46 protein-coding genes and 3 pseudogenes (1 of these 49 running past the window's edge) are annotated in these 57,671 nt (G+C 64.0%); 26 read left to right on the top strand and 23 right to left on the bottom strand.

Annotated elements, in window-relative coordinates:
* The 3 genes from A39O_RS0112795 to A39O_RS0112785 all read right to left on the bottom strand — a co-directional run.
* A protein-coding gene (locus tag A39O_RS0112795) for a hypothetical protein (RefSeq protein WP_020505058.1) crosses the window boundary here: on the bottom strand, positions 1 to 663 show its 5' portion. It extends 69 nt beyond the left edge of the window; the window shows 663 of its 732 coding nt (coding positions 1-663); it begins with the start codon at positions 661 to 663; its stop codon lies off the left edge, out of view.
* A gap of 167 nt (positions 664 to 830) precedes the next feature.
* Entirely contained in the window at positions 831 to 1,049 is a 219-nt protein-coding gene (gene gvpA, locus A39O_RS0112790; protein ID WP_020503491.1) for a gas vesicle structural protein GvpA, read from the bottom strand.
* A gap of 614 nt (positions 1,050 to 1,663) precedes the next feature.
* Positions 1,664 to 5,134 (bottom strand): acyl-[ACP]--phospholipid O-acyltransferase, encoded by a 3,471-nt coding sequence (locus A39O_RS0112785; protein ID WP_020505057.1) that lies wholly within the window; start codon positions 5,132 to 5,134, stop codon positions 1,664 to 1,666.
* Between the two features lie 468 nt (positions 5,135 to 5,602).
* Between A39O_RS0112785 and A39O_RS0112775 the strand changes: the two genes are divergently transcribed.
* On the top strand, positions 5,603 to 5,860 hold the full coding sequence (locus tag A39O_RS0112775) for a BrnA antitoxin family protein (RefSeq protein ID WP_020505055.1): 258 nt from the start codon (positions 5,603 to 5,605) through the stop codon (positions 5,858 to 5,860).
* A gap of 93 nt (positions 5,861 to 5,953) precedes the next feature.
* Here the strand turns inward: A39O_RS0112775 and A39O_RS42665 are convergent, their stop codons facing one another.
* Both A39O_RS42665 and A39O_RS43550 read right to left on the bottom strand, forming a co-directional pair.
* Positions 5,954 to 6,076 carry a DUF29 domain-containing protein gene (locus A39O_RS42665; RefSeq protein ID WP_245561888.1) on the bottom strand — a complete coding sequence of 41 codons (123 nt, stop codon included), beginning with the start codon at positions 6,074 to 6,076 and terminating at the stop codon, positions 5,954 to 5,956.
* Positions 6,073 to 6,207, bottom strand: coding sequence for a DUF29 family protein (locus tag A39O_RS43550; RefSeq protein WP_407635635.1), 135 nt, complete (start codon positions 6,205 to 6,207; stop codon positions 6,073 to 6,075). The genes A39O_RS42665 and A39O_RS43550 overlap by 4 nt, the downstream gene beginning before the upstream one ends.
* Before the next feature lie 169 nt (positions 6,208 to 6,376).
* Between A39O_RS43550 and A39O_RS0112765 the strand changes: the two genes are divergently transcribed.
* The 3 genes from A39O_RS0112765 to A39O_RS0112755 all read left to right on the top strand — a co-directional run bounded on the left by A39O_RS0112765 (position 6,377) and on the right by A39O_RS0112755 (position 11,392).
* Positions 6,377 to 6,856, top strand: a complete 480-nt coding sequence (locus A39O_RS0112765; RefSeq protein WP_020505053.1) for a bacteriohemerythrin — start codon at positions 6,377 to 6,379, stop codon at positions 6,854 to 6,856.
* Positions 6,857 to 7,008: 152 nt separating this feature from the next.
* Positions 7,009 to 8,136 (top strand): efflux RND transporter periplasmic adaptor subunit, encoded by a 1,128-nt coding sequence (locus tag A39O_RS0112760; protein WP_020505052.1) that lies wholly within the window; start codon positions 7,009 to 7,011, stop codon positions 8,134 to 8,136.
* Complete coding sequence (locus A39O_RS0112755) at positions 8,129 to 11,392, top strand: efflux RND transporter permease subunit (protein WP_020505051.1); 3,264 nt, start codon at positions 8,129 to 8,131, stop codon at positions 11,390 to 11,392. Before A39O_RS0112760 ends, A39O_RS0112755 begins: the two co-directional genes overlap by 8 nt.
* 104 nt (positions 11,393 to 11,496) lie before the next feature.
* On the opposite strand, the gene A39O_RS0112750 is transcribed toward A39O_RS0112755, so the two are convergent.
* From A39O_RS0112750 to A39O_RS0112740, 3 genes are read right to left on the bottom strand one after another with little or no spacing between them, the layout of a single operon-like run.
* Positions 11,497 to 12,441 carry a hypothetical protein gene (locus A39O_RS0112750; protein WP_020505050.1) on the bottom strand — a complete coding sequence of 315 codons (945 nt, stop codon included), beginning with the start codon at positions 12,439 to 12,441 and terminating at the stop codon, positions 11,497 to 11,499.
* 32 nt (positions 12,442 to 12,473) lie between these two features.
* Positions 12,474 to 14,789 (bottom strand): hypothetical protein, encoded by a 2,316-nt coding sequence (locus tag A39O_RS0112745; protein WP_020505049.1) that lies wholly within the window; start codon positions 14,787 to 14,789, stop codon positions 12,474 to 12,476.
* A complete protein-coding gene (locus A39O_RS0112740) occupies positions 14,786 to 15,661 on the bottom strand; it encodes an AAA family ATPase (protein WP_020505048.1) in 876 nt (291 codons plus the stop codon). The genes A39O_RS0112745 and A39O_RS0112740 overlap by 4 nt, the downstream gene beginning before the upstream one ends.
* 299 nt (positions 15,662 to 15,960) lie before the next feature.
* Between A39O_RS0112740 and A39O_RS0112735 the strand changes: the two genes are divergently transcribed.
* Together A39O_RS0112735 and A39O_RS33300 are read left to right on the top strand one after the other, a co-directional pair.
* Entirely contained in the window at positions 15,961 to 16,377 is a 417-nt protein-coding gene (locus A39O_RS0112735; RefSeq protein WP_020505047.1) for a hypothetical protein, read from the top strand.
* Positions 16,377 to 17,129, top strand: coding sequence for a glycoside hydrolase family 16 protein (locus tag A39O_RS33300; protein ID WP_020505046.1), 753 nt, complete (start codon positions 16,377 to 16,379; stop codon positions 17,127 to 17,129). Before A39O_RS0112735 ends, A39O_RS33300 begins: the two co-directional genes overlap by 1 nt.
* A gap of 266 nt (positions 17,130 to 17,395) precedes the next feature.
* Here A39O_RS33300 and A39O_RS0112725 read toward each other — a convergent pair whose 3' ends face one another.
* Together A39O_RS0112725 and A39O_RS33295 are read right to left on the bottom strand one after the other, a co-directional pair.
* A complete protein-coding gene (locus A39O_RS0112725; RefSeq protein ID WP_157640044.1) occupies positions 17,396 to 18,592 on the bottom strand; it encodes a trypsin-like peptidase domain-containing protein in 1,197 nt (398 codons plus the stop codon).
* 233 nt (positions 18,593 to 18,825) lie between these two features.
* Positions 18,826 to 19,584: a hypothetical protein gene (locus tag A39O_RS33295; RefSeq protein WP_020505044.1), complete on the bottom strand. Its 759-nt coding sequence runs from the start codon at positions 19,582 to 19,584 to the stop codon at positions 18,826 to 18,828.
* A 588-nt stretch (positions 19,585 to 20,172) separates the two neighbouring features.
* Here A39O_RS33295 and A39O_RS40735 point away from each other — a divergent pair.
* From A39O_RS40735 to A39O_RS0112670, 7 genes are all read left to right on the top strand, one after another.
* Positions 20,173 to 22,014, top strand: coding sequence for a hypothetical protein (locus tag A39O_RS40735; RefSeq protein ID WP_157640042.1), 1,842 nt, complete (start codon positions 20,173 to 20,175; stop codon positions 22,012 to 22,014).
* An 18-nt stretch (positions 22,015 to 22,032) separates the two neighbouring features.
* Entirely contained in the window at positions 22,033 to 22,782 is a 750-nt protein-coding gene (locus A39O_RS0112700) for a hypothetical protein (protein ID WP_020505040.1), read from the top strand.
* Positions 22,783 to 23,042: 260 nt separating this feature from the next.
* Complete coding sequence (locus A39O_RS33290) at positions 23,043 to 23,828, top strand: vWA domain-containing protein (RefSeq protein ID WP_020505039.1); 786 nt, start codon at positions 23,043 to 23,045, stop codon at positions 23,826 to 23,828.
* Between the two features lie 12 nt (positions 23,829 to 23,840).
* Entirely contained in the window at positions 23,841 to 24,761 is a 921-nt protein-coding gene (locus A39O_RS0112690) for a protein phosphatase 2C domain-containing protein (protein WP_020505038.1), read from the top strand.
* The gene (locus A39O_RS33285; protein ID WP_020505037.1) at positions 24,754 to 26,091 is read left to right on the top strand and encodes a protein kinase domain-containing protein; all 1,338 of its coding nucleotides are present in this window, start codon (positions 24,754 to 24,756) and stop codon (positions 26,089 to 26,091) included. The genes A39O_RS0112690 and A39O_RS33285 overlap by 8 nt, the downstream gene beginning before the upstream one ends.
* Before the next feature lie 40 nt (positions 26,092 to 26,131).
* The gene (locus A39O_RS36550) at positions 26,132 to 27,469 is read left to right on the top strand and encodes a formylglycine-generating enzyme family protein (RefSeq protein ID WP_083924655.1); all 1,338 of its coding nucleotides are present in this window, start codon (positions 26,132 to 26,134) and stop codon (positions 27,467 to 27,469) included.
* A 28-nt stretch (positions 27,470 to 27,497) separates the two neighbouring features.
* The gene (locus tag A39O_RS0112670; RefSeq protein ID WP_020505034.1) at positions 27,498 to 28,088 is read left to right on the top strand and encodes a hypothetical protein; all 591 of its coding nucleotides are present in this window, start codon (positions 27,498 to 27,500) and stop codon (positions 28,086 to 28,088) included.
* 374 nt (positions 28,089 to 28,462) lie between these two features.
* Here the strand turns inward: A39O_RS0112670 and A39O_RS0112665 are convergent, their stop codons facing one another.
* The 6 genes and pseudogenes from A39O_RS0112665 to A39O_RS0112640 form a co-directional block, all read right to left on the bottom strand.
* Positions 28,463 to 30,010, bottom strand: a complete 1,548-nt coding sequence (locus A39O_RS0112665) for an ATP-binding protein (RefSeq protein WP_020505032.1) — start codon at positions 30,008 to 30,010, stop codon at positions 28,463 to 28,465.
* 75 nt (positions 30,011 to 30,085) lie between these two features.
* The gene (locus A39O_RS0112660) at positions 30,086 to 30,361 is read right to left on the bottom strand and encodes a type II toxin-antitoxin system RelE/ParE family toxin (protein ID WP_020505031.1); all 276 of its coding nucleotides are present in this window, start codon (positions 30,359 to 30,361) and stop codon (positions 30,086 to 30,088) included.
* Positions 30,361 to 30,630, bottom strand: a complete 270-nt coding sequence (locus A39O_RS0112655) for a CopG family ribbon-helix-helix protein (protein ID WP_020505030.1) — start codon at positions 30,628 to 30,630, stop codon at positions 30,361 to 30,363. The genes A39O_RS0112660 and A39O_RS0112655 overlap by 1 nt, the downstream gene beginning before the upstream one ends.
* 213 nt (positions 30,631 to 30,843) lie before the next feature.
* A pseudogene (locus A39O_RS0112650) lies at positions 30,844 to 31,147 on the bottom strand (hypothetical protein); the annotation flags it as partial.
* A gap of 135 nt (positions 31,148 to 31,282) precedes the next feature.
* Entirely contained in the window at positions 31,283 to 31,582 is a 300-nt protein-coding gene (locus A39O_RS0112645; RefSeq protein WP_020505028.1) for a type II toxin-antitoxin system RelE/ParE family toxin, read from the bottom strand.
* Positions 31,572 to 31,796 (bottom strand): addiction module protein, encoded by a 225-nt coding sequence (locus tag A39O_RS0112640; protein WP_020505027.1) that lies wholly within the window; start codon positions 31,794 to 31,796, stop codon positions 31,572 to 31,574. The genes A39O_RS0112645 and A39O_RS0112640 overlap by 11 nt, the downstream gene beginning before the upstream one ends.
* 153 nt (positions 31,797 to 31,949) lie before the next feature.
* On the opposite strand from A39O_RS0112640, the gene A39O_RS0112635 reads away from it, so the two are divergent.
* A complete protein-coding gene (locus A39O_RS0112635) occupies positions 31,950 to 33,173 on the top strand; it encodes an argininosuccinate synthase (protein WP_020505026.1) in 1,224 nt (407 codons plus the stop codon).
* 15 nt (positions 33,174 to 33,188) lie between these two features.
* Here A39O_RS0112635 and A39O_RS0112630 read toward each other — a convergent pair whose 3' ends face one another.
* Both A39O_RS0112630 and A39O_RS0112625 read right to left on the bottom strand, forming a co-directional pair.
* A complete protein-coding gene (locus A39O_RS0112630) occupies positions 33,189 to 34,772 on the bottom strand; it encodes an alpha/beta hydrolase (protein ID WP_026199371.1) in 1,584 nt (527 codons plus the stop codon).
* 177 nt (positions 34,773 to 34,949) lie between these two features.
* Complete coding sequence (locus A39O_RS0112625; protein WP_020505024.1) at positions 34,950 to 35,552, bottom strand: DUF3611 family protein; 603 nt, start codon at positions 35,550 to 35,552, stop codon at positions 34,950 to 34,952.
* Between the two features lie 431 nt (positions 35,553 to 35,983).
* Here A39O_RS0112625 and A39O_RS0112615 point away from each other — a divergent pair, with 431 nt between their 5' ends.
* From A39O_RS0112615 to A39O_RS0112575, 8 genes are all read left to right on the top strand, one after another.
* Positions 35,984 to 36,706 (top strand): PEP-CTERM sorting domain-containing protein, encoded by a 723-nt coding sequence (locus tag A39O_RS0112615; RefSeq protein ID WP_157640040.1) that lies wholly within the window; start codon positions 35,984 to 35,986, stop codon positions 36,704 to 36,706.
* Between the two features lie 140 nt (positions 36,707 to 36,846).
* A complete protein-coding gene (aroA, locus tag A39O_RS0112610; protein ID WP_051088808.1) occupies positions 36,847 to 38,190 on the top strand; it encodes a 3-phosphoshikimate 1-carboxyvinyltransferase in 1,344 nt (447 codons plus the stop codon).
* Positions 38,187 to 38,855 carry a (d)CMP kinase gene (gene cmk, locus A39O_RS0112605; RefSeq protein WP_020505019.1) on the top strand — a complete coding sequence of 223 codons (669 nt, stop codon included), beginning with the start codon at positions 38,187 to 38,189 and terminating at the stop codon, positions 38,853 to 38,855. Before aroA ends, cmk begins: the two co-directional genes overlap by 4 nt.
* A 162-nt stretch (positions 38,856 to 39,017) precedes the next feature.
* On the top strand, positions 39,018 to 40,697 hold the full coding sequence (gene rpsA / locus A39O_RS0112600) for a 30S ribosomal protein S1 (RefSeq protein WP_020505018.1): 1,680 nt from the start codon (positions 39,018 to 39,020) through the stop codon (positions 40,695 to 40,697).
* Positions 40,698 to 40,775: 78 nt separating this feature from the next.
* Entirely contained in the window at positions 40,776 to 41,120 is a 345-nt protein-coding gene (ihfB, locus tag A39O_RS0112595) for an integration host factor subunit beta (RefSeq protein WP_020505017.1), read from the top strand.
* A gap of 197 nt (positions 41,121 to 41,317) precedes the next feature.
* Entirely contained in the window at positions 41,318 to 42,322 is a 1,005-nt protein-coding gene (locus A39O_RS0112590) for a TRAP transporter substrate-binding protein (protein ID WP_020505016.1), read from the top strand.
* A 588-nt stretch (positions 42,323 to 42,910) separates the two neighbouring features.
* Entirely contained in the window at positions 42,911 to 43,639 is a 729-nt protein-coding gene (locus A39O_RS0112580) for a TRAP transporter small permease (protein ID WP_020505014.1), read from the top strand.
* Complete coding sequence (locus A39O_RS0112575; RefSeq protein WP_020505013.1) at positions 43,636 to 44,919, top strand: TRAP transporter large permease; 1,284 nt, start codon at positions 43,636 to 43,638, stop codon at positions 44,917 to 44,919. Before A39O_RS0112580 ends, A39O_RS0112575 begins: the two co-directional genes overlap by 4 nt.
* Positions 44,920 to 44,971: 52 nt before the next feature.
* Here A39O_RS0112575 and A39O_RS0112570 read toward each other — a convergent pair whose 3' ends face one another.
* The 3 genes from A39O_RS0112570 to A39O_RS0112560 form a co-directional block, all read right to left on the bottom strand.
* Positions 44,972 to 46,678, bottom strand: coding sequence for an alpha-amylase family glycosyl hydrolase (locus A39O_RS0112570; RefSeq protein WP_245561887.1), 1,707 nt, complete (start codon positions 46,676 to 46,678; stop codon positions 44,972 to 44,974).
* A 514-nt stretch (positions 46,679 to 47,192) separates the two neighbouring features.
* Positions 47,193 to 47,924 (bottom strand): 16S rRNA (uracil(1498)-N(3))-methyltransferase, encoded by a 732-nt coding sequence (locus A39O_RS0112565; protein WP_020505011.1) that lies wholly within the window; start codon positions 47,922 to 47,924, stop codon positions 47,193 to 47,195.
* A gap of 19 nt (positions 47,925 to 47,943) precedes the next feature.
* Positions 47,944 to 48,645, bottom strand: a complete 702-nt coding sequence (locus tag A39O_RS0112560) for an ArsR/SmtB family transcription factor (protein ID WP_020505010.1) — start codon at positions 48,643 to 48,645, stop codon at positions 47,944 to 47,946.
* A gap of 266 nt (positions 48,646 to 48,911) precedes the next feature.
* Here A39O_RS0112560 and A39O_RS0112555 point away from each other — a divergent pair, with 266 nt between their 5' ends.
* From A39O_RS0112555 to A39O_RS0112545, 3 genes are read left to right on the top strand one after another with little or no spacing between them, the layout of a single operon-like run.
* On the top strand, positions 48,912 to 51,686 hold the full coding sequence (locus A39O_RS0112555; protein ID WP_020505009.1) for a TrlF family AAA-like ATPase: 2,775 nt from the start codon (positions 48,912 to 48,914) through the stop codon (positions 51,684 to 51,686).
* 9 nt (positions 51,687 to 51,695) lie between these two features.
* A complete protein-coding gene (locus A39O_RS0112550) occupies positions 51,696 to 52,928 on the top strand; it encodes an ATP-binding protein (RefSeq protein WP_020505008.1) in 1,233 nt (410 codons plus the stop codon).
* On the top strand, positions 52,925 to 53,458 hold the full coding sequence (locus A39O_RS0112545; protein WP_020505007.1) for a hypothetical protein: 534 nt from the start codon (positions 52,925 to 52,927) through the stop codon (positions 53,456 to 53,458). Before A39O_RS0112550 ends, A39O_RS0112545 begins: the two co-directional genes overlap by 4 nt.
* 531 nt (positions 53,459 to 53,989) lie before the next feature.
* Here the strand turns inward: A39O_RS0112545 and A39O_RS0112540 are convergent.
* On the bottom strand, positions 53,990 to 56,473 hold the full coding sequence (locus A39O_RS0112540; RefSeq protein ID WP_020505006.1) for a tetratricopeptide repeat protein: 2,484 nt from the start codon (positions 56,471 to 56,473) through the stop codon (positions 53,990 to 53,992).
* A 322-nt stretch (positions 56,474 to 56,795) separates the two neighbouring features.
* Positions 56,796 to 57,146 (bottom strand): annotated as a pseudogene (locus A39O_RS43545) (hypothetical protein); the annotation flags it as partial.
* A gap of 341 nt (positions 57,147 to 57,487) precedes the next feature.
* Here A39O_RS43545 and A39O_RS0112530 point away from each other — a divergent pair.
* Positions 57,488 to 57,671, top strand: a pseudogene (locus A39O_RS0112530) (IS4 family transposase); the annotation flags it as partial.

The following is a 57,671-nucleotide window of genomic DNA, read 5'->3' as shown; positions in this document are numbered from 1 at the left end:
CACCGGTTTCGGCATGGCTTCCTTGGGGGCAGCGGCCTTGTGCTGGGCCTTGGGTGCGGGCTTGGCCGCGGCCTTCGGGCTGACAGCGGGTGCCGGCGCGGCCGCCGGTTTCGCGGGTGCGCCGCGCCAGGCTTGACGGGCAGCGCTACGCTCGCCGGCGAAGTCGCCGACCAACTGCTGCGTCTGGTGCTGGATGTCGGCCACGGCGTGCACGATCTCGGAGACGAAGGACTGGCCGGCGGCCTTGACGTCCATCGCCATGACACCGCGGGCTTGCCGGAAACTCTCCTGCATGTGGGCGACGTCATCGCGGATCGCGGCGGCGGCTTGCTCCCGGTCGGCGCGCGAGGTCGCGGCGGTTTCGGCGAGCATGTCCCGGACGGCCGCTTGACGGCTGGCGGCCGCGACGCGGATATCGGCGACGGCACCGCCGAGGCGGGCGAGGAAGGCGTTGCGGTCAGACCGCGCGGCCTCGGCCATGTCCGCGTGTTCATCGCGGAAGTTGGCCTGGAGTGACTCGACGCTATTCTTCAGGTTACTGATGAAGGCGTGCGCGGCGTCGTTGACTTCCTGGCGGGTATCGGCAATCAGGGTTTGGCGGGCGATGCGATCGGATTGGATCTCGTCGCGCAGCCGCCCCATATCTTCGGTAAAACGGCCCATTATCTGCTCCTGTTATCACTTTGCGGAATCGACCCCGGAGCAGGCGGGTCCCCGCGCGGCCCAATTACCGGGTTCGGCGCGGTTTGCCACCTGACCCGGTGGGAAGTGTCGCTCGGAATCGATGCTTAACGCATCGGAGCGACACCTCCAAGGCGCGAGACGCTCGATCAGGCCGGAGCGGCTGCAGGAGCGGTGAGGCCGATGGCCTCGGCATACTTCAGGTAGGTCTCAACCGACGCGATGACCACACGGGCTTCAACGGCGAGCAGCTCGATACCGACCAGGGAGACCTTCAACCACGCATCAATCACGATGCCTTTGTCGAGGATGCGGTCAACAACTTCGGCCAGGCTGGAGGAATCAGTAGAGTTGGCGACTTTTGCCATTTTCGTAAACCTCTGAACGTCGAAAAAATTGCACTAGACGTGCGCTGTTAGCGACCTGGACGGGTCCGGCGGTACTACGCGCTTCCATTCGCACCGAACCTCGCTCGTTGAGACGACTGGCCCGCCGATACTGCTGACTGGTCTGAAGGCTCTTGGGTTTGGCATCCTGCCGGCGTGGTCGCTTGTCGTTATTAATGCATCGGCTGTGCCAGGTTTTGTTGCTGCCGATGAATGACCCTGGTCACTCATGAAAACAGTCGCTTGGCGGAATGGATTCGAAGTCTCACGGCGCACGCCAGGGGGCGTGATCGGGAAATTGGTGGGGGCTTGGTATGGAATGAATTCCATAACACTGGCAGCGACTCCTTAGTTGAGGCTGGATATAGCCTGCGGACCTGATAGCCGGACGTAGGGGCGGGTTTCAAACCCGCCCCTACATGAAGGTCTGTCTGGATATCAGGTGCGAACGCTATATCGCGGGCGTCGGGGTCTTGATCAGCGTTGTGGTCGACAGCGGACCCGACGGGACGGTGGTGATCCGTAGGGTCCGCTGTGCGGACCGACGACCTGAACAGCACGCTCAGCGCTCGGCCGTCAGCATTCAGCCTGGCGCTTCAGGCCGCCAGGGCGAGACGCCGCACCCCGCCGAAGTCGGTCTTGCCGCTGCCGAGCTTGGGAATGGCATCGACCCGCCGGATCTCCGTCGGGATGCTCAAGGGGTTCACCCCGGCCGCGAGCAGGGCGCGGCGCACGGCCTCGGGGTCGAGGTCCGCCGCGACCAGGAGCAGAATGCGTTCGCCTTTCTTCTCGTCCGGCAGATTGACGGCCGCCAACTCCAGTTCCGGCTGCGCCAGGACCCGCCGCACCTGCTCCTCCACCGCGCCCAGGCTGATCATCTCGCCGCCCAGCTTGGCGAAGCGTGAGTAGCGGTCGACGATGGTGAGAAAGCCGTCCGTGTCCAGGTGCCCTTTGTCGCCGGTTTTGTACCAGCGCATCCCGTCCAGCACGACGACCGCCGCGGCGGTCTTCTCGGGGTCTTTGAGGTAGCCTTTCATCACCTGGACTCCGCCGATCAGGATCAGCCCGTCCTCGCCCGGCTGCAGGGTGGCGAGGCGCTCCGGGTCCACCACCCGGAAACTGGTGCCGGGCAGGGGCATGCCCACGGTGCCGGGCCGGGAACCGGACTGGACCTTCCAGTTCTCGATGTCCAGGGTGTCCGGCACGTTCACGCTCGCCACCGGCGTGGTCTCGGTGGCCCCGTAGCCCTCGTAGATTGGGCGCTGGAACTTGAGCAGGAAGGCGTCGCGCACGTCCGGGGCGAGGCGCTCGGCGCCGGCCACCACCACCCGCAGCGACTCCAGCATCAATGGATGGACCTTCTTGTTGCGGGTGTAGAGCCGCAGGAAGGTCGAGGTGCTGCACAGCACGGTCGCGCGGTAGCGGGCGATGGCCTTGGCGGTGCCGGCGGCATCGGTGGGGTCCGGGTGACAGACCATCGGGATGCCCTCCACCAGCGGCAGGAAGGTGGTAACCGTGAGCCCGAAGGCGTGGAAGGGCGGCAGATTGGCCAGGATCACGTCATTGGTCTGCGTATTGAGCACGTCCGCGATCTGCCGCAGATTCGCCATGATGTTGCGGTGGGTCAGCTCGATGCCCTTGGGCGCGCCTTCGCTGCCGCTGGAGAAGAGGATCGCGGCGGTTGCATCCGGGCTGGTCTTGGCAGTGACGCGCTGCCCGAACAGGAGCAGCAGCAGTCGCGCGGGCAACAGGATGGCCAGCATCAGCATCGCCAGGGACTTAAGCTTGCCGATCCGGGCGCGCAGGTCTTCCATCGGATGCAGAGTGACCTCGGCAAAGGCGCTCCCGAGATCGATACCGCGCCCGGCGAGCCGTTTGAGAAAGAGGTCCGCGGTGATCACGTGCCGCAGTCCGGCGGCGTCGACGGCGGCGCGCAGCGCCTCCGGGCTGGCCGTGTAGTTGAGGTTCACCACCTGCTTGCCGGCGAGCAGCGCGGCCAGGTTGGCGATGGCGCTGGCGGCGCTGGCCGGGAGCAGGATGCCGATGGCGGGTTCCGGGGCCAGCCGGCGTATCCGGCCGGCGAACAGCAGGACCGCGGTGATGAGCCGACGATTGGTGAGGGTGGCGCCGGACGCGTCGATCACCGTGACCCGGCCGAGGTCGCGTTTGGCGGCGGCGAGCCAGGCCGCCGGCAGGCTGGGTAGACCGGCGACATAGATCTGCCAGGAACTGACCGACAGTTCGAACACCGCCTGCTTCACCCGTTCGGCACCCGACGCCAGCGGCAGTGGGGCACCGAAAGCGACCACCACGTCCCGCACCCGCCCCTCGCGCCGACCCTCTCTGAGCTTGGCGCTGGCGTAGGAGAACCAACTGCCCCAGAGACCGCGCATATAGAAGGGGACGATGAGCACGGGCCCGCGCGCCGGATTGACCTGGCTGGCCGCCAGCTCGAACCCGCGCTTGAATTCGGAGAGCTGACCGTTCTTGCTGATGGTCCCCTCCGGGAAGATACAGACGACCTCGCCCTGGTCGAGCAGCGCGGTGACGGCCTGGATGGCGTGGCGGCTGCTGCCGCGCGAGATCGGCACGACGCCGAAGAAATTCAGGAAGTGCTTCAGATACCAGCGTTCGTAAATCTCCCGTTCCATCACGAACCGCACCGGGCGCGGGCTCGCCATCTGCACCATGGCCCAATCCACCCAACTGATGTGATTGCCGAGCAGCAGGACCCCGCCCTGCGCCGGAAGATGATCGAGCCCGATGACCTTGAGTCGGTAACGGGTGGCCATGGCGCGCGCGATCATGAAGCGCACCAACGACTGCGGGAGCTGGTAGACGGTATAGATGGCGCCGATCAGGGCCACCACCGCCAGCGCCAGCATCAGGCTCAGCCCGCCCAACTCGGCGCGGGCGGCGGCCACCGTCAGCCCCAGGAACACCAGCATCCAGATATTCTGGATGAAATTGCTCGCGGCCAGCACCCGGCCCAGCCCCTGCTCGCCGGCATTGAACTGGATCAGGGCGTTGAGTGGGACCAGGAAAAACCCGGCGAGCACGCCCAGCAGCACGAAGTTGAGCGCGTGCGCCCAGATGGACTGCAGCCCCGGCAAGACGAACAGGGCGATGGCGATCCCGAGCGCGCCGATCGGCACCAGGGCGGTCTCGACATGGTCGCGCGAGACCCGGCCGGCGATCACCGAACCGAGGATGATGCCAAGCCCCGAACAGGCCAGCAGACCCTGGATCACCACCGTGTTGGTTTCGCCCAGGGTCTCCTTGGCGAAGGCCGGGAACACCGCCAGGATCACCTGCGAGATGGACCAGAAGACGGCGAGCCCGATGATGGACAGCCAGATGACCCGGTTGTCCCAGGCGGCGTGCAGGTTGTCTTTGAGGTAGCGCCCGCTGCCGTACTTGCTCCAGTCGAACGACATCGCCGCGCCCGTCACGGTCTGCGGCAGCCGATAGGAGAGACTCACCTCGATCAGTGAGCCGAGCACCAGCAGCCAGCCGGCCGGGGCCACCAGATGCATGACCTCGCCGGGGGTGGCGTAGCTGTGGCCCGCGAGCCGGCCTTCGAACAGGATCGAGAAAAAGAAGATCCCGGCCAGGATCGCGGTGGTGGTCGTCGCCTGCACCCAGCCGTTGGCCGCCGCCAGCGCCTCCTTGCCCACCAGTTCCTTGATATAGCCATATTTCGCCGGTGAGTAGATGGCACTCTGCACGGCCAGCAGGAAGGTCATCCCGAAGGCCGGCCAGAACCAGCCCAGGTAATAGAAGGCTGTGATGGCCAGCGTGATGACCACCGCGGCCCAGGCCGAGAAGCGCATCACCCGCGCCTTGGGGAAGCGGTCCGCGAGAAAACCCGAGGGTGAGAACAGCAAGACAAAAGGCAGCAGGATCAGAGCATTGACGATGGCGGTCAGCAGAATCTGCGCGTCACCGTCATAAGTCTTAAACAGCGTGTTCTGGATGACGATCTTGTGCCCCAGGTCCACGAAGGCATTGAGGAACATCATCCCGATGAAGGGCAGGAAGCCCCCGATGCGAAACAACCGGTTCATGGCTGAGGCTCCGCGTGTGCCGGGACCCCGGGGTGGCCGGGGACCTGGGGTGCTGGTGAAGGGGCTGGCTGACCGATACTGGCCCAGACCGACGCAATGCTAACGCGAATCCGCCGCGGCGGGCGCATCCTGAAAAAAACGGGTGATCACGCGGCCGGGCGTCGAAGCGACGAGCGTAGCGCCGCCGACCCTGATCTGACCCGTACCACAGGCCCGGCCCCCGGCCGGATCGCCGCCCGGGGATCAGCTCACGCCGCCTTTGCCCCACCGATCGAGACGCGAATCTGAATCAGCATTGCGTGCCGGACAAACCTCGCCAAGTCCATCTTGACGTTTCGGGCGACTGAGCCCAAGCTTCTGTTCGTCATGAATTTCGAGTGGGACTTGGACAAACAACGCACTAACCGCCGCAAGCACGGCATCGAGCTTGCGGACGCCACCGAGCGGAAACAGTACGGGACCTGAGCCATGACCAAGACCTATGACTTCAGTGTCGGCAAGCGTGGATCGATCGCCCCGCCGGCATCCGGTCAGACCCCCATCAGCGTTCGCCTCGACGACGAGGTGATCGACTGGTTCCGCCGTCAGGTGAATGACGCGGGCGGAGGCGACTACCAGGCCATGATCAACACCGCTCTGCGCGAGCACATACGGCGCCGGGAGGGCAGCGATCTCGTCGACACCCTGCGCCAGGTTATCCGCGAGGAACTGCGCGCGGCAGGTTGAGCTCTCGTAGGTTGGGGTGAGGGACGAACCCCAACACGGCCGGCTACCGATGGTTGTTGTTGGGGTTCCTTCGTCACCCCAACCTACGGAATTTCAATCGGGTAACCAAAGCGGGTTCAGGATCTCACCGGCGACCGACCAGATACACTCATCCGGAAAGCAATCGAGGCCGGTTTCCGCGACCACGACCCCCGTGGTCCATAAGAGATCAATCAAACGTGTAACTCTGTCAGCTTGCCCCGCAGGCTGGGCGACTCGTCCAGGGCGTAGGCGAGTTCCTGGCGCTGGGCCTTGATGGTCTTGTCCCAGCCGGCACCTCGGCGTTCCGGCTGGTATTTCCATTTCAGCAGGACGAGCGCGCTTGATTGTTTTTGCAGGTCGGTCGCTGACGCTATCGCGGAACAATCGCCGGCGCTTCTCGTCTAGACTCTGAGGCAACGACGGCCGCCGCGTCTATCGCTGATCGACCAGATGCCCGCGGTCGACGTTTTTCTATGACCAATCGAGGGGCAATCCATGGCCGATTTTCTGACCTGGCGCGATGAGTGGCGGACCGGCGTCGACTGGATCGATGGTGATCACCGGGAACTCGGCGCCTTACTGAACCAACTGGTCGCGGTCAACGAGCGCGCGGTTCAGGGTGTTCTGCCTCCCTACCCGGGCGCCGCGAACGGCGGGGTCCTCGTGACCTTGGACGCGCTGATTACGCTCACGCGCCGCCATTTCGTCGCCGAGGAGTCGTTTTTGCGGGGTATCCGCTTCCCTGGCTATGATGCCCACCGTTGTGAGCACGAGTTGCAACTTGCCGAGTTTGTCGACTTGCGCCGTACCCTGGCCGAGACGCCCGGTCAGTGCCTCGGCGCCGAGACCATGCAGGATTTCAAGCGCTGGTTCTTCAACCACGTGATGGCCGAGGACCGGGATTATGTGGATTACTATCAAGAGCATCTGGCCCGCGGTTCGCAGCGGCGGGCGGACTCGGCGCCGCGCGGTTGAGCGCGGTCGCGACGACTCGCACTCGCTGCGGCGTTGCGACGCGCGGGCCGAGGGTCCGGCCTCCGCGTTGCCCCCGGAACGATCAGTTCACTTGAACTGGCAATAAAATCATATAATATTAGTGTTATCTAATATTTCTTGGTGCAATCACCATGCGTCTGATCCATCCCGCGGCTGCCCTGACCGCATTGTTCTCACTCGCTGCCTGGGCGGCGGACCCGGCCCCGGCGGTCCAGTCGGACCAAGATCGGGAGTCCGTTCGGACGACCGCCCAGGATCAGGCCGGTCTGGCGACCGCCGCCGCCGAGCGGCGCACCGTCCCCCGCGAATACCGACTGGACGGCGTGGTGGAGGCGGTGAATCGCACCACGGTCGCGGCTCAGACGCAGGGGCAGGTGCAGGAAATCTTCTATGACGTGGATGACGTCGTGCAGAAGGACGCGGTGATCGCCCGCATCAAGGATACCGAACACCGCACCCGGGTCGCCCAAGCCGCGGCCGACGCCAAGGCCGCGGCCGCCCAGATGCAGCAGGCGCGCGACGAGCATACGCGGGTCGCGGGGCTCTATCAGAAGAAGAACGTGTCCGACTCGGCCATGGACAAGGCGACCGCCGATCTGGCCAGCGCGCGGGCCGCCCTGGAGGCGGCGAACGCCCGTCTGGAGCAGGCCGAGGAGCAGTTGAAATACACCGAGGTGCGAGCCCCGTACTCCGGCATCGTCACCCACCGCCATATGGAGGTCGGTGAGATCGCCAGTCCCGGCTCGCCGGTCATGAGCGGCATCTCGACCGATGAGCTGCGGGTGATCGTGGACGTCCCGCAGAGCGTGATCCCGGCGGTGCGCGCGGGCGGAGCGGCGCGGGTCTATCTCCCCGACGGTCAACTGATCGAGACCCGGGCCATCACTATTTTTCCCTTTGCCGATCTGGAGTCCAACACCTTCAAGGTGCGGATCGAACTGCCCCGGGAGACCCCGGCGCTTTTTCCCGGCATGATGGTGAAGACCGGCTTCGTGGTCGGCGAGCGGGCTGAACTCACGGTGCCCAAGGCGGCCGTGGTGCATCGCTCCGAGGTCACCGGGGTCTACGTCTACATGGCCGATGACCATGTGCATTTCCGGCAGGTGCGTCTCGGCCGCACCCTGGAGGATGCCTATGTGGTGCTGTCGGGTCTCGGCGAGGGCGAACTGGTTGCCCTGGACCCGATCGCGGCTGGGGTGGTGCTGAAGTCCCAGGGCGCGCAGCGGCACGCCAAAGACGGGAGCGTTGCGCATGACTAACGAGGCTGTCGGACTGGGCCTCGCCGGGCGGATCGCCGCGCGCTTTCAGGCGACAGAAATTACCCCGCTGCTGGCCCTGGTGGGGCTCTTGCTGGGGCTCTTCGCCGTGCTGGTCACGCCGCGCGAGGAAGAGCCGCAGATCAATGTCACTTTCGCCGATGTTTTCATCCCCTTTCCCGGGGCCTCGGCGAGCGAGATCGAGCATCTGGTGGCCGGACCCGCCGAGCAGGTGCTCTCCGAGATCAAGGGCATCGAGCACGTTTACTCGGTCTCCCGTCCGGGGATGGCCGTGGTCACCGTCCAGTTCAAGGTAGGCGAGGACAACACCGATGCGATCGTGCGTCTGTTCAGCAAAGTGCAGAGCAATCAGGACTGGCTGCCGGCAAACCTGGGCGTCGGGATGCCGATCGTCAAGCCCAAGGGCATCGACGATGTACCCATCATTACCGCCACCTTGTGGTCCAAGGGCTCAGGCGCGGACAACGGTAAAGGCGCCTTCGAGCTGGGTCAGGTCGCCCATGCCATCGAGCAGGAGATCAAACGCGTCCCCGGTACGCGCGATGTTTACACCCTGGGGGTGCCGCGGCAACTGGTGCGGGTGCTGTTGCAGCCGCAGGCGTTGGCCGGCTACGGCGTCGACCTCACCGACCTGCGCCGCGCGCTGCAGGCCGGCAATCTCAATGCCGACAACCTGACGATCACCGCCGACAACCAGGAAATACTGATTCAGGCCGGGGCCTTCCTGTCGAGTCCCGAGGAGATCGGCGACCTGGTGGTGGGTCTGCACGTCGGACGCCCGGTCTATCTGCGCGACGTGGCAACCATCGAGCGCGGCCCCGAGCAGCCGGAGAGCTATGCCTGGCTGGGTGCCGGTCCCGGTGCGCACCATGTCGGACTGGATCTCAAAGGCACCACCCCGGCAGTGACCATCGCGGTGGCCAAACAGGAGGGGGTGAACGCGGTGGATGTCGCCCAGCGCGTCATCGATCGCCTGGAGCAACTGCACGGCACCTTCATCCCCGCGGACGTCGAGGTCACGGTGACCCGCAACTATGGCGCCACCGCCGACGCCAAGGCCAAGAAACTCATCACTAAACTCGCGTTCGCGACCGTTTCCGTCATTCTGCTGGTGTGGCTGGCGGTGGGCTGGCGCGAGTCGATCATCGTCGGCGCCGCGGTGATCGTCACTCTGGCGCTGACGCTGTTCGCTTCCTGGGCCTGGGGTTTCACGCTCAATCGCGTCTCGCTCTTTGCGCTGATCTTCTCGATCGGCATCCTGGTGGACGATGCCATCGTGGTGGTGGAAAACATCCACCGGCATATGGTCATATCGCGGTCCCGACTCCTGGACCTGATGCCGCGGGCGGTCGACGAGGTGGGCGGGCCGACGATCCTGGCCACCTTCACGGTCATCGCGGCTCTGCTGCCGATGGCGTTCGTCAGCGGCCTGATGGGGCCCTATATGTCGCCGATTCCCATCAACGCGTCCATGGGCATGCTGATCTCGCTCGCCGTCGCCTTCATCTTCACACCCTGGATGACCAACTTCATGCTCGGCCGGCGCCATGACCAGGCGCTGGCCGCGGGCCGGTTGCCTGATCATGGGCACGGCACCGACGGCGGCCTGCTGGCGCGCCTGTTCGGGACCGTCATCGGCCCCTTCCTCGCCGGCCGCCGGGGCCACGTCAATCGCTGGCTGCTGCTGCTCGGCATCCTGCTGTTGATCGGCGGATCCCTGCTGCTCGTGGTCAACCGGGCGGTGATCCTCAAGATGTTGCCCTTCGACAACAAGAGCGAGTTCCAGGTGGTCCTGGACATGCCGGAGGGGACCAGTCTGGAGCAGACCGCGCGGGTGCTCGACGAGATGGGCGAATACCTGGCCACGGTTCCCGAGGTCACCGACTATCAGGCCTATGCCGGCACCGCCGCGCCCATCAACTTCAACGGTCTGGTGCGCCAATACTATTTGCGTGAGGGCGCGCATCTGGGCGACCTCCAGGTCAATCTGGTGGACAAGCATCACCGCGACGAGCAGAGTCATGCGATCACGCTGGGGTTGCGTGACCCGCTGCAAACGATCGCCCTGCGTCACGGCGGCAATGCCAAACTCGTCGAAATCCCGCCGGGACCGCCGGTGCTCTCACCGCTGGTCGCGGAAGTCTACGGGCTCGACTACGCGGGTCAGATCGCGCAGGCGCGTCAGGTGCGGGCGGCCTTCGCGTCGACCGCCGATATCGTCGATGTGGACGACTCGGTGGAGCATCCGGCCAGGAAGCTCGTGGTGGAGATCGACCGCGCCAAGGCGGCGCGCCTGGGTGTCACCCAGGCCAGTGTCGCGCAAGCGCTCTCCACCGTCCTCAAGGGCGAGGATATGAGCTTCCTGCATGGGGCCAACGTCAAATATGCCGTGCCCATTCGGGTGGAGTACGCCGAGGCCGACAAGGCTGACGTGGATCAGGTGCTGGCCCTGCGGGTGCGCTCGCAGAGCGGCGCGCTGGTGCCGCTGTCTGAGATCGTCAGCCTGGTGGAGACCTCCCGCGCGCCCAGCATCTACCACAAGGACCTGCTGCCGGTGGTCTATGTCACCGGCGACATGGCCGGCCCCACCGACAGCCCGCTCTATGGTCTGTTCGTGATCGCGGCCACGCTCACCGACCAGTTGAACTTGCCGCAGTGGTACACCCAGCAGCCCGGCAATCCCTATGAATACAGCATCAAATGGGATGGTGAATGGCAGGTCACCTATGAGACCTTCCGCGATATGGGAATCGCCTACGGCGTGGGTCTGATCCTCATCTATCTGCTGGTGGTGGCGCAGTTTCGCAGTTATCTGGTCCCGCTGATCATCATGGCGCCCATTCCATTGACCATCATCGGCATTCTGCCTGGTCATGCGCTCCTGGGTGCCAAGTTTACCGCCACTTCCATGATCGGTATGATCGCGCTGGCCGGCATCATCGTGCGCAACTCCATCCTGCTGGTGGACTTCATCAACCAGCAGGTGCGCGAGGGTCGGCCGTTCGCCGAGGCCGTCATCAACTCCGCCGTGGTGCGCGCCAAGCCGATCGTCCTGACCGCGGTCGCCGCCATGGCCGGCGCGGTCTTCATCCTCGACGACCCGATCTTTTCGGGGCTGGCGGTGTCGCTGCTGTTCGGACTCTTCGTCTCCACCGTGCTGACCCTGGTGGTCATCCCGGTGGTGTACTACGGAGTCATGTTCAAGCGGGTGGAGTGGATTCGGACGGCGACGGGGTGAGTGCCCGGCGCTGATCCTTCGGCGGGGCTTTGATCGTCTTTCCGGCCGCAAGAAAACAGGGGTCGCGGCTGACCGTGAAAAACTGATGCTCAAGCGTTGCGGGATCATTGACCCCGATCGCCTCGCTGACGTGCGGCGCGCCGCCGAAGCTGCTGCAACTCGGCTTCATCAGCCGCTCGGTGGTGCGTGGGAATTCCCTCGCTGGCTTCGACCGCTGCCGCCATCAGCGCCATCGCCCGCCCGAAATCCCGCTGATCCGCGGCGAGGCGGGCCAGCAAGACCAGCGGCTTACGGCGTCGGGGATCGGATTGCGACGCGTAGCACTGCAACACCTCTTCAATCTCCGCTGCAAGCGCCTGGGCCGCGGGCAGCCCGAGACGGCCGAAACGCGCCGTCAGCCCATTGGCCTGGGCATTGTTAGCCCGACTCATCGCACCTTCTTTTGTAAACAAGGCAGCGGCGATCACGCATAATTCCTCCGCCCGGGACCATTGCCCTTCCAGCAAGAACTCATACGCCAGGTTGTTGGCATGCTGGGCTTCCCCCAGACGATCACCGACGCTCTGCGCCGCAGCGAGCAAGGCTGTCAGCACGGTACGTGCGTCGGCGAAGCGTTGACTGCCCTCATAGTAACGCGCGACGAGGCTGCCGGCGGCATCGGCCAACGCGGAGTGCCCGTCGGTCATCGCCCGCTCGCACAGGGGATGCAGGATGGTATCGAAGGGAAAGGCCGGCTGCGGTGGGAGGATGGGCCAGGCACAGGCCGGTATGAAGTGACCGATGATCGCCACGAACTGGACGGCCGAGGCAGTCGGCACCGCGAATCCCTCGTCATAGATGCGGCGCATCTGCCCCAAGGCCTCTTCCTCCCCGCGCGCCGCCATGGCCTCCCCGATGGCGGTCAGGATGGGCCGCGCCGGGCCGAAGAGGTCGGCGGACGTCGGTTCGCCCGGCGCACCGTAGAGGATCGATTCCAGCGGCGCGTCGTCGAACAGCAGCGAACTGCTGTCCTGCGAGCAGTAGTCGAACGCAAACGGACTCGACAGCATGATTGAATCCCTCTGAATGGTTGATGTGCGTGTTACCAGAGAAAGGGCCGCCAGTGTTCGGGTACCAGTTCGCGGAACCGATCCTCCGATTCCCCCAGTATCCGTTCTGGATGGCCCCGATAGACCAGGTGCGCTTCCGCGCCCTGCACCTCGGCCGGGACCATCTGAATGGTGCGGCAACGCGCCACCTGCTCGGGCTGGAAGGCGCTCAGCGGCACACGCCCGATCATCTGGCCATGGCGCTGCGCCTGCGCCTGGACCCAGGGCGAGAGGACCAGTCCCTCGGGGGCCACCACCGTAACGCGAGGCCCGCCGAAGGCCAGGGCCAATCGCACCAGGACGTCCTGCCAGGCCGATTGGTCAGCCCCCGGCCCCCCGTCGAGATCCAGCGCCCGCGACACCTCGGGCGGAAGTTCGCCCGCGAGGGTGATCGAATAGGTCGGCCGCACCGGCATGCGGGTCCGTACCATGTAGTCCGCTGCCTGGCGCAGGGACGGGCATTGGGGGCGAAAGAGAATCCAACCGTGAGTCCGATACGTCGCGATTCCGGCGCCGAACTCGGTCACTTTGCGTGAGCGACAGACCACCAAGTCAACCATGTCCTCGCCGTCCTCGTCCGCCGCGATCAGCCGCCCCAGGGCGGCGGGATCGCTCGCCGCCGCTTGCAGCCACGGGACGTGCGTGCGCAGGATATCGAACCGGTTGCTTGGTCTCTTATTCGGGTCAAAAATCCAGACGACCGGGAAGGCGTCGATCAGTGCCTGGGGTACCTTTGTCTGCGCCGGGCGGCCATCGCGCACGAAGATCTGCTCGTCCCCGCGGGCGTGGGCACGTACCGTCCGCCGGACATCCGGTCCCTCCAGCCACTGACCCGCAAATGGGGCGGAGTCGGGAACGCGCCCCCGTCGTTCGACCAGGCCGCTGGCCTGGGCGCTCAGGGCCGTCGCCAGGCGTTCCCAGGGGCGCCAGGTGAAAACTCCCGAACGAGGCTCCGTCGGTTGCTGGTCTGGCGACTGGCCGTCGGCCGGCGGCAAGGGCCAGGTCCAGTGCCGCAGCTGCGGCTCCGCCAGCAGGGGTCCCCCGCCTTGGACCACCGACGGCAGCGACCGGGCACCGCTGAGCCATCCGACCCTACCGTCCTGCGTCGCGACCAAGGACCCGATACCCTTCGCCGGGTTCGGACGTGCCCATGGAAAGCGCATGAGCTCCTCGGTGAGAAGCGTCTGAAACTCCTTCGACAGGGTCGCCTCGGCACAAGCCAAGATCAGCCCCAGGTGCGGCGCGATCCGGAGTTCCAAGGCCAACTCGCCCGCGAGTAACTGGAAGAAGCGGTCCAGATCGACCCAGTCTTGAGAGCGGATCCGCACCTCGTGGGCGGGGGCCGTCCCCGCAAAATGGCGGTTGCACGTCCGTTGCAGGACTTGGGCGAACTGCGTCAATGGCCATCGTGCGGACGGCACCGACGAGGCCCCGCCCAGGTGCGGGTGGCTCCGGACGAGCTCCCAGAGCAAGGTCACGTGCGGCAATTCCAGGAACGGCACGGCAAGGCTGGGGTGCATCGCAAACCGTTGCCATTGGCAATCCTTCCCAGCCGGCGGGCTGGCAGGGGCCAGCTCGGCCGTCGCCGGCCGCACGCTGGGGTCCGCCAGCAGCCCGGCGAGACGGCTCCAATGCCCAAGCCCACAGGTCAAGAGCACCCGGTCGTTGACGGCCAGGATCGCCTTCAACCTTGCGGCCATCACTTGCTCCCGGCGTCCGTCGATCAGCGGGTCATGATGGGCGAGGGTGCGGCGGGCATTGCGCTCGACGTAGCCTTGCAGGTCACCGATGGCCAGCCAGGGGTCTTCGCCGATGACCGGGGATGCGGCGCCATCCTCTGCCGATTCTTCCAGATCAACCCCATAGATCTGCACTCCGAGTTCGGTGGCGCAGCGGACCGCCTCGATGATCGAATCCGTCGGCGACAGGGGCAGGACCCGCTGTCCACGGAAACCGAGTTCGCGCTCCAGCAACTCGGCTGGGAGCCCCTCCAGACCGCACCCATGCTCGCGCTGCAAGGCCATGGCACGCTCGCGTACCCGGGGGTGCAGCAGCCGGTTTGACCGCGCCAGGCCAAGCAGACAGGGCAGCTGCCGCCGGCGATCGGGTCCCATTCCCAGGTCCTGAAGCCAGGCGCTGGCGGCGGTCGCCGCTTCCGGCCCGAGTTCCACCGCGATGGCGTCCGGGCGCGTGGCCGGGTCGCCGCACAGGGCATTCACGGCCGCCGCGAAGGGCAACCGGAAATGTACCGCAGGGACTGCGACCAGGGTTCCGCGGCCGACCTTGAGCTCGATGGCGACAGGGCTCATTGCGCACCCCCCGGCGTGAAGAGTTGCCCGAAGGCCTGTTCGACATGACGCTTATGGACCTTGACTGGGCGGGCCATCGAACCCGGCTCGGTGATCCCAGCCTCATGGTCGGCGAGGCTCATGGCCAAGGCGAACGTGTAAAGGGTGTCCCGCGGGGAGGGTAAACGCTCGCCATAATGACGGTCCCAGAGCCCCCAGAACGCCTTCATCAGACCACCCCCATCGGAGCCGAGGCGGCGGCAGCGGTCCTCAACGATCCGGCCGATCTCTGCGCGTGGCGGGTTGCCTATACGCAACACTGGCCGGAGCCGGGAGCGCGCGAAGTCAGGCAAAGCTTCCGCGGCCAGGTCAACTGAATTGGTGGCGGCGATCAGTCGGAATCCGGGCTTCGCCTGAATGCGCTCCCCCAGCAAGGTAGAGTCGAGATAGCGCCGGTCATCGAGCACGGGGGCGAGCGGGGCCAAAGCGCGGGCGCGCAGCTTCCCGATCTCGTCGAGAAAGGCGATACCGCCCGTCAGCATCGCGGTCGCCAGCGGCGAGAGCACGTAATCCATCTTGCGCTGCGGGTCGTCGGAGAACCGCACCCCGCAGGCGAGGTCGTCGGCGGTGACGTCCTCATGCCCCTGGAGGATGTAGAGTGCTCGGCCAGTGATTCGGGCAAGCTCGTAGACGATGCGGTTCTTGCCGACCCCCGGCTCGCCAACCAGCAGCGGCGCCATGGGAACAAAGCCCGGCTGCACCAGCCAGGCGGCAAGCACCGTGCGACACTCCCTGTCACGCCCCACCAGGGCTTCGCCGTGCCCGTCGCCGGGGATGTAGGGCGGACTCAAAGCGACCTCTTTCGATCCGAGAATTTGGGTGGTCATACTCATGGGCGATCTCCTGACTTAGACCCGGGTCGGTTCTGCATGTCGCCTGAAAAATAGTGCGCTGGTTCGACGTGGCCATTTTTCTCGCGATTTGGCATCGGGCCGCTGCCTTGTTTTATGAGTAGTGACCTGGAGCTCATTGCCGTCTCAGAACCGCAGGAGCAATACGGCTACAAACTCCAGCCCACTAAATCAGGGCAGGCACGAAGCAATCGCGCCGAATGGTCCCGGCTCCGGGTATCAAACCCGCGGAGTGGAGCCAGTCCTCCCAACCACATGCAAGAATTTGCAAGGTAAACGTCATGAAAAACACTGCTCTTCAATCGCTGCTGGCCGGTTTGGCAACGCTTTCTCTCGTACTAGGGAGCGGCGAAGCGGCGGCTGCCACGGTGACCATTACGGAGGCGCCGCCCTGCGGGGGCGGAGCGAGCCAGACCGCGCCGATCTCCGGGACCTCCGCGGGGGCCGAGTCAGGCGACCGTATCGTGCTCTGGGCCATCGCAGAACAGACTGCCTACGTTCAGCCGTTCGTGGCCTCGCCATTTACGGCCATTGCGCCGGACGGGAGCTGGCGGAACTTCAGCCACCTTGGCGCAAACTACGTTGCAATGCTCGTCCGCCATGGGTATCAGCCGCCGGCGACGGCCTTCGCCCCCAAGCTTCCAAAGGTGGGGGGGGACATCGTGGCGATGGATATGGTTCAGTGCGGAGGACGCTGATGAAGGCCCGAGCCAAACTGCCGAGTCACGTCAGCCTGCCGTTTTGGCTGCTCCTCGCGCTGGCCGCCAGCGTGGGGGCGACGGGAACGGTGGCAGCAGCAGAGGAGTGGAATCGGTCGATCGATTTCAGCGGTTATCGTTGGCGCGTGAAATCCAGCGAGACGCCAGTTGGTCCAGGCCCCAACGTGTTTGCCGACGGTCAGGATAGCGTGTGGGTCGACCCCAAGGGGAACCTTCACCTACGCATCCGTCCGGACCCGGACGGGCGTTGGCGAACGGCCGAGGTGGCGCTCGATGAGAGCCTGGGGTATGGCGCCTACGAATGGACGCTGGGCGCTGATCGCCTGGACCGGAACATCGTTCTGGGTCTCTTTACCTGGGACGATGCACCGGAACAGCATCACCGTGAGATCGACATTGAAATCTCCAGGTTTGGAGACCCGTCAAACCGTAACGCGCAGTATGTAGTGCAACCATATCAAGCAGAAGGGAATATCGAGCGGTTCGACTTACCGGCCGGCCTTGAGGGTTCGCTTCATCGCTTTCGCTGGGAGCCGGGGCGGGTCACCTGTCTGTCCAAAGCGCTGGGTGACCAGGGCCAGATCGTCCACACCCACACCTTTACGCACTGGGTACCGACGCCGGGAGGGGAGGTTGCCCGCATCAATCTCTGGCTGATTAATGGCGAGGCGCCTAGCGACGGGCGGGCGGCGGAGATCGTCGTTCAGGGTTTTCGCTTCGTGCCTTTATAGCGCCATCTGACCGTTAGACGGGGTATCGTCTCCGCCCCGTTTGCTTCGGCGTTACGGGTTGGGCTGTTTCCAGGTCGGCCGTTGGTCCGCACCATCGCCCCCCTCCTGCCTGGAGGGGGAGCCCCTGTTTACCGCCGCTGCTCGACCGTCGGCCTTGATCAAGATTCCGGCCACTTGGGCTCGCCGGGTGCGTAGTCAGGCCATCCTGGCCTGACACCGTCAGGGCTGGAAGCCCTGACTACGCACTCCGCTGGCCGGGATGACGATCAAGGCCCGATCGTCAGTATCTTGTTGACCAGCGCGTTTGCGGAGAAGCTGGCGGGGATCTCGTCCCAGCCTTTTTGCCAATCCGCGATCGGCTCCTGTGCCCACGCCAGCCCGCGGTCACGGGGTAACAGATAAACCTTGATTGCCGTTGCCTGCTCATCGAGCCCGCCGGTGACGATATGGGTTCTCCATTGCCCATCCGAAGCCGGTTCGATCACCCGCTCCGCGGCAGTCGGTTTGACCCACCATTGCCCGTTGACACGAATGAAGACGACCAAGACAAACTCTGAGGGATTGTCACAACCGACGACTGACCCCGTCAGCTCTCCATTCTTCGGTTGTGCAATTTCGATAACTGGCTTGCAGGGAGGCGGAGGCTCCGACTGTTCCCATGGCAAGAATAGCAAGAAGGGCACGAGCATCGTAAGCGCCACCGCCAGGATACAAGAATGCCGATGCCGCGCACAGAATTTGAATTTGGGCGGCTCCGGCTCCGGCTCCGGCTCCGGCGGTAAAATTTCGCATGACGTGGCAAATTCCGGCATCCTCTCTGCAAGAAGACCGAGCGGGGCGCCATATACCGACATCAACACAACGCCCGGTTGCTGCTCCTTTTGATCAGCGGGTGGGTGTGAGATGTAGCTTTGCAGAACGCCGATCACCCAACCGGTTGCTTGATCGATGATCGGTGCGCCGCTCAAGCCTGGAAGATCGCGAACGCTGTTTGTTGAAAATACGAGCTCGACGCGCTGACCGTCTTCCTGCCGCGACAGCCTGATGTCCTGTATGGCCTGGTCCGCGGCGAGCTGACCGTGGATTTCTATTTTATTTCTGTAGCCGTCCTGCGTATTGGGGAAACCGCGAATGATGACCGATCGAGATGCAAAATACTGTTGCGCCTTTTGATTCCTCTGAGTGCATGGATCGAAACGCGCGGGTGTCAGAAAATCGATTCCTTTAACGCTCTCGATATCGATGATACGTAACGGCGCGATGTCATACAGTTCAAGCAGCCGACGCGGTAGCAGATCAAGGATCTCGAACGTGAATCGCGACTCATCTTCATCGAACCAGTCGACTGTCCAGACGTTGTTGTCGACCAGATGCTCGATGTTATGGAAAGCGGTCAACGCCGAATCGGGGCTGACAAAAAAAGCCGTACCGCCATTCCTAAGATCGTTAGGATCGGGAACCAAGCGGACGACCCCACCCTTAACCGTTGGTCTCCGCGGCTTCGCCCTGGCGTCGCCAGAGAATGTCCGCGGGGGATCGGAGAACTGCGCTTTGCCGGTCTCGGATGCCGGCGGGGATGGTGGGAAGCCTTCCCCGCGGGCAGGAGTCGCTGCGGAACGCCTGGACTTTTGCCTTTCAAACACCACGCCCCTCCTCGCAGGCTGTCTGGAGTGGGAGAGGATCGTCGCACAGAATGTCAACCAGCGGAAGCCCGATTCGAGTGGCCGGTCGCTTCCGGGCGCACATGCGTGTAGAAGATCGCCCCGCGGCGATCCACAGTAAACTCCAGTTCCAAGACCTGGATGTTCCAGCGGTCCGCGAACTGTCCGCCGATACACCGCACCTGCATGACCAGCTCGAGAATCAAATCGGCGTCCAGAGGCGCCCGCCCGCAGCGATCGCCGCGCTGCTGATCGAGGGTGCAAGTGGTCAGGTCGAAAACCCAAGCGGTCGCGGCGCCTAGTCCAGGAAGACGCAGAGAAGGAACGGCATAGATCGCGATTGCGGCTCGCGGTGCGGTGGAGACAATGCCAAAAGCGACCGGCTCGTCCACCGTTCCCTGGACGATCACGGGTACCCCCACGGGGAAGCACGCGCCGAACACGGGGGCTGCCGCGCGGTTGTCCCCTTCGTCCCAAGACGCTGACTTCTGTAGGCGACCGATCGCCTCAAACAATGCGGTGAGACCGCGGACCTTGATCAATGGCGCACGGCCTTTGGTAATACCCACCTTGGCCAAGCGGACACTGACCAAGGGGTCTGCTTCCCCGCAACAACGGCCTAGCATCCGATAGCCAGCGGCGATCTCTGCAACAGATTCGCCAGGCCCCTCTTGGGCCAGGACACAAAAATACGGGGGAACGCGAACTCCCGGCAACATTGCCAGCCGGCCCAGAGCCGCCGCGCGCAGACCCACCAAAGCACTGTTCGCGCTATAAAAAAAGACGTGTTTCATCCCCCCCCCCTCGACATCGCTATAAACAGGTTCAAGCCGCTATGCCGCGCCTCATAACCGGAATTGGCAGGACCTCTCGAAACGTTCAGTAGAGGGCTGAAATCAGCACTGTTTTGGTGCCAATGGCAACGTTAAAGGATCCTGATGCTTGGATGCCTTGTCGACCTTGCTAAGGCAGGTGCCATTAACCCTGTATAAAATTGCCGCCTCAAGATTCCGCGAGTGACGACGGGTGCTCTCTTCGTAGTCTCTAGTGTGCTGGAGGCCGGAACTCCAGCCCACTATAAATACATGATGAAGCGACTGATCGATCACCCTAGGCATGCAAACAGGTTCGGGCTGGCGGAGCGCGCTGAGCAACTGAACGCTCGCCCCTTACCGGTCACGCTTCCAGGTCGTGGCCCCCTTCCGCGCCGGTGCGGAGGGTCTGCCCGGCCTTCCGGTGTCCTCGTCGTGTGGGGCGAGGGAGCGATCCGTCTTGCGAGTAGCGTTGCTGCCAGAGCAGGCTTGGCTGAGGGAAACCGCTCGCTTCGGCAGCGCCTTAGGTCCTGGGCTATACTGGCATCGGCTTTATGGGGAAATCAGCCGATGAACGAAGAGCAATTCGCCGCGATCGATACTGCCGTTCGTAACTGCGAGAAGACTCAAAAGACTCCGGTTTTCGGTGCGCGTGGGGGCACCGCAGTAGACCCGGCGGCATTCGCGCGCCTGGTTGCTGCCGCTACGCAGGCTCTCGGGCGTCGGCCTGAACCGTCCCCAATCGACATCAAGATCGCCACCGCCATGTCTTGGGTCTATGGGGAGCAACGCGGACCTGCGCCTGCACTCGCCGTTTTCCAGGAACTGGGCAGTCTAATACCAAGGCAGAAGTTACCCGATGACGGGCGCCTGGTGGAACTCGTAGTCGCCTTTGGCGTCGGCTGGCAGCGCAACGATGAAATCCGGAAACAGAGAAGTGGGCCTGGTATCTGGAATGGCGCCCAATACGCGCTGCTGCGATTGGTCGCGGCGCATTGTCAGCGCGTACATCGCTACGGGAGAGGCCACTGGGGGCGCTATCCTAAAGATGGCCACCTTTCACATCTGTCCTTCCAGGATGCCCAACGCATCGTCGCCGCATTGACGCGCCCGGTCTTGGTTAAGGATCTCAATAACGTAGAGACCATCTGCATCGGTGTGCCATCGCTCCTGTCTCATGACCAAGTGCTGCAAATCGACAACAACGGCTTTCGAATTCCTCCGGGGGCGTGTCAGGTACTCGAGCTCATGAAGCCTGAAAAACTGGCCCTCACCAAGTCGACAGGCGCAGCGACCATGGCATGGCCCCGCGGGGGTCGTTTGGTGATTCAAGCGACCGAGTGTGCCGTGCGCGTCGATTCACCCACCGCACCCCGCACGCCCAAGTTTTTTAAGTTGGCCCGCGAACAGCAGTGCGAGAGTCGCGGTCCTGCCGACATCGAGGCCTGGACATGCACCTGCGGGATGAAAAATTGCATACATCTACACCGACTTTGCTCCTGGGACCCGCGCGTGCTGTCGCTCTCGGGTTTTGTCGAACGGGCGGTAGCGGGCAAGTCACCTTGGATGACACTGAAAACGAACGAATTCGTCGGCGGCATGTTGGCGGCGGTCCTGATAAGCGAAGGCTTTGAGGGCGACTCAACGGATCATGGAAAGCGCCTGCGTGTATTCGAGGTCGAATTTCGACAATGTCCAACATGCAAAGAGAAAGTCTGGAGTTTTCCAGGGACAAGGCGCTGCAGTGAGGGGCATGAGCTGCCAGACTGGACCCCTCGAAAAACGGAACCGCTGATCGGCATCGATGGTGATCAACGCCCTTGGTTTCAGGCTGAAGAGCGATGCGTTTGTCCGAATTGTGAAACGATGTACGAATTGACTGAACAGGTTCTGAAGGAAGCAATGAACCTGAACAATGCAACTCGGGTGGGCAACAGGCTGACTGAAGAAGAGCGAAACCTGATTGAACAACAGTGGAAGCAAGCCAGAGAGAAAGCAGGACACAACCCAAAAAGCAGCGATGAGTGCGATGCCCATCGATGGCGAGTGGCGAGAACCATTGACGAGTGGCGGCAGAGCGTTCACTTGGATCGATTCATCTGGTGTCCACAATGCCGAGAAAATCCAATCTATCTGCCTCGGCAACCGACCTGGGTCGATGTGCCAGTATCTGGAGACATCCTCTCTCTCGATACGCGAAAAATAGGTACCGATGACGATGATAGGAGCAAAGCAGAACAATCTGCTTCTCTTGCGCAAGAGAAAGACGCCTTCGATCCAACAAGTCTCGATGAGGGTGGAGATGAGGGGAATGATTGGGAGTACGAACGGGATGAGGGCGACGGATCTACCTCTCAATCCCCGGAGAACTTACTTGGCGAAGCCGAAGACGAGCCGTCTTGCACCGATTAGCCCGAATTGACAAATGCTATGAATACTTTTGGAACCGCTATCTCGCTAGCCGATTGCGCCTTCGCCGAGGCCGAAACATTCCTGAATGTCCTGACGGTTGAACCGGACAGTGTCGACGTGCGAAACGGCGACTACACGCAGGTGAGTCTGTTGTCTGTTCCCACCGACACCGCGTCGGACGCTCAGGTCGATCTCTTTCTTTCCTGTGTCGCAGTGGGCAATCTGGCCGTCGACTGGACTCGGCTCCGACCAGGTCTCCTCCGCTTGACGGAACCGGGACTTGCCGGGCTGGCCCCCGCCCTGGACCGGCGCGGTCAGGCAATGATTTCGTTGCCATTTGGGACCTACCGGACACGCACTTACAGGCGGACCATGGCGGCGTCAGCAATTGCCGGTAAGACCACTGTTGCGCCAGCGGGACGAGAACCACGACGAAACTGGCGCGGCGCGCGTCTCGCCAGCGGTTCGGCGCCCCAGAGGGATGACGGAGGGCCCAACTTCATCGTTCGCAGTCAAGAGGGTGGGCTTGAATTCGTAATCTGTCGTCAGGAGGGCCAACTTCAATTATCGCTTTCCGAGCCGCCCCTCGAGTACCGCGGGCGGACACTCGAAGTCATCATCAGCGTCCCTGGCGGGGTTGCTCTGCTGTTACCCGAAGTGGTCGCGGGTGGCAAGCCGGTACCGGTGCCACACGACCTGACGGCCGATCAGCAGTACGAAATCGTCTACCGACTCTTGCCGTTTCCTGCTGACTCCCAGGAGACCTGACCCGTCCCACCGCCCCGACTCACGGGGCCGAGGGATGCGTGTCATGTCATGCTGACCCGGCTTTTCCCTTCGTTGCTTACGCCTCGACTGGCTCGCCTGTCCCGGTTCGATCCCCCCGGTTCAACGTCCAGCCCACTACCTCAGAGACATGGGACACAAACAGTCGCTCGATGAGCGGCTGGTGTTCCTCAGAAGGGGGGCCGTTTACGGACCTGTCCTTACGCTTGACCGAGGCCGTACCAACGACAAGGGAAAACCAAATGAATACAACGATATCCGAAAGTCTCAAGATCGACGCGGACGGCATTACCGGCCAGACGGTACGCCGCAGTCTGCACTTCTTCTGGCTCGTCGATGTGTCGCTCTCGATGAAGGAGCAACGCATCCAGGCCGTCAATTATGCGATCAAAAACGTCCTGCCCGAGATCCGCCAGGTCGAGGACGGGGAGCGTGTCAATATCCTCATGCGCGCGATCACGTTTGGCGAGAAGGCCAACTGGTGCGTCGGCCCCGCCCCAAAACCGGTGAGGGACTTTCAGTGGTCTGATCTGGTGGCGACAGGCTCGAGTACCTCCACCGCGCAGGCGATCGAACTCCTGTGCGAGGAACTGGCGCTGGAAAAGATCGGCCGGCGCAATGTCCCGCCAGTCGCGATTCTTTTGTCGGACGGTTACTGCACCGATCCGGAAAGTCGCTATGACAACGCGATAGCGGCCTTGGATAAATTGCCTTGGGGAACGAAGGCCGTGCGGATCAGCATCGGCGTCGGGCCGGATCGGGATTACAACAAGGCGCAGCTCGATCGGTTCATCTCTCCCTATTTGCGGCAGGAGGCCGGATTGGAGACCCTGCCGGCCCCCGATGTGGGCCGCTTGGTCCAACATATACGGGTGGTCAGTACCCTGGCCGCTTCCGCTTCGGCCGCATCCAAGTCCGATCTGAACGACCCGCGGGCGATGCCGGTGCAAATCGATGTGGACGCGCTGAAAGTACCCGAACCGGGAGCGGGGCCACTCGGCGGACTCGATCCCAACGAGGTCTTTTAGAGGAGTACCGCCATGCGTGATTGGACTTGCATCGGCACGGCAGACGGCGGCGTGTTACTGGCCGGAGGGATTCGCGGGGCCAATCACCGGGACCGGGGACAGCCCTGCCAGGATGCCTGCCTCGCCGGGCTGCACTCGTACAAGGGTTATCCTTACGTCCTGCTCGCGGTGGCCGACGGTCACGGCGCGAACGGTTGTCCGCGCAGTCATCTTGGCGCGCATTTCGCCATTCGTGCCGTTGCCGATCTGGCGAGCCGCTGGATCATTTATGCGGTCGAATGCCTCGAAGCGTCCCCCTCGGATTGGCTCAGTGGCGTCTCACATGAGTTCGCTTGGGGTCTACCCCGACGATTAAGGCAGTTATGGTTTCAGATTGTCTGCGACCACCTGCGAGGCTCGCCACTGGAAGATAAGGATGAAATCGTGGAAGCATCCAAAGCCTACGGTACGACGGTTGCGCTGGCGCTTGCGTTCAACGGCCAACTCTTCGCCGGCGCGATCGGCGACAGCGCGATCGATGTGGTCACGGATACCGGGAGGGCAACGCTGGCAGTCGATATCCTAGAGGACGGCGAGAATGGGGCCAATCATCTGGGTCTGACTACGGATAGTTTAGCCTCAACCAATGCGGCGGCGCGCTGGAGGTACAAGATATTACCGCTCGATCAGGTGCGCCTGGTCGCCGCGGCGACGGATGGCTTTGCCGATTCGCTCGCCGATCCGCTCGCAACCCTGCAGTCGATACAACGCGCGGCCGAGATCAAGGGATATCCATGGTTGGCGGAGCAACTGCCGGCATTTCTCGAACGGCTCACCACCGAGGGGGTCGGCGATGACATTGCGACCGCATTCTGGTTCCTGCCGCACGAACCGGCGGCAAGCGCCGCTCCGGTCTCTTCAGGCCCATCCGACTCGGGAGTCTCCCATGATTGAACATTTTTTAGGCGCGGACACCGGTAAGCGGTATCGGATCGAAAGAGAACTTGGCCGCGGCGGTGAGGGCGTTGTCTATCTGGTCACGGACGCGGACAGCAAAACACCGTTCGCGGCGAAGTGGTGCAAGCCCAGTCCGCGTCTGGAGCGTCAACGGCAGCAAATTGACACCTTGGTGCATCGGGGACCGCCGCTTATCGACGATCCCGGAATTCACTTTATCTGGCCGTTGGAGGCGCTGTCTTCCATCGACTCACCGGAGGGGACCGGCTATCTCATGCCGTTGATCGATACGCAGCGCTTCGTCACGATCAACCAGATCAGCAACGGGCGCGGTCCGGCACAACCGGCCTTACCGGTGTTGTGCCGGGTCAGCTACCGCCTGGCCACTGCCTTGGAGAGTCTGCACGCGGCGGGTCTCGCCTACTGTGATATCAATCAGGGCAACATCCGGATTGACCCCAAGCAGGGCGAGATTGTTATTTCCGACAATGACAATGTGATTGTCAATCATGCCCCAGCCCAAGTCCGCGGCGTCTGGGAATTCATGGCGCCGGAGATCGCCTTGGGTCAGGCCATTCCGAATGCCGAGTCCGACCTCTATTCGGTCGCGATCCTGCTCTATTATCTGTGGATGTGGGAGCATCCGATGGAAGGCAAGGAGACGCTCCAGCTCTATTCTTGGGATATTCCAGCCAAGAAAAAATACTTTGCCCAGGAACCAGTCTTCGTGTTCCATCCCACTAATCCTGTGAATTCGGCTGTCGGGATCCCGGAATTGGCACTGCACGTCGCGCGCTGGAGGCGTCTGTGCGCCCCGCGTCTGAAGGCTATGTTTAATCATACCTTCATCGACGGAATACATCAGCCGGCCAAACGCAAGCGCCTGAGCGACTGGCGGCGGCTGTTCCTGGAACTGGAAGCGAACGCACCCACCTGCGCCTGCGGGGCGGTCAATCTCTGGGATGGCGAGTCAAAGCCTCTCAAGTGCTGGCGGTGCGAGCGAGTCATCCCATTGCGTTTGTGTCTGGAGACGGATCTGGGTCACTCCGGCCAGACCATCTTATTGGCGTATCCAGGGGCTATCCTGCGTCGCCATCATCTCGATACCGCGAGTTTCAATGTGGCGTCCACGGAACCGCTGGCGATCCAGGAACCGCACCCGAAAGAGCCCGGTCAGTTGATCGTGCGCAATCGCAGTGCGGCGACCTGGGGTTATCGGACCTCGAATGGCCAGCTTCTCGAACTGGAGCCTGACCAGGCGAGGGCATTGATCCCGGGCGTTGAATTGCACGTTGGCCCGAGGGTGGTGCGCGTTCGGCAGGTCTGATCGTTCCTGGGCGCTACGAGATGATGGAAGGCCAGAGAGGATGATACTCCGCGATCTTTTCAGAGAGTTGGTTTCCCGCTGTGGCCCCGGTGTACTGCGCGAGCGCTGGCGGCTGGTCGGTTTGCTCTTGGATCGGGGGCATTGCCGGGAGGCCAGACTGGTCGAAGCGGCCTTCGATGCCGGCGTGGTGGATACCTTGTTGAACCATCCCGGATGGTTCAAACGAGTACAGGTGTGGCGGCGACTCCAGGACATCGGTCTTCGAGCCGATGCCGCACTGGCCATTGTCGAAGCCTTCGGGGATTGCGATCATGTCAATCGTCGGCTTTGGTGGAGGTTAAAGGTGCTGGCTGGTGCCACCCTGCTTGCCTTGCCCAGTCTGGCCTTGGTGTTTGTCAATCCTCCGACTGGCTGGCAATCGCAGCGGTTAAGGGATTTGCAGGCCGATATCGAGCGGATGCAGATGGAGTTCTCGCAGCGGATGGCCGAAGCCGAGGCCATGCGCAATACCCTGCAAGTAGAGATCGCGGGGCCAAACATCGACGCACGCACTGGAACCGAGCCGCCGCCGATCGAAATCGATTCGACCAATGCCTCTTCCGGGATCGTGCCACCAGTCCTGCTCAATGATGCTGGCGGCTCGGATGAAACGAAAGAGGATCCTGATCCGAAGCACACGCTGTCACTGCCTGCCATGACCGAGATCGCGGGCGGCTGCTTTCAGATGGGAACTGCCGCAAGGCAATGGGTCTATGCCGAAAACGAAAAGCCGCATCGTGTTTGTGTCAAGCCCTTCAAACTTGCTCGGTTCGAGGTCACGCAGGCGCAGTGGCAGGCGGTAATGCAAGCGAATCCCTCACACTTTGCGGAGTGCGGACTCAATTGTCCGGTGGAAGGGGTCAGCTTTGTCGAGGTGCAGGCTTTTATTGTTCGACTCAATGCCATGACTGGACAGCAATACCGTCTGCCCACGGAGGCGGAGTGGGAATATGCTTGCCGGGCCGGCACGACTCAGCTTTACTGTGGTTCGAACGATCTCGCGGCGGTAGCCTGGTATGAAGGTAATTCGGACGGCCGTACGCACCCCGTCGGCCTGCGGCAGGCTAATTCCTGGGGGCTCTACGATATGACCGGCAATGTTGCGGAATGGACCTGCTCCAACTACGCGCGCATCTACAATGGCAGGGAAGCACGATGCGCTACCCAAGCCAATGCCTGGCGTGTGACGCGCGGAGGTTCCTGGAGCGATGGCATAGCGGTCCGTGACGAGGGCATTTACAATCCGTTACGCTCGACCAGCCGACAATGGGGCTATCCGGAGGATATTATTGTCCTATTCCACTATGGCTCTCTTGGCTTCCGACTCGCTCGGAACTGACAATTAGTTGCATTCCGGAGTTTAGAGGATGAGTCTGGCGAAGTCGCTCACGGCATTGCTACAAGCCCATGGCAGCGATCTCCTGCGCGAGCGGGAGCGACTGTTCGATCGTGCCGCTGGCTGGGCGGAACGGGAGCGGATTTTGTTAACGACCGCCTGGCGTTCAGGAGTGGCCGGCCGGCTTCTCCGCGATGGTGGCGAGCCAAGTCAGCGGCAGGCGGTGAAGGTGTTGACCGATGAATTCTCTTTATCGCCCGAGGCTGCGCTTGAAATCGTTGGCGCCCTGGCACAAGCCTTAGGGCGTCCTGTGACGGTGGTGCTGATCGAGCCTGTGAGCGCCATACGTCGTTTTTGGCGCGGACTCCGAGTGCGATGGAAAGCCCTCGCCGTTGCCGCGTTCCTTGCCATACTCGGTATGATCATCGCCTGGTCGCTTTGGTGGATCATGGATCTCGCAAGCATCCAGGCGGCCCAGAAGCGCCGCGATCGGTTTCAGTACGAGACTGAGCGGGTCAGCGCGACCTCGATGTTGGCGGCAGGAAGTAACGACGGGTTGAAAGGTCAGTCAACCGGCGCAAGCCTGAGGCATCGCCCCGCGCCAGAGATGGATCGAAAATAAGAAAGGCGGCAAGCCGGGGATTTGCTGGCTCAGAACGAAATAGAGCAGCACATGGATAGGCAGACCCAGGAAGCACAGGCGCAGGCTCCATTGGACGATCCTGCTGTTCCAGCCAAAACGCTCGAGACACAACCCGACGATCAGACTCAAACCGACCGATGCGAGAGCGGATGGGCGCGATGAAATTCATCAAGCTGGTAACGAACGCTGTCGTTCCAACTATCATCCAAAAGGAAAACATGAAAAATCACTTTTTGTCATAGTGATTTAAAGCGATTTCGGCAAGATGGCATACCTGACCGGCCCTGGTCCCGCTCCCTGTGACTCGCCTGTGCGGCGAGCTGACGCGGACCTGATGGGGGAACCCATCCCGGTCAGGTAGTCTCCACCTCGAACCCGACCAGGGTCCGCTGCTCCTGGCTGAACTCGATGCCGATCAGATGAATCGGCTGGCCCAAGGCGCGGTATTTATCGGCATAGCGCCGGTCCTTGAGCTGCTGCAAGGCCCGGCCGGCGGGCGCCTGTTCCACCACCTTGAACTCGAACAGCCAGACCTGGGCGTTGAACTTGAGCGTCAGGTCGATCCGGCCCAGGCTGGTGGCGTCCTCCGCCCGCAGATCCAGCCCCAAGGCCGCCAGATGGCTGTAGAAGACGCTGGCATAGAAGCCCTCGTAGCGGGCGAGCGGATGGCCATCGTGCCACTGATGAGGGATCGCCGCGAACAGGCTGGTGAGGTGCGTGCGCAGGGGGGCGAAATCCCCCGCGACCAGCACGTCGTAGAGTCCGCTGGCCAGTTCGCTGGCTTGCCCCGGCTGGCTGACGAAGGCCTTGGCCAGGCTGTCGTTGAGCGCCATCTCCACCTCCAGGTTCGGATAACCCAGGGTGTATTCCAGCCGGGCGCCGATCCGCCGGGAACCCGTGAAGGTGAGATAGCCGGTCTGCCACAAGAGGGCCTCGGGGGCCAGGCGGTCCACGTCGAAGGCCGAGAGCAGGGCCTCGTCGGCCCGCAGGCCGGCGAGTCGGGGGGTGTAGAAGCCGCGCTCGGTCAGTTGGTCAACGAGAAAGGTCGGGGTGCCGGTCTCGAACCACCAGGTGCGGAATTCCCGCTCCTGGAAGAGCAGCAGCAGGTCGAACGGGTTATAGACCGCCTCCCCCATCCAGTTGTAGCCGTTATACCAGCGGCGGATCTCAGCGCGGTCCAGACCGGGCAGTTCGGGGGCAAAGACCGTTTCCACATCGGTCTCCGTATAGCCGCAGAGGGCCGAATAGTCCGCGGACACGGTGATGTCGCGCAGGTTGTTCAGCCCCGAGAAGATGCTGACCTTGCTGAATTTGCTCACCCCGGTGAGGAAGACGAAACGGATGTGCGCGTCGTTGTCCTTAATGACCGAGTACAGATTGCGCAGCCCGTCGCGCATGGTCCGCGCGGTCGCGGGGTCCGTCAGGTGGTCCAGGATCGGCTTGTCGTATTCGTCCACCAGGACCACGACCCGTTGGCCGGTGGCGGCATGGGCCCCTTCGAGCAGTTCCGCGAAACAGGAGACGGCGTCCGCGGTGTCGCGGCAGGTCAGTCCGAGCGCCCGCTGGTTGCGGTGTAGAAGGTCCAGGATCCGCCGGTCCAGGTCCTCCGCATCCCGCACCATCCCACCCCCGAAGCTGAAGCGGATGACCGGAAAGCGCGTGCCCCAGTCCCAGTGCGGATGAATCGCGAGCCCCCGGAACAAGGGCTCGTTGCCGGAAAAAAGTTCCCCCAGGGTATCGAGCAGGAGCGACTTGCCGAAGCGCCGCGGGCGGGAGAGGAAATAGTGGCTGCCCTGGTCGGTCAATTGCCGGATGAAGCCGGTCTTGTCCACATAATAATGATCGTCCTCGCGGATCTTGGCGAAGGTCTGGATTCCGATCGGCAGTCTGCGGCGATGCATAGTGGCTCTCGGCATGTCGGAACAAGGAGGCGATCGACCGCGGGATCGGCGGTAGCACAAGGATGGCAGGGTTCGCTACCGATCCTCGCGGGTGTGCCACAACCGCAGCACAGCGATTGTACCGTCCCGAATTTCGTAGCGTATCTCGTAGTGCCCAACGATCATCCGGCGGACATCGCGTGGCTCGAACTCTTCCAGTTTTTCACCGATTCGCGGATTCGGCGTCAGTCCGGACGCCGCGGCGGTGAGTTTCTGCACCGTGCGTGCTGCGGCCGGCTTGTTCACCAGCGCAAGGAACTCGTGCAGCCGCGTCAAGTCCGAGAGTGCCTTGCTCGTCCACGTCAGTCTCATCAACGAGGTACCGGCAACGGCTCGGCCGTGCTGAGGCTATCGGCCCAGGCTTGCACGGCCTGGTGGTCGATGACGTGCCCGGCGTCCACATCGGCTAAGGCTTCGTGCGTCAAACGGCTGCGCTCGTCTTCCTGGTCGATCCAGGCCGCCAACGCTTGCTTGACGATCCACCCGCGGGAACGGTCGAGACGGACCGCCAACCGATCGACCTTGTCCGCCAACGCAAGGGGTACGTGTGCGGTAAACACTTTGGTATCTGTCTGTGCCATGGTCTTGTCTCCTACTTTCTTAATCACTATTAATCATAGCGATTAAAACTGATTTAGGGAAGATGGGATACCTGATCGCCCCTAGCCCGCTCCCTGTGACTCGCCTACGCGGCGAGCTAACGCGGACCGGATGGGGGAACCCATTCCGGTCAGACGGTCTCCACCTCGAACCCGACCAGGGTCCGCTGTGCCTGGCTAAACTCTATGCCGATCAGTGAGATAGCCGGTCTGCCACAGCAGGGCCTCGGGGGCCAGGTGGTCAACGTCGAAGGCCGAAGTCGGCCCGCAGACCGGCGAGCCGCGGGGTGAAGAAGCCGCGCTCGGTGAGCTGGTCGATGAGAAAGGTCGGGGTGCCGGTTTCGAACCACCAGGTGCGGAATTCGCGCTTCTGGAAAAGCAACAGCACGTCGAAGGGGTTGTAGACCGCCTCGCCGGTCCAGTTGTAGCCGTTGTACCAGCGGCGGATCTCAGCGCGGTCCAGACCGGGCAGTTCGGGGGCGAAGACCGTTTCCACATTCGCCGGACGCTTCCTGACGGCGCCGCGCGTCGCCCGTTAATCGTCGCAGGTCCCCGCCGAAGGAGTCCACGATTTCCTCGCGAATCTGGTGCAGGTCGGAAATAATCGTGTCCGCCGATGATTCACTCAATTTGCTCACGGTAGGCGCCGGCGCCATTTCTCCGGGCTACGCGCAGTGTGGAAAATGCAGAAGACGGTGACCGTATCGGCGACATACTCGTAGAACACCGCATACGGAAACCGCCGTACCAACGCGCGGCGGTATTCCTTGTGGACTCTCGCATTGATCTCAGGCATGCGACAAATCGCTTGAATGCGGGCATCGACACAGCTTAGAAACTCCTCGCCCAGGCCGCATCGCCGCCCCTCGTACCATCCGTATGCCTCGGCGATGTCTTGTGCGACCTCCGGCGCGATAACGAGTTCAGCGGCCATGATGCCCGCGGACCCGCCGCTTCACCTCGTCCCAAGAAAGCCCCGATGCCGGATTGCTCGTCAAATTGGCCTTCCGTCGATCCAGCTCTTCTATTTGCCAGTCCGGTATGGGAATGTCCGCTGGCGTGGCAGCGAGATCGTCCCAGAGATCCTCCACTAATTGGAGCTTCTCGGATGGACTAAGGTCAAATATGGATACAGTGATTTGGTTCATGGTAACCGCTCAGGGATCTATCGAAACGTGTAACATCGCATCAGACCCCGGCTGCCGCCACGCGCCATCCGGGAGCACCTTTCGCGATCTTAACCTGGCCGGCTAAGTGGGGTCTATAATGCGCGTCTTTGCGTGGTTCGAGAGGTCGCGTCGATGGCTAAGGGTAAGATCAACAAGGTGGTGCTGGCGTATTCCGGGGGGTTGGATACCTCGGTTATCCTGCGGTGGCTGCAAGAGAATTACGGCTGCGAGGTAGTGACTTTCACCGCGGATATCGGCCAGGGGGAGGAGCTGGAGCCGGCGCGCGCCAAGGCGACGGCCGCCGGGGTCCGGGAGATCCATATCGACGATCTGCGCGAGGAGTTCGTCGGCGACTTCGTGTTTCCCATGCTGCGCGCCAACGCACTCTACGAGGGCGAGTACAAGCTCGGCACCTCGATTGCCCGCCCGCTGATCGCCAAGCGGTTGGTGGAGATTGCCATCGCGACCGGGGCCGACGCCATTTCCCACGGGGCGACCGGCAAAGGCAATGATCAGGTGCGTTTCGAACTGACCGCGTATGCGCTCAAGCCCGATATCCAGATCATCGCTCCCTGGCGGGAGTGGGACCTGCTCTCACGCGAGAAGCTCCTCGCCTATGCCGAGGAACACCAAATCCCGGTCGAGATGAAGCGCGACGGCACCAAGTCGCCCTACTCGATGGACGCCAATCTGCTGCACATCTCCTACGAGGGCTATGACCTGGAAGACCCCTGGGTCGAACCCGGCAAGCCGATGTGGCGTTGGACCCTGGCTCCCGAGGACGCCCCCAACAGTCCGCGCGAGATCACGCTGACCTTCGCGGGGGGCGATTGCGTGGCGGTGGACGGCCAGGCGATGACCCCGGCCACGTTATTGGCCGAGCTCAACCGCATCGGCGGCGAGAACGGCGTCGGCCGCGACGATATCGTTGAGAACCGCTTTGTCGGCATGAAGTCCCGCGGTTGCTACGAGACCCCCGGCGGCACCATCCTGCTCAAGGCGCATCGTGCCATGGAGTCATTGACCCTGGATCGGGAGGCGGCGCATCTGAAAGACGAGTTGATGCCCCGTTACGCCAGCCTGGTCTATAACGGCTTCTGGTTCAGTCCGGAACGGCTGATGATGCAGGCGGCCATCGATCAGACCCAAAGCGTTGTCAACGGGGACGTCCGCCTGAAACTCTACAAGGGCAACGTCATGGTGGTCGGCCGCCGCTCCGCCACCGACAGCCTGTTCGATGCCTCCATTGCCACCTTCGAGGAGGATGCCGGGGCTTACGATCAAAGCGATGCGACCGGGTTCATCCGGCTCAATGCACTGCGGCTGCGCGTGGCCGGGCGTAAGCGGGGCGTCTGATCGCGCGTTCCGGTGTCATGGGTCCTCGGCGGGCTGCAGGAAGAGTTCCTGATAGTCGTCCGGCAGTGGGTCGGCGGGCGGCGGCACATCCGGCTTGGCAAAGACCGCCGAGCTCTGCGCCGGCATCGCCGGCGCCGGGTCCGCAATCGCTTCCTCGATCTCGGCGAGCAGGTACGGAAAGAAGGGGTTGCTGGCGATCCGGAATAAGGAATCCAGATTGACGATCAAGGCGCCGCGTTCCCCGCGGGCGGCGATGGCGCCGAGATGGGCACCGAAGAATTCGTTCGGATTCGGCTCCAGGCCGTAGAGTGAATCGTCCAGCGGAAAGGGGATGGCGACGTGGGAGAGTGAGAAAATCTGGATGGGGTAGGGAATCCCGAGCAGCCGGGTCTGCGCGGTGGTCTCGCCGGGGGCGATAGTACGGGCCACGGTGTCCGCGTCATCGGTGTCGGCATTGGCGATGATGGTGATCCGGTAGCGCTGCGGCAGGGTCGGCAGCAGGCGATCGATCGCCGCCGTGGTGGCCGGACGCATCAGCGGACCGAATTTGAGCGTCCGATTCACGTCGAACAGCACCAGTTCACTGCCGTTCTCGGGCAAATGGGCAAAGAGCCCGGAAATGATCGCGGGCGTGCTGACGGTGAAGTCCAGCACCGATTGGAAGGTCAGGATCGGCGCCAGCCCGGTCAGGCGGTCGGCGGCGGCCAGGCGTTGCGTCTGCCGCCGCAGGGCCTCGGTCAGGCGATGGGACTGGACCGCGCCGTTGACCGGAAAAGAGTTGTACTTGAATGGGTTGAATTCGGGCAACAGGCCCAGCCAGGCAGCCTTTTCAAACGCGGGCAAGAGCGCCGGCAGCGCGGCGAGCCCGGCCATGCCGGCGAAGCGGGTGATGCCGATCATCGGCGAGATCAGGATCAGTCGATCCGGCCGTGCCAGTTGCGTGTCCTCGATGGCATCGAGTGCATACTTGACGGCCAGGGCCCCGCCGTTGGAGTACCCGACCAGGTGCAGCGGGTCCGCGGGATCGCTGCGCTGTCGGGCCGCGCGCACGGCCAACCGGGTCGCCGCCATCCAGTCTTCCCACTCCACCGCGGTCAAGGCCGCGGGGACTGTCCCATGGGCCGGCAGGCGAATGCCGATGACCAGGAAGCCGTGCTCGCGATAGCGCCGTGCGATGTGCCGCAGGCTGTAGGGTGAGTCGGTCAGGCCGTGCAGCATGACCACGGCGCCGCTGGGCTTGCCCGCGGGCTCCAGCAGGTAGGAGTGGTTCCAGTCTTCGAACAGGTTCGCCGGGTAGACCGGGCTGCCCTCAAAGTAGCGGTTGTAGGGGACGCGGTCCTCCGGGTCCAGTTGCTGGGTCACCTCGACCCGCATGCGCTCGAAGATTGCGTTTTCGGCCTGAACATACTGATCCCAGTTCGCGGCATCCAATTCGTCCACGGTGAGTTCATCCGGCACGAAGGTGTGCCAGGGTTCCAGCGGCGGCCCGTTCAGTGCGACATAGGTCCGCAGCCCGAGCAGGCTTGCCGCGACCACCGCCAGCGCGATCAGTCCGCGGGTCAGATAGCGTCTGAAGCGACTTTGATTGGATGCCGGCACGCGATACTCTCCCACGCGGGTCCGGCGCACCGGAACCCGCGGTGTGAAACACGGAAATGGCCCCGCTTCGTCTCAAGCACGCGGCTGGGGGCGAATAGCGGAGCCATGGATTGAACTTGCCGGACGATCGCGGTCGCCGCGGGCCGTCCGGTGTTCCCGCCGGGGGCGGGAAGTTGCTCAGGCGAACTCGGCGGAGGTCTGCGTCGTCCGGAACACCAGCCAGAGACCGAAAATCAGCACCGCCACCTCGGCGCCCAGCAGCAGGATAAGCGACATCAGGCTCATGATGTCGACCGCCGACACCCAACTGGCGCCGACCGCGCCCGCCATCTGCGCCTGCACCACCGGCACGCCGGCTTGCGGTGCGGACAGGAAGTAGAACAGGAGATGGCCGACTTCGAGCAGCATCACCGTCATCGAGAACAGGATGCCCAGGACGCTGGCAACCACCCCGGTCCAGGCGGTTGCCGTCAGCGCGCTCTGTGAGGGGCGGGTGCTCGCGTCCGCGATGCGTGGGGCCAGGCGGGTGTAACGATAAAACCAGACGATGGTGAACACCAGAATCAGGAAGCTGATCATCGTCAGGTATTCGACGAGCGCGAGCCCGGCCCGCGGTCCGGTCAGCGACCGGCTGAACACGAAGGTGTAGAACATCAGGATAACTGGGAGGGCGCCCATGACGACCTGAACCCAGAAGCCGGTCCAGCCGAGACGCCGGAACGCGTTGGCGAGGCTGTGACTCTGCGACGGTTTTAGACTTTCAGCGAGTTTGTTGAACATAACATCTTCTGCCTTCTCGACGGTTGTGATCGGACGAGGTGATCGCGGTGCGTGCCGCGAGCGACCCAACTATCCAGCTTGCCGGGTTGCGGGCCTGTCTCCGCGGAGGTTTGGGCCGGGGCGCAGAATAATTCATCGTCCAGACAAGGGAAAGCCTAAGCGACAGCAGCCGATCGCAGGAGTCAGCGCCAGCGCGTCGGCGTCGCTGACGTTGGTACTCAGTGGCCGCGTCGCGGCGCAGGACGATGGAATGCGACACGGCGGCTGGTTTGTGGCTCCGATTGCCGGAACCTCGTGTCACCGGCTGGTTGCGTCAGTCGGTACATTCTCGGTCCCTGTCGCGCTTGGCAAATCCGGTTCAAGAAACTAGACTTGTAGGCGTATCAACGCGCGCTATGTAAACCCCCAGCATTGGACACAGGACGGCCCGGATGAAGGCGAACGGTAAGACCTCGGTGATCGCCCTCAGTCTCCTCATGGGGCCACCAATATCGGCAGGCGCGTCGGTCGTCGACATTCTCACCAGGGATTTCGAAGACGGGCTCATGGGTGCCTCGGCAATCAGCACGCCCGCGTTCAACACCTGGGTCAACATTCGCCCATCCACGGACGCCAGCAACGGGGCTTCCGGGTTAGCGACATTCGATCGGTTCTTCAGCAGCAGCTTCATGATGGTCGGAGACTTCGAGGGGAATATCAGCCAATCGAACGCCGGTACCTCGACTGTCAGCTTCGCGCTGAACCTCCCGAGCGACCTGACCTCGCTGACGATCGGTTACAACTGGGTGTTCGATACCAATAACCCCAGCAATCCCAGTTCAGATCTGTTCAGTGTCGAGTTCTTGGCCGGGTCGACTGTTTACGATTACTTGCAGGGCTCGGCTACGTCCCTGACACCGAATCGATCAGGCGTCGTCAGCACGACGCGTGGCACGTTCAGCCTGACGCTGACCGGAACGGCGCTCAGCGATCTGCTCACGGCCGGCGCCGATCAGATTCGCTTCAGGCTCCGCGAAGATAACGCACTCAACTCTTCGGCGGTCGGTATCGACAACATTTTGATCACCGGCCTTGTCCCCGCGCCGGTAACCTTAGCTCTCCTCGGCATCGGTCTCGCCGGTAGTGTCGTTTCCCGGCGCAAGGCCAGGCGCTGACCGCAACAACGCCACATGGCGGCCGCGGCGGGGAGTCGCCAAGGTGCCTGACTCTGTCGACAGTGGTTTACCCCTCGTTGTTACCGGTCTATCATCCCCCGCTTTTCCTCGACGCCCACCGCGGCGGCAGCGGAGTGCCTGTGGATACTCAGACCGATCGACGCTTTCTGGTCACGCCCGGCGCGACTGGGAAAGGCCTGAGCGGGCGCCTGCAAGTACCGGGCGACAAGTCGATCTCCCATCGGTCGATCATGCTTGCCGCCATCGCGGACGGTGAGACCTGCATCGACGGTTTCCTGGAAGGCGCCGATGCGCTCGCCACCTTGACCGCCTTCCGGCGCATGGGGGTGACCATCGAGGGGCCGGATGCCGGTCGGGTGCGGGTGCGGGGGGTGGGCCTGCACGGCCTGGCGGCGCCGGACGCGCCTTTGGACATGGGTAATTCGGGGACCTCCATGCGCTTGTTGGCGGGACTCCTGGCCGGACAGGCGTTCACCACGGTGCTGGGCGGTGATGCGTCGCTGTCGCGCCGGCCGATGCGTCGAGTGACTGATCCCTTGGGGTTGATGGGGGCGAAGATCGTCGGAACGCCTGACGGCACCGCGCCGCTGACGATCACGCCAGTCCCGCGGTTGCACGGGATCACCTATCCGATGCCGGTGGCGAGTGCGCAAGTCAAGTCCAGTCTGCTCCTGGCCGGGCTCTACGCGCAGGGCGAGACCTGCGTGAGCGAGCCGGCCCCGACCCGCGACCACACGGAACGGATGCTGAGCGGTTTCGGCTACAGTGTCCGGCGCAGCGGCGCGCGGGTGTGTCTTACCGGCGGCGGCCGACTCACCGGCTGCCGGCTCCAGATCCCGGCGGACATCTCGTCGGCCGCCTTCTTTCTGGTGGGCGCCAGCATCGCGCCCGGCTCGGACTTGCTGCTGACGGGGGTTGGCGTCAATCCGACCCGCATTGGCGTGATCACGATTCTGCGCGCCATGGGTGCCGATATCGAGTTGCTGGACCCGCGCACGGTCGGCGGCGAGCCGGTGGCGGACCTGCGGGTGCGCGCGGCGCCGTTGCACGGCATCCGCATCCCGGTGGATCAAGTGCCTTATGCCATCGACGAGTTTCCCGCCCTGTTCATCGCCGCGGCCTGTGCCCAAGGCGAGACCATCCTGACCGGGGCTGAGGAACTGCGGGTCAAGGAAAGCGACCGCATCGCGGTGATGGCGGACGGTCTGACCCGGCTGGGCATCGCGGTGGAGCCGCGTCCGGACGGCATCCGCATCGTCGGCGGCCGGATCGGCGCCGGGACCGTTGAGGCGCACGCCGATCACCGCATCGCCATGGCCTTTGCCATCGCCGGACTGCGTGCGGCCGGTCCGCTCGAGGTCCGCGACTGCGCCAACGTGGAGACCTCGTTTCCGGGGTTTGCCGGGCTGGCGGCAGCGGTCGGGCTCGATATCGAGGAGTGCGCCGGCGGGTGTTGCGTATGACGCCGATCATCACCATCGATGGCCCCTCCGGAACCGGCAAGGGCACCCTGGCCGTGCGCCTGGCGCACCATCTGGGCTGGCATTGCCTGGACAGTGGGGCGCTCTATCGGGTGTTGGGTCTGGCCGCCGGTCGACGCGCAATCGACCTGGAGGATGCGGCGGCCCTGGCTGAGCTGGCCGCGCAGCTTGGCGTGACCTTCGTGGACGGGCGGGTCCTGCTCAACGGCGAGGACCTGGGTGATGCGATCCGCACCGAAACCGCCGGTATGGCGGCCTCGCGGGTGGCCGCGCACCCGGCCGTGCGTGCGGCCTTGCTCGACTGGCAGCGGCGCCAAGCACGCGGCCCCGGATTGGTGGCGGACGGGCGTGACATGGGGACCGTGGTGTTCCCGCAGGCGCCACTGAAGGTGTTTCTTGATGCCAGTGCCGACGAGCGCGCCGCGCGCCGATATAAACAGTTGATAGGCAAAGGATTGAGTGCTAACCTTGCCGACCTTGCGGTGGACATCCGCGAACGGGATACACGTGATCGCAATCGCCCGGTCGCGCCCTTGCGACCAGCGGCGGGGGCGCTGATGGTCGATTCCACCGCCCTGTCCATCAATGATGTTTTCGAACTGATCCTTGAAGAGGTGAGGCGCGTCTTCCCGGATCAGGTCCCCTGAGGATGCAGCCGAGTCGCTCGGCCGCATGCTCGCGGCGTCCCGGCTTGCGCCGGGACACCACCGGAACGGCCGGCACAGCAGGTGCCGGCCTTGTGTTTTACCCACTTCCCCCCCGCACCGGAAGGAGCGGGACAGCGTGCCTCTCCAGGTATACAGGTTCCCATGACCGAAAGTTTTGCTGATCTATTCGAACAAAGTCTCGCCACGACCCAACTCCAGCCGGGTGCCATCGTCACCGGCATCGTGATGGAGATCACCAACGACAGCGTGGTGATCAACGCCGGGCTCAAGTCCGAGGGCGTCATCCCCAAGAGCCAGTTCCTGGGTCCCGACGGCCAGCTTGAAGTCGCCGTCGGCGACGAGGTGCTGGTGGCACTGGACGCCGTCGAGGACGGCTTCGGCGTGACCCGTCTGTCGCGTGAAAAGGCCAAGCGCTTCGCTGCCTGGGACTTCCTGGAGAAGGCCTTCGAGGCGGGCGATACGGTCAAGGGACTGATCAACGGCAAGGTCAAGGGCGGCTTCACGGTCGAACTGGGAACCGTGCGCGCCTTCCTCCCCGGCTCGCTGGTCGACGTGCGTCCGGTCCGCGACACTGCGTATCTGGAAGGCAAGGAGCAAGAGTTCAAGGTCATCAAGCTCGACCGCAAGCGCAACAACGTGGTGGTCTCCCGCCGCGCTGTCGTCGAGGAAGAGTACAGCGCCGAGCGTGACCAACTCCTGAAGAACCTGGAAGAGGGCATGGAAGTCACCGGCGTGGTCAAGAACCTGACCGACTACGGCGCCTTCCTGGACCTGGGCGGCATCGACGGCCTGCTGCACATCACCGACATGGCCTGGCGTCGCGTCAAGCACCCCAATGAGGTGGTTGAAATCGGCCAGGAGATTCAGGTCAAGGTCCTCAAGTTCGACCGCGACCGCCAACGTGTCTCCCTGGGTCTGAAGCAGATGGGCGAGGACCCGTGGGTCAATATCTCGCGCCGCTATCCCGAGAGCACCCGGGTCTTCGGTAAGGTCACCAACATTGCCGATTACGGCTGTTTCGTGGAGATCGAGGAAGGCGTCGAGGGCCTGGTGCACGTCTCCGAGATGGACTGGACCAACAAGAACATCCACCCCAGCAAGGTCGTCAATCTGGGCGACGAGGTGGAGGTCATGGTGCTGGACATCGACGAGGAGCGGCGTCGCATCTCGCTCGGCATCAAGCAGTGTGCCATGAACCCCTGGGACGAGTTCGGCGTCACCCACAAGAAGGGCGATCACGTCTCCGGGAAGATCAAGTCGATCACCGACTTCGGCATCTTCATCGGCCTGGACGGCGGGATCGACGGCCTGGTCCATCTGTCGGACATCTCCTGGGATGAGCCCGGCGAGCAGGCGCTGCGCCGCTACAAGAAGGGCGACGAGCTGGAGACCGTGGTGTTGTCCGTGGACCCGGAGCGGGAGCGTATCTCGCTGGGTGTGAAACAGCTCGATCGCGATCCCTTCTCCAGCTTCGTGGCACTGCATGAAAAGGGCAGTTTCGTGAACGGGACCATCACCGAGATCGACGCCAAGGGCGCCACCATCGCTTTGGGCGACGGCGTGGAGGGCTACCTGCGCGCCTCGGAGATCTCCCGTGATCGCGTCGAGGATGCGCGCGCCGTGCTCAAACTCGGCGAGGAAGTCGAGGCCAAGTTCCTGGGCGTGGACCGCAAGAACCGCACCATCTCACTGTCCATCAAGGCGAAGGATCAGGATGAGGAGCAGGCGGCGATCAAGGGCTATTCCCGTGAAACCACCGGCGGCGCGACCACCTTGGGCGATCTGATCAGAGAGCAGATGGAAGAGGCGCAGCGCGACTGACCGTCGCATCTGGGGTTCTAAGCCATTGTCGGGGGGCCGTGCGGCCCCCCGCTCCAATCCCTCTCAGGAATCAAGGCAATGACGAAATCGGAGTTGATCGACGTTCTGGCCGCCGCGCAGGACCATCTTCCCTATAAGGACGTGGAGGAAGCGGTACGCAGGGTCATCGACCGGATGAGCGGCGCCCTGGCCACGGGCGAGCGCATCGAAATTCGCGGATTTGGCAGCTTTTCACTGCATTACCGTCCGCCGCGCATTGGACGCAACCCCAAGACCGGCGATTCAGTCGCGCTGGCCGGCAAACATGTTCCTCACTTCAAGCCCGGCAAGGAACTGCGTGATCGGGTCAATGATGCCTACCAGGCGGTTCAGGAAGAGGAGCAGAATCCCAAGCGTGTGACCGGCACTCGGCGCGCGACCTGATTCGTTGGTTGGCGCTCGGCATGGTCTGGTGCGCGTGAGGAAATCGGCTGTCCGCGCGGGCCAGGATTTCGGTATTTTCCACGCACCCGTCTCCGGGATACTGGTCAAGTGGGGGCGTCTGGTTCAAACTCCGTCGACCGCCAAGCCCGGCGCGATCTGACGCGTGACCGACCACCGACCGACGGAGAGTGCCCGCCATGAAATCCGCTTCGCTGCTGTTTGGAATCCTGTTGCTGCTCGGTGTCCTGGCCGTTCAGGCCGAGGAGCCCATCGCCATCAAGTTCAGCCACGTGGTGGCTGCCGATACCCCGAAAGGCAAAGGTGCCGAACGTTTTGCCCAGCTCGCCAAGGAGAAGACCAAGGGCCGGGTGGAGGTGACCGTTTACCCCAACAGCACGCTGTACAAGGACAAGGAGGAGATGGAGGCCCTGCAACTGGGTGCGGTGCAGATGTTGGCGCCATCACTGGCCAAGTTCGGCCCCTTGGGTCTCAAAGAGTTCGAGGTCTTCGACCTGCCCTATATCTTCGACGGCTACGATCAGTTGCATCAGGTGACCGAGGGTCCGATCGGCAAGGACCTGCTCGGCAAGCTGGCCGACAAGGGGGTGTTGGGCCTGGCCTTCTGGGATAACGGCTTCAAGGTGATGAGCGCCAACAAGCCGCTCAAGGACCCCAAGGACTTCCGTGGACTCAAGATGCGTATCCAGTCCTCCAAGGTGCTGGATGCCCAGATGCGCGCCTTAGGTGCCAATCCGCAGGTGATGGCCTTCTCCGAGGTCTATCAGGCACTCCAGACCGGCGTGGTGGACGGAACCGAGAACCCGCCGTCCAACCTCTATACGCAAAAAATGTTCGAGGTCCAGCAGTTCGTCACCAATTCGGATCACGGCTACCTCGGCTATGCGGTCATCGTCAATAAAGCCTTCTGGGATGGTCTGCCCGCGGATATACGTGAGGCGCTGGATGAGGCGATGGCGGAGGCGACCGTCTATGCCAACGAGATTGCGAAACAGGAGAACATCGACGCACTCGCCAAGGTGAAGGCCAGCGGCAAGAGCGCGATCATCGAACTCACGCCTGAGCAGAAAACGGAGTGGAAGAAGCGGTTGGCCCCGGTGCACCAGCAGATGGCGGACCGCGTGGGCAAAGACCTGATCCAGTCGATCTATCAGGCGACCGGCAGCGATATCAGCAAACTCTAAGGCGATTTCCGTCAATCGCCTAAGCGTCTTGCGTGAGGGTGGGTCAGGCGCGCGGGCCTTGACCAGCATTCCGGCCGGAGGTGCTCGGTCCGCGCAGCGGACTACGTAAAACCGCGATCGTAGGGTCCGCTGTGCGGACCAACCCTCGCTCAGAGGGCGAAGCTCGGTCCGCGCAGCGGACCCTACGTAAGATCGCGATCGTAGGGTCCGCTGTGCGGACCAACCCTCGCTCAGTGGGCGAGGCTCGGTCCGCGCAGCGGACCCTACGTAAGATCGCGATCGTAGGGTCCGCTGTGCGGACCAACCCTCGCTCAGAGGGCGAAGCTCGGTCCGCGCAGCGGACCCTACGTAAGATCGCGATCGTAGGGTCCGCTGTGCGGACCAACCCTCGCTCAGAGGGCGAGGCTCGGTCCGCGCAGCGGACCCTACGTAAGATCGCGATCGTAGGGTCCGCTGTGCGGACCAACCCTCGCTCAGAGGGCGAAGCGGCCGGGTTGATGACCAAGGTCGGCGCGCATCCCGGTGCTGATCGACCGTTGGTCAGCGCGCGCCGGATCCACCACAGTGGCCGACCACTCGGGGGACACCATGCTCAGAATCCTGGACCACTTGGAAGAGTGGCTGATCACCTTGCTCATCGGCGCCGCGACACTGCTCATCTTTACCGCGGTGCTGCACCGCTACAGCATGGATTTGTCGAACGCATGGGGCTGGGATGCCGTCTATGACTGGCTCTTCCGCATCAACCTGAGCTGGGCCCAGGAACTGTGCATCTACATGTTCGTGTGGATGGCCAAGTTCGGGGCGGCCTACGGGGTGCGCACCGGCATTCACGTTGGCGTGGATGTGCTCATCAACAATCTGCACGAAGGACTGCGTTCCAAATTCGTCCTGTTCGGGCTCCTGGCCGGGGCCTTGTTTACCGGTTTGGTGGGCAGTTTCGGGGTCAACTTCGTCTGGCATCTGTCCCATACCGATGCCACCTCCCCGGACCTGGAACTGCCGGTGTGGATCGTTTATCTGGCGATTCCCTTGGGTTCCTATCTCATGTGTTTCCGCTTCCTGGAGGTGGCTTGGTCCTTCTTCCGGACCGGTGAACTGCCGCGCCATGAGCACGCCTATGTCGAGGGGCTGGAGGAGGAAGTGGAACAGGCTCAGGCAGCCGGCCGCCAGGAGCCGGTCTACCTCGGCGAGGCCATTACCCTTGCCGAAGAGCGTGAACACATGCACGGCGGGCACTTGGAGCATCATCCACCCGGCGGCACGCATGAGCCGGATGAGGGCGGCCCGCGCAAGGGCGGGGAGGATCGGTCATGACCGCACTGATCATCTTCGGTCTTCTGCTTGGCATGATGCTGACCGGCATGCCGGTGTCTATCGCGCTGGGTCTTACCGTGCTGACCTATCTCTTTACCATGACCTCGGTCCCGATCGAGTCGGTGGGGCTCAAACTCTTCACCGGCATCGAAAAATTCGAGATCATGGCGATCCCGTTCTTCATTCTGGCCGGGAATTTCCTGACTCACGGGGGCGTGGCCAGGCGCATGATCAATTTCGCTTCCAGCATGGTGGGTCACTACCATGGCGGACTCGGACTCTCGGCGGTCTTTGCCTGCGCGCTGTTCGCCGCGGTCTCCGGGTCCTCGCCGGCCACGGTCGCAGCGATCGGGTCCATATTGATTCCGGCCATGGTGAAGCAGGGCTTTCCCATGCGCTTTGGCGTCGGCACCATTGCTTCCGCCGGGGGGCTGGGCATCCTGATCCCACCATCGATCGTCATGGTGATGTACGCGGTCTCCACCAACAGTTCGGTCGGGGCACTCTTCATCGCCGGAATCGTCCCCGGTTTCGTGCTGGCGCTCATGCTCGGCGTCACCACCTGGTGGATTGCCCGCCGTAACAATTATCCGCGTCTCAAGCGGGCCGACTGGGGAACCCGTTGGCGCGCCTTCCGCAAATCGGTCTGGGGGCTGCTGCTCATCGTGCTGGTGATGGGCGGCATCTATAGCGGTGCCTTCACACCCACCGAGGCCGCGGCAGTGAGCGCCGTCTATGCCTTCGTGATTGCCGTTTTCGTCTACAAGGACATGCCGCTCAAGCGGGTGCCCAGGGTGCTGCTGGACTCGGCCAACATGTCGGCGATGCTGCTTTACATCATCACCAATGCCGTCCTGTTTTCCTATCTCCTGACCTACGAGAACATCCCCCAGGAACTCGCCCAATGGTTGGTGGACTCCGGGCTTGGGCCGATCGGTTTCCTGTTGGCGGTCAACGTCCTGCTGCTTCTGGCCGGCAATATCATGGAGCCGACCTCCATCATCCTGATCACCGCGCCGGTGCTCTTTCCGGTGGCCATGGCATTGGGGATCGACCCCATCCATTTCGGCGTGATGGTCGTGGTGAACATGGAGATCGGCATGATCACTCCGCCGGTAGGCCTCAATCTTTATGTGGCGAGCGGCATCTCGCGGATGGGCATGACCGAGACCACCATCGCCTGCTTCCCCTGGCTGTTCACCATGCTGATCTTCCTGATGCTCATCACCTATTGGCCGAGTCTGTCACTCTGGCTGCCGCGGACTTTGGGAATGTTGTGAGCCGCGGAGCGGACGAGAAAGAAGCATCCGCACCCGGCTGGACCCGGCTGGGCTAGGCCCTTTGGTGGTAGATCCGCCCCCAGTTGGAGTTGATCCGTTGATTGAAAAGCTTCTGGTTGTCGACCAGGACAAAGCCGCCGTTCAACAGGTCTTCCCAGCGGCCGTTGGTTGCGAAGGGCAGGTCGATCCGCTGGTCGTAGTCCGAGTAGTTGATGACGATGATGAAGCGCTCAAAGCCGCCGCCTTCGGCCGGCCCCCAGCGGTGATAGACCACCACGTCCTGATCGGGAAAGGCGCCATAACCTTCGGGATGGTTGGTCGGCCAGGGGAAGAAGTTAGGCGAGCGTAGGGACGGATGGCGGTTGCGGATACTGATCAACTGCCGGTACAGCCCGAACAGGCCCTTGCCGATGCCGTCGTTGCCGAACGGGCTGTCGCTTTGCCAGCGCAGCGGACGCGGAACTACCCGACCGTCACCGCTCCCCGGCAAGGACTCTACCTGACCGAACTCTTGGCCGTTATGAAGCATCACCGCTCCCGGTGAAGTGAGTAGCGCAATCGCTGCCGGTTGGGTTTTGAACCAGCGGCCGCGCCCGCCGACTTCATGTACGATCGACGAATGATCGTGATTCTGGATATAGGTCACGGGTCCTTTGCCGGGCGCGAAATCCAGGTTGGCATTGAGGATGCGCAGTAGATCGGGATCGATGTTGCCATTGCGGCCATACTCGAAGTGCTTGAACATGAAGGGATCGAACCAGCATCCGGTGGCGCCGACGTCATTGGTGTCGTCGATCGCCTCGAACCTGTTGTCGGTCAGGTGCTCGATGAACAGGGCGGTGTTCGACCGACCGGCAGCGGCGAGATGGCTGTTGAGATCGCCGATCAGTTTACCGATGCCGACCCCGTTATCGCCACGGCGGAAAAATCCGAGGGTATAGTCGAAGCGGATGCCGTCGACTTGGAAGCGGTCAAGCCAATAGATGCAAACGTCGCGGATGAACTCCGCGACGCAATTATTCTGATAATCGAACTCATCGAAGTAACCGCCGCCGCCGAAGTTGCCAATGAAAGGAGATTCGGATGGTACCTGATAAAGCCAGAGATAGGGGAAACCCAGATTGGGGTCCTGGCCGCCCCGCACATGGTTGAAGACGCCATCCATGATCACGTGCATGCCGCGTCGATGCAGGTCGTTGAACAGCTCCATCAGCTTGTACAGCTTGTTCGCCGGGTTAGCCGGATCGTTCACGTAGCGGTGCTCGACTGAGAAGAAGGAGACCGGATCGTAACCCCAGCTGAATCCGCTCCCTGGCCACGCTGTCCACGGCATGAACTCGACCGCGTTCACGCCCAGTTCCTGAAGATAATCCAAACGGTCGCGGAAGGCGTCGACCGGCGCCCGGTTGCCGCGAAACTCCGCTGTGAAATCGTCGAGATGCGTCTCGTAGATGACGAGGTCGCGCGGTGGCAGGCGGCGAGCGATCGGCGCGACGACGCTCTCGCTGCCGCCGATGACGAAGGCCGAGTTCTCGGACTCATCGCTGCCGCCGTATTTCGAAATGGGGTCGGAAACCCAGCGCTGGGTGCCGTTCTCGAATTCGACGAAGTACTTGTACTGGTAATATCCTTCCGCAAGATCCTGCGTCATCGCGAGTTGGTACAGCCAGCCGTTGGGATGCTCGACACGCTGCATCTTGAACCGGTCATCGAATTGCCAGTTCTGGCTGCCGGCAGCACCCTGGAAGTCGCCGCGCACGTGGATCTGGCGGATGCGGGGCGAGCCGCCGCGGACGTATTGACTGGGGTCTCGCGTATTATCCGGTAAGAACAGCTTGAACTCGACCCGCGAGCCTTGCACGACAGCGCCAAATTTCTCGTACATGATGGATATCCCCCTACCAGTCGTTATCAGATTCTGACAGTCTTGGAACGGTCGGAACGCGACCAGCCGAGGTGGTGAGGATCAGCGCGTATCGACTACCCCGCGCACAATCATCCGCAACTGCTGGGTACCGGTCCGTTCGCAAGTCAGTGTAGTCAGCAGCCGGGTCGCCGCTGTAAGGGGAATCTGAAACAAGGCGCCGTCTTATCTGAGTTCTGCCGTCGTCGCACGCTCTTAGGGAACCCAAGCAGGCCTGTAATCCGATCGGCATCGGGCTGTTCATGTCCAATTTGAATCGCTCCGATTACGACAACGACAACGATTGGGTTGGTGTCCGCCCCTACATCGGGATATCGCGTCAGACGCCGATGCGCGCGTTGTCGGCCCATCAGTCCCGCAAGTCCCCCCACAACGCCTGCAGCACCGCGATGGCCGCCAGCGGCGCGGTCTCGGCGCGCAGGATGCGGGGGCCAAGGCGGACGCCCTCGATGCCCTGGGCTGCCGCCCGCGCGCGTTCGGCCGCACTCAAGCCCCCCTCGGGTCCAACCAGGAGGGTGACTGGGCCGGTCGGGGCCTCCCATTGTGCCAGTGACCGCGGTGCCTGGGGGTCGAGCAGCAACACACCCTGAAGGGGCATGGCGAGCCAGTCCGCGAACAGCCGGGCGGGCTCCAGGACGGGCAGCCGCCGCCGTCCGGACTGTTCACAGGCGCCGATCAGGATGCCCTGCCAATGCTCCAGCCGGCGATCCAGTCGCGCGTCGCGCAGTTGCACCATGCTGCGCTCGGTGAACAGCGGCTGGATGCCGAGGACACCCAGTTCCACGGCTTTCTGGATGGCGAAATCCATGCGTTCGCCGCGCGAGATCCCCAGGGCCAGCCGGATCTCCAGGACGGGAAGCGGTTCCGGATCGCCGGCCGCGCCGATCGCCAGGGTCACCCCCCGGCGCCCCATGGCCGCGATGCGGGCGGCACGGTCGCGGCCGTCGCCGTTGAAGCACAGGAGCGCGTCGCCGGGGCCCAGGCGCAGCACCGCGGTCAGGTGGCGCGCGGGTCCGTCCGGGAGACTGAGTTCGGAGCCGGGATCCAGCGGGTGGTCCAGGTAGACACGGGGCAGGCGCATGGGGTTCGTGGTCGGTGAATCAGAATAGCCGCGTGCCTGCGGTCTCCCCGACCCGGGTCGGCAGCCCCGCCTGACGCCACTCCGGCAGCCCGTCCGCCAGGCGACGAGCGGTGAATCCGGCCGCGCGCAGGCGGGCGACCGCTTCGAACGACAGCACGCACCAGGGACCCCGGCAATAGGCGACGATCTCGCGCTCGCGCGGGAGACCGCGCAGCCGCTCCTGGAGCTGATCGAGGGGCACATTGAGTGCGCCGGCGATGTGACCCTGGGCATACTCCTCGGCGGGGCGCACATCGATCACCGTCGCCAGGCCGTCGCGCACCCGCTCCAGCAAATCCGCCGCCGGGACCGGCTCCAGCGCGTCGCGTTCCTTGAGATAGCTGGCGAGCAGGTCCGCGACCGCGCGGCTGCGGGTTTCGGCGAGCCCCCGCAGGGCGGCGACCGCGTCCAGCACCTGATCGTCGGCCAGTGCGTAGCGGACGTGCTTGCCGTCGCGGCGCGCCTGCGCCAGTCCGGCGGCCTTGAGCTGTTGCAGGTGCTTGGAGGTGTTGGCGACGCTGAGCCCCGTCACCCGCGCCAGGTCCTCGACGCTGCGCTCGCCCTGGGCGAGGTAATCCAGCAACTCCAGCCGCGCGCCGCTGCCCAGGGCGCGGGCGATGATGGCAAGCTGTGCGAAGAGGGCCTGTTTGGGACCCGGCGTGGGTGCGGGGGGATGGGTCATGGTGTCGGTTGCGGCGGACGGTGATTCAACCCACGGGTTGAGCGGATGGGTCCATGCGATCAGTATAGAGAGAAGGGCTGCTCGCGGGTAGGCGCATCGGGGCGGCAGCCCCGGCCCATGGGTCATAGCCGACCGTTGACGACGCCTGAGGCCCTGAGCGTTTGCGGTGCGCGGTCAAGACCCGCATTGAGGCAGCCGGCCCCGGTGTGTATCTTGGCCAACGAACCGCACTCGAAGTCGTAACCCAAAGAGCGCCCGAAATAACCATGACACGCGAACCGAAGGAACGCTGGCACGACGAAGTTCCCGGAACCCGCTGGTTCCGGGCGGACCTGCACCTGCATACCTTGGACGATCCCACCGTTGCGTTGCCGTGGGGCATTGAGGGCGAGCGCGATGACCCCACCGTGCTGCGCGCCTACGCGGAGCGGTTCCTGGATTCCGCGGTCGAGCAGGAAATCGAGGTCTTGGGGCTCACTCCCCATGCGGCGTGCATCGATCACGGTGTGTCCGCTGCCTGGACCATCGTCGAGACTTGGCAGAATGAGCGCCAGGTTTCCACCGGGCGTTCCTATCGAGACCTGATCTACGCGGTCTATCCGGGCTTTGAACCGAATTTTGCCGACGGAATTAAGGGTATCCATCTGCTTTTTCTCTTCGACCCCACCGTGGGGAAGCGCCGCTACCTCGATGCGTTTAATGGGATCATGGGCGCGCGCCCCGCCTACGAACACACGAGACTAAACCTGGTGCAGAAGCGCCCCGCCGATGCCTTCAAGGAGTTGGATGCGCCAAAGGCGGTCGGCAAGCGCAACTACATTGTCATTGCCGCGCATCCGCTCCGCGAGAACGGACTGTTGTCACGCCCCGACCACTACATCGCGGATCTCGCTGGAGGCCGCATTCATGCCGCCGAGTTGCGGCGTGACAAGACGCTCGACGAAGACCTGACCGAAAGCCGCAAGCTGCGGTACGCTTTCGAGAAGACACGTATTGCCCTCTACCATACCAGCGATGCCATAAAACTGGCCGACCCCGGCACGGCGCCCACCGAACGGGCGCTCGGCCACCGCTTTGTGCTCCTTAAGCTCGCCAGTCCGAGCCTGGAGGCCCTGCGCCAAGCCTTTCTGGGGCGGGACTCCAGGCTGCGTGTTCCGTACGTGAGGGACGCGGCCGGCCAGTTCGTCCTGGACCCCAATCTGCCGGTGCCCTTACCCCAGGGGCCTGACGCCAGGCCCTGGATTCGCGAGATTCGCGTAACGGGCGGCACCTCCTTTCTGCGCGACCAGACGTTCCGATTGAGCCCTGATCTCACCTGCATCATCGGCGGCAGCATGACCGGCAAGTCGACCCTGCTCGACGGATTGCGGCTGACCTGCGGCGGCGAGCAGGCGATGCCGGACGGAACCACTACGCTCGGGCGGGACGCGTTGGCGCGGGCGCGGGAACGCTTTTTGTCGGGAGGGACCCGGGTCGCACTGGAGAGTCCGGCCGGTGATCTCGCACGGCCGGTCGAGGAGCGGTTCGCCCCCCGCTTTTTCTCGCAGGGCGAGCTCAAGTCCCTGGTCAACGACGACGACGGTATCGAGCATCTGCTGTTCCATCTCGTCCCAGGGCGCGGCGCGGTGCTGCTGGCGGAGCGCGATCAACTCCGGGAACTGGATCGGCACCTTGCCGACGCGGTCCCGCGGCTGACCCGTCTCCAGGAGCAGGTCGCCGCGGCCGAACAGGAGTGCCGGCGCACCGCCGACGCCCGCGAGGCGATGAAGCAGTTCACGCAAGCCGGCACCGCGGCCTTGCCGTCCGCTCAGCACGATGCGGCACGGGCAAGAACCTTCGCGTCTGACCTGCGCGACCAGGCCGAGCGCGCCCGTGAGCTGGCGGAGGCGATCGATGCGCTGCGCCTGCCGGTGTTCAACAGCCCGGAGCTCACCGCCTGCCTTTCCCCACCGGTGCCGGAGAACACAGCCGACGCGGCCTCGCTGTTGAACAGGGCCAAGACCCAGGCAGCGGCGGTCTTGGCATCCTTGGAGGCGATTGGTGCGATTGCCGACGCGACCGCGACCGCGGCAAACAATCGCCTGGCACTGTTGACCGCACAGGTTCAGGCCGCCTTGGTCGCGGCCGGGCGTAGCGCCAACGATCTGAACCAGTTCGATGCCTATGCCAAGACCGCTCAGCACTACGACAGCTTTCTGGCCGCGCTCCAAGGAAAACAGGAGGAACTCAAGAAGGCACTGGATGGATTCGACGCCGACCTGGCCGAGCGGGATGCACTGGTTACCGCCCATCGCGCTGCCATCACCCAGGTTTGCGGCGAGGTGGAGGCCAGATTCGCGGGCCGGGTGCTGGTGGCCGTCGATCCGGAGGGGAGGCGCGGCCCGCTGGAGTCCTGGGTGCTTGGATTGCGCAATCAGGGGATCACCCGTTGGTGGAACAGCGGTGGAGCGCGGTCGACCACGCCGACGACGCTGCGCGCCGTCATTGAAGCCTTCACCACGCCGGACCCGGCGACAGCGCAGACCCAGGTCAAGGCGCTCGGGATGTCCGACGCCGTCGCGGCATCCTTCTTCGAGCAGATCGCCCCCTGGGCGCGCCAATTGGAGGTTTGGGCATTGCGATGCCCTGACCGCTATCGCATCCGCTGGGTAGAGGACAGTGAGCCGAAAGACCTGAGCGTCCTGTCCGGCGGGCGCCGGGTTGCGGTGCTGCTCTCGCTGATCCTGGAGAGCGATGATCCCACGCCGCTGTTCGTCGACCAACCCGAGGATGAGTTGGATAACCGCTTTCTTAACGAGACCATCATCCCGGCGCTGCACCGACTCAAAGGCAAGCGACAGGTCGTCTTTGCCACGCACAACGCGAACCTGGTGGTCAATGGCGACGCGGATCAGGTCATCGCCCTGGAAGCGGATGCGGAACATGGCCGGGTGGACGCGGCCGGTGCCATTGAGGATGACGCGATCCGGAATGCCATCGTCCGGACGCTGGATGGCGGCGCCGCGGCGTTCCGTCTGCGCCGCAAGAAGTACGGCTATTAGGAGGCTCTCGTGGACTGGATCGACGTGCTTCAGAGAATCCAGGTTGGTGAAAACGCCCAAACCGAGTTGGGACGCTTTCGCTCCTTCGGCGACAAGGATTGGCAGGAGGCGGTTTGTGCCTTTGCCAATACGGAAGGCGGGCTCGTCATCCTCGGCGTCACCGACGACCGGGCGATCGACGGTGTGCCCATGGACCCGAAGGAGGTGCAGGAGCGTCTCAGCAATGCACTGCACAACACGTTCAACGCCCCGATTCAGGCCCGCTTGGGATATCACCAGGACCCAAGCGGATGGGTCCACTGGATCGAGGTCGCGCGCGTCCGTGGCCCTGAGCCGCTCCGGCACAAGGGCCGCGTGCTCGTTCGCGGGAACCGCGGCAATCGCGAACCCTCAGCGACCGAGTTACAGGAGCTATACAACACTTTCGGCCTGGTCTTCACCGAGGAGCGCGTCGTCCCGGGCACCGGCGCCGATGCGATCGACGCCGGGGCATTCCGGGCTTACATGCGGCGCCGGGGTGTAGACCTGGATGGAGAGCACCTACCGTTGGAGGTGGACCTGTTCAACCGGGAGATCCTTGACCGCGACTTCAACGGCGATTTACGGGCGACCCTGTTCGGGTTGATGTGCTTTGGCAAGGCTCCTCAGCAGTCCCCCCCGACGCGGAACCTCTGGATCGATTTAGTCGCTTACGCCGGCATTGATCGGGGAGACAAGGTCATGCTCGCCGGCGAGGGACGCGGCCGCTTGGAGGAGCAGGTCGCACACGCCGAGGCTTGGCTCAAAGTCCTGGGGCGCCATGAGCGCTATGCCGGGATGCAGCGTGCGGATCTGTGGCCGGTACCGCTGCCCGCCTTCCGGGAATGTGTCGTCAACGCCGTGGCGCATCGGGACTACGCAATTCTCGGTTCGCGGATACTGGTTGAGGTCTTTGACGACCGGATCGTCATCACCAGCCCCGGCGCCTTGCCGAACCACAAGCGGCCCGAATCGGTACTCGCCGGCGGCACGCCACGCTCCCGCAATGAGTCGATGGCGAGCTTCCTGTTCGATCTCGGGCTGATGGAGCAGCGCGGCAGCGGCTATCCGCGGATGACCCGGGCGATGCGGCAATTCAACGGGACCGCCCCTCACCTGGAGCAGGACCGCGAAGAACGCTGGGTCAGGGTAACGCTGTGGCGGACCCCGCCGGAGGCGGTCACCCCGACCACGGACCACAGCATGAGGACCTATAGAGCATGACAGACCCATCGCGCGCCGCCGATCCTCCGCCCGATCCGACCGCTGCCGACCTGCTCGGCGAGGGCGTCTGGCCGTCCGCCGATTATCACCGCCAGGTCGAGCGTCTGCGTGCCGCCATCGGCGAGACCATTTACCTGGTGGAACTGATCGAGAGCGCCATCACGCTCGGCGTGCACATGAGCGGCACGCCCTTCGAACTGCTCGGGGTCATCGATTATCCACGTCCCGACCCGAGCCGCGGGCTTGCCCCGCATCTGCTCCTGCTCGACGACGGGCGCGGGGTGAACCTGGGGCGGATCGCCCGCGTCAGCCGCCGTCCCTTCGCACCCGCGCCGGCGGATCTGCTCTATCTGGACCACGCGGCGCATGAGAACCTGCTGTTCGCCGAGCGGCGTCTGTCGCCCGGGTTCCTTGCCGCGCACAGCCGGGCGGTGCTCGGTGAGTGTCTCGGTTACACGCCGCCCGACCTGACGCGGCGCCTCGCCGCCCCGGCGGACGCGGCGTCGGATGAGGAGCAGGACGCGCCATGAGCCGCCGGGCCTGAGGTCGAGGCTGACCGTGAAAGTCCGACCGGGATCCTGTGGGAGCGGCCTCCGGCCGCGATTGGATCTCGCAAATTGGTGACGACGCCGCCCGGCAGCAGACCAATCACGATCGGCGTATCGGGTCGCGACAGACTGGGCGCGGACCAGGTGCCTTCCAACCGATAGCGTTCGCACCTGATTTCCAGACAGATCTTCGTGTAGGGGCGGGTTTGAAACCCGCCCCTACGTCCGGTTATCACGTCCGAAGGCGAGAACACTGGAGGTCGAGACGATCGACCGGGCGGGCCGGCGGGCAGTTCATCCCCGGCACGCGGCTCCTCACTTCCCGCCTTCGCCAGGATACGGTCGAATTCGGCCAGATCCGCCCGTTGCGCACGCGCGCGGACGTACGCCTCGGTGCGCAGGGCCGCGGCCTTTTCGGCGACGGCGACGTTGATGAACTGTTGGGCTTCGTTCCTCAGCCCAACCGACATGGAATGCGTGCCCAGTCTCTGGAGCCTGGGAGCGGGAAGAGGGTCAGGGCGGCGGCAGGGTCTCGATCAGGAGCAGGATTTCGGCGGACATGGTGTAGTGGAGCCCCGGGGTCTGGGCGAGGGCGGGGTCGCGGCTGCCGGTGCAGAGTGCGTCGAGCGACTGGAGGAAGGGGCGGAGCTGCTCCGACAGGTTCGGGTCCTGGGCAAGCTGCGCGAGCAGTGCGCGGGCCTGGGCCGGGTCGCTGGCGCGCAGCCGCTCGGCGACGGCGAGTGCGAGGCGGCCGTCGGTAAAGTGGTTCTCGCCGCCGGCGCGGCGGTAGTCGAGATAAACGGCGAGCGCCTTGGACCTGGCCGCGGCGGCGGACTCGGGGTTCCCGGCGTCGGTTTCGATGGCGGCGAGGAGGTTCCAGGTCGTCCAGGGCTTGGCAGCATGGCCGCACTGGGCTTTGCATTCGATCGCCCGCTGGATCTCCCGGCGCGCCTCGTCGAGGCGCCGCAGTCGGCGCAGGGTTTCCGCGAGATTGTTTCGGGCGAGTCCCTCGCTCGCCGTATCGCCGATCCCGCCATAGAGGTTCGCGGACTGCCGGTAGAGGGCCGCCGCGTCCTCGGGGCGGTTCAGGACATCATCGTACAGATTGCCCAGTTGATTCAGCGTGCCCGCCTGCCCGGCGGTATTGCCGAGCCGTACCCAAATCGCCAGTGCTCGCCGGCAGGCATCCTCGGCCGCTTCCGGGTTGCCCGAATCCTGATAGGCCATGCCGGTCTGATGCCAGATCCCGGCGACGGTTCCCGGCTCGTCCAACCGGGCGAAGCGCTCGCGGGCCTCGGCGTAGGCCGCCAACGCCTCCGGGTAGCGGCGCTGCTGCAACCGGACCGTGCCGAGCTGGCTCTTACCGACCGCAGCCTGTCGCGCGTCGCCGCGACGCTCGTCGAGGGCGATGGCCTCCGCGTAGGCCGCCGCCGACGCGTCGAGCCGGCCCAGGTCCCGAAGACAGCCGCCCCGTTCGCCGAGGCAGACGGACGTCATCCGCTCGGCCCCGCAACCCGGCTTGTCCCGCTCGACGGTCTCAAACCGCTGCCGCGCCTCATCCAGCAGCGGCAGTGCCCGCTCGGACCCGCCGGCGGTCTTGAGCACCCGGGCCAGCAGCCAGCAAGCCCCCGCCAAGTCGTAATCGGCACCCGGATAGGCCGACTCGTCCGCCGCCCGCGCGTGCCGCAGCAGGGCCTCGGCCCCGGCGAACGCCTCGCGCAGCCGTCCACCGGACGCTTGCTGCTCAATGCGGGTCCGCTCGGCCTCGAACCGGGCATGGGTCCAGCCGTCGCCCGGCTGACGCGCGAGCGACTGGACCGCGGTATCGCGCACCTGCCCGACCCGCGCGAGGAGCCGCGGCCGGCCGAGCATTTGCAGCAGTTGATACAGGGACGTGGTGATGCCGATGGTCACCTCCGCCTCCCCGGCGCCCTGCACCCGATCGAGCAGCGCGAGCAGATTGGGGAGCCCCAACACCGTCAGGGTCGCGGCGATCTCGGTCTGCCGGCTGCGCTGCTGTTCCAGAAACGCGACATACTGCCCCATCGACTCCACCCAGCGCCCGGTCAGGGCATCCAGCGCGTCCGGCTCCAGCCGCCCGCGCAGATAGGGGCAAAGCGCCGGGTTCAGGGTCAGATGGTTGTAGGGATCGGCGGTGGCGAGCCCGGTGCGGATCAGATCCTCGGCGAGCGCCTGGCAGTCGGCCTGCTCCCAGCCGGTCATGGCTCGCAGCAGGTCCAGATCGACCCCGCCATGAAAGACCCCGAGCACCGCCGCCGGCTCCCGATTGGCCGGCGCCAGCCGCTCCAGCGACAAGGCGACGCTGGCGAAGACCGAGCGCTCGCGGCTGCCGGGGAAGCGGCGGTCCATCTCGGCCATCAGGTCGGCTAGCCGCGCGCGGGTGCGCTCGACCCCGAGGTCGCGCAGTGACGGTGCCAGCAGGGCGAGCGTGCGGGCATGTCCGTGGACCGCCTCGACCAGGGCGTCGATCGCCTCGCGGGTCGCGTCGTCCGCGGTGCCAGGGCGGTGGTCGCGGGCACCCTCCAGCGCGCGCTCAACCAGCCGCACCGCGTCCTCGGGCGCGAGCCGTTCGAGCTCCCGGCAGCGCCGCTCGGCCGTGAAAGGCGCGGGCAGGGCCTCGCGGCTGGTGAAGATCAGCCGGGTGTCGCCGACCGCCAGCAGCCGGTCGCAGAGCGCGAGGATGGCCGCCAGCGCCTCCAGGGCGTCGTCGCGCAGCGCCTGCGGGGTCTCCTGCGCCAGATAGGGCGGCGGCAGCACGCTCTCCAGGTTGTCGATCACCAGCAGCGTCGGCTGCTCGGCCAGCGCCCGCTCGATGGGCAGGATGGCTTGCTCCAGATCGCCGTCGGGTCCGGTCAGCGCGGCGACCGAATAGGTCTTGCCGGCCAGTTGGCGGCCGAGTGTGTCGAGCACGGCGGCGGCATGGCTGTGGGTCTCGACCGAAACGAAGGCGCCGCGGCGGAGCTGGCCGGAGCGCACCAGCCAGCGGGCGAGCTCGCCGGCCAGGGCGGTCTTGCCCTCGCCGCCCTGACCGCGGATCAGCGCCGAGCGCTACAGCTTGGGCGCGCCGACGGCCCGCGGGCGGAGCATCCGCTCCAGAGCCAAGAGATCCCGGCCGCGCCAGACGAAGCCGGTGTCGGGCGGCGCGGTCAGCGCGCCGAGCCGGGATGCGGTAGTCGCGCAGCATCGGGCCCAGGGTGTCGGTATAGACCAGCAGATGCCGGCGCCCATCCGGGCGGTCGCGGTCGCGCGGGTCCTCGAAGCAGAGTCCGCCCAGGCCCAGTCGGCGGTCGTAGATCCCGTGGCCGTTGAAATGGACGACATGGTAGGGGGTGCCCGCATCGTAGGCGCGTTTGAGCTCCGTGCTCAGCGCCGGGAAGGTCGGCGGCTCCAGGAGGCGCAGATCGACCAGACCGCCCAGGTCTTCCATGGTCTCGACCAGCGGCAGGCTGCTCGCGCGGTGGTCGATATAGCCGCAGGCGTCGTCCTCCGGCCGGGCGACGATCAGCAGGAGGCGGATGGGTGTGGTGTCGCGGGTCTCCGGGTTCGGCGGTTGGCCGCCGGGCAGGCGGCGGCGGACCCGGGTGGGGCGGGCGCCCTGGAACAGGAATCCTTGGCCGTCGTGCAGCAGTTCCCAGGGGAGCGCGAGCAAGGAGCCGGGGCGTCCCGCCCCGGCGTCCTCGGGGGCGGGACGCCCCCGCTCCTTTGGGTCCAGATGGACTGAGAAGCGCCGCCCGGCATGGGGATCGGCGGCGGACCAGGCGTTCAGGACATCGGCCGTGTGCTCGGGGGGCAGCGCGGCGCGATAGATCTCACGGCCCCAGTCGATCAGGCTCGCTTCGACCCGCCGCGCTCGGTCCGCAAAAAAGGTGCTGGGCCAGACGGGAATGGCACTAATTTAGTCTAACAGACTGAAAATAATAGGGGCCAACCCGCAAGAGTGGTAGGCTGAAGGTTGCGACACCCAACCCATCNCCCTGCGAGCCAGCCCCCATGCATCCTAACCAACGCGCCGCGACGCAGCAACGTGTCCTTGAGGAGGCCGCGCGGATCGACACCGGCGGATTCTTTAATTTGTTGACCGGCCCGCAGCTGCTCGATCACGTCGCCGCGTTGGTGCCGGCCCATCGTGAGCGGGCCTTTCCCCCGACGAAGACCTTGGCGATGTTCATGACCC

Source organism: Lamprocystis purpurea DSM 4197 (genome assembly GCF_000379525.1).
GTDB classification, from domain to species: domain Bacteria; phylum Pseudomonadota; class Gammaproteobacteria; order Chromatiales; family Chromatiaceae; genus Thiodictyon; species Thiodictyon purpureum.
Note: the sequence above shows the minus strand (reverse complement) of the source record. Positions and strands in the feature narration are given on the sequence as shown.

What these genes read in the sequence shown, in the direction of transcription:
- gvpA (WP_020503491.1), bottom strand. Translation starts at nt 1,049, where the DNA reads ATGGCAAAAGTCGCCAACTCTACTGATTCCTCCAGCCTGGCCGAAGTT.
- A39O_RS0112785 (WP_020505057.1), bottom strand. Translation starts at nt 5,134, where the DNA reads ATGAACCGGTTGTTTCGCATCGGGGGCTTCCTGCCCTTCATCGGGATG.
- A39O_RS0112775 (WP_020505055.1), top strand. Translation starts at nt 5,603, where the DNA reads ATGACCAAGACCTATGACTTCAGTGTCGGCAAGCGTGGATCGATCGCC.
- A39O_RS0112765 (WP_020505053.1), top strand. Translation starts at nt 6,377, where the DNA reads ATGGCCGATTTTCTGACCTGGCGCGATGAGTGGCGGACCGGCGTCGAC.
- A39O_RS0112760 (WP_020505052.1), top strand. Translation starts at nt 7,009, where the DNA reads ATGCGTCTGATCCATCCCGCGGCTGCCCTGACCGCATTGTTCTCACTC.
- A39O_RS0112755 (WP_020505051.1), top strand. Translation starts at nt 8,129, where the DNA reads ATGACTAACGAGGCTGTCGGACTGGGCCTCGCCGGGCGGATCGCCGCG.
- A39O_RS0112750 (WP_020505050.1), bottom strand. Translation starts at nt 12,441, where the DNA reads ATGCTGTCGAGTCCGTTTGCGTTCGACTACTGCTCGCAGGACAGCAGT.
- A39O_RS0112745 (WP_020505049.1), bottom strand. Translation starts at nt 14,789, where the DNA reads ATGAGCCCTGTCGCCATCGAGCTCAAGGTCGGCCGCGGAACCCTGGTC.
- A39O_RS0112740 (WP_020505048.1), bottom strand. Translation starts at nt 15,661, where the DNA reads ATGAGTATGACCACCCAAATTCTCGGATCGAAAGAGGTCGCTTTGAGT.
- A39O_RS0112735 (WP_020505047.1), top strand. Translation starts at nt 15,961, where the DNA reads ATGAAAAACACTGCTCTTCAATCGCTGCTGGCCGGTTTGGCAACGCTT.
- A39O_RS33300 (WP_020505046.1), top strand. Translation starts at nt 16,377, where the DNA reads ATGAAGGCCCGAGCCAAACTGCCGAGTCACGTCAGCCTGCCGTTTTGG.
- A39O_RS33295 (WP_020505044.1), bottom strand. Translation starts at nt 19,584, where the DNA reads ATGAAACACGTCTTTTTTTATAGCGCGAACAGTGCTTTGGTGGGTCTG.
- A39O_RS40735 (WP_157640042.1), top strand. Translation starts at nt 20,173, where the DNA reads ATGAACGAAGAGCAATTCGCCGCGATCGATACTGCCGTTCGTAACTGC.
- A39O_RS0112700 (WP_020505040.1), top strand. Translation starts at nt 22,033, where the DNA reads ATGAATACTTTTGGAACCGCTATCTCGCTAGCCGATTGCGCCTTCGCC.
- A39O_RS33290 (WP_020505039.1), top strand. Translation starts at nt 23,043, where the DNA reads ATGAATACAACGATATCCGAAAGTCTCAAGATCGACGCGGACGGCATT.
- A39O_RS0112690 (WP_020505038.1), top strand. Translation starts at nt 23,841, where the DNA reads ATGCGTGATTGGACTTGCATCGGCACGGCAGACGGCGGCGTGTTACTG.
- A39O_RS33285 (WP_020505037.1), top strand. Translation starts at nt 24,754, where the DNA reads ATGATTGAACATTTTTTAGGCGCGGACACCGGTAAGCGGTATCGGATC.
- A39O_RS36550 (WP_083924655.1), top strand. Translation starts at nt 26,132, where the DNA reads ATGATACTCCGCGATCTTTTCAGAGAGTTGGTTTCCCGCTGTGGCCCC.
- A39O_RS0112670 (WP_020505034.1), top strand. Translation starts at nt 27,498, where the DNA reads ATGAGTCTGGCGAAGTCGCTCACGGCATTGCTACAAGCCCATGGCAGC.
- A39O_RS0112665 (WP_020505032.1), bottom strand. Translation starts at nt 30,010, where the DNA reads ATGCATCGCCGCAGACTGCCGATCGGAATCCAGACCTTCGCCAAGATC.
- A39O_RS0112660 (WP_020505031.1), bottom strand. Translation starts at nt 30,361, where the DNA reads ATGAGACTGACGTGGACGAGCAAGGCACTCTCGGACTTGACGCGGCTG.
- A39O_RS0112655 (WP_020505030.1), bottom strand. Translation starts at nt 30,630, where the DNA reads ATGGCACAGACAGATACCAAAGTGTTTACCGCACACGTACCCCTTGCG.
- A39O_RS0112645 (WP_020505028.1), bottom strand. Translation starts at nt 31,582, where the DNA reads ATGGCCGCTGAACTCGTTATCGCGCCGGAGGTCGCACAAGACATCGCC.
- A39O_RS0112640 (WP_020505027.1), bottom strand. Translation starts at nt 31,796, where the DNA reads ATGAACCAAATCACTGTATCCATATTTGACCTTAGTCCATCCGAGAAG.
- A39O_RS0112635 (WP_020505026.1), top strand. Translation starts at nt 31,950, where the DNA reads ATGGCTAAGGGTAAGATCAACAAGGTGGTGCTGGCGTATTCCGGGGGG.
- A39O_RS0112625 (WP_020505024.1), bottom strand. Translation starts at nt 35,552, where the DNA reads ATGTTCAACAAACTCGCTGAAAGTCTAAAACCGTCGCAGAGTCACAGC.
- A39O_RS0112615 (WP_157640040.1), top strand. Translation starts at nt 35,984, where the DNA reads ATGAAGGCGAACGGTAAGACCTCGGTGATCGCCCTCAGTCTCCTCATG.
- cmk (WP_020505019.1), top strand. Translation starts at nt 38,187, where the DNA reads ATGACGCCGATCATCACCATCGATGGCCCCTCCGGAACCGGCAAGGGC.
- rpsA (WP_020505018.1), top strand. Translation starts at nt 39,018, where the DNA reads ATGACCGAAAGTTTTGCTGATCTATTCGAACAAAGTCTCGCCACGACC.
- ihfB (WP_020505017.1), top strand. Translation starts at nt 40,776, where the DNA reads ATGACGAAATCGGAGTTGATCGACGTTCTGGCCGCCGCGCAGGACCAT.
- A39O_RS0112590 (WP_020505016.1), top strand. Translation starts at nt 41,318, where the DNA reads ATGAAATCCGCTTCGCTGCTGTTTGGAATCCTGTTGCTGCTCGGTGTC.
- A39O_RS0112580 (WP_020505014.1), top strand. Translation starts at nt 42,911, where the DNA reads ATGCTCAGAATCCTGGACCACTTGGAAGAGTGGCTGATCACCTTGCTC.
- A39O_RS0112575 (WP_020505013.1), top strand. Translation starts at nt 43,636, where the DNA reads ATGACCGCACTGATCATCTTCGGTCTTCTGCTTGGCATGATGCTGACC.
- A39O_RS0112565 (WP_020505011.1), bottom strand. Translation starts at nt 47,924, where the DNA reads ATGCGCCTGCCCCGTGTCTACCTGGACCACCCGCTGGATCCCGGCTCC.
- A39O_RS0112560 (WP_020505010.1), bottom strand. Translation starts at nt 48,645, where the DNA reads ATGACCCATCCCCCCGCACCCACGCCGGGTCCCAAACAGGCCCTCTTC.
- A39O_RS0112555 (WP_020505009.1), top strand. Translation starts at nt 48,912, where the DNA reads ATGACACGCGAACCGAAGGAACGCTGGCACGACGAAGTTCCCGGAACC.
- A39O_RS0112545 (WP_020505007.1), top strand. Translation starts at nt 52,925, where the DNA reads ATGACAGACCCATCGCGCGCCGCCGATCCTCCGCCCGATCCGACCGCT.